Genomic DNA, 50,147 nt, shown 5'->3' on the forward strand with positions numbered 1-50,147 from the left:
CTTCGTGGCGCCCTTCTTCGCGGCGGCCTTGCCCGCGGCCTTCTTCGTGGCGCCCTTCTTCGCGGCGGCCTTGCCCGTGGACTTCGCGCCAGCCTTCTTGGCCGGGGCCTTGCCCGCCGACTTCGCGCCGGCCTTCTTCGCCGGAGCCGAGTCCGCGGGCTTCGCGGGAGCCTTCTTCGTCGGGGCCTTCACCTCGAACTCCACGCCCGGAGGCGCCACGTCCGCGCCGGCCTTCTTCGCCGACACCCCACCCGGAGGCGTGGGCTTGGGCGCGGCGGGCTTCTTCGCCGGAGCCGCCTTGGCGACAGGGGTCGGAGCCTCCGTCGGAGGCGGGAACGTCGTCGCGCTGGGAGCCCCGTCGTCTGCCTGCGCCTTGGCCTTCTTGGGCTTCTTCTCGGCCTTGGGAGCATCGGCGGGAGCCTCGCGGCCATCGCCGCCCTCCTTCGCCTTGCCGAACTCGCGCATCGCGTCGTCCACGAGCCCCATGCTCATGTACGCGACGCCCAGATCGTGGTGGTCGGAGGGAGACAGCCCCTCCTTCGTCCCCTCGCGCAGCTTCGCGAGCGCGTCCTGGACCTGGGGGTCCGTCTGGGGCACCTGGCCCTCGTCCCCTCCCATCTCACCCTTCAGCTCCTGGCCCAGGTCGACGCCGCCCGTCTCTTCCTTCGACGGGGCGACCTTCACCTGGGCCGGCTCGGAGGGGGAGGCACTCTCCTCGTCAGGACGCGTGGTGCTCTCGGACGGCAGGTTCTCGGGCATGGAGGGCTCCGGGGCAATCCGCTGCAGGTGATCTTCGAGCTTGGCCTTGCGCTCCTTCAACTCCTCCACGCGGGCGCGATCCTTCTCCACCACGTCCGGAGGCGCCTTGGCCACGAAGTTGGGGTTGTCGAGCTTGCGCAGGACGCTGGCCGCTTCCTGCTCGGCGCGGGCGATCTCCTTGCGCAGCCGGTCCCGCTCCGCGTCCAGGTCGATGAGCCCGGCCAGCGGAACGTAGATCTCCAGGTTCGTCGCCACGAAGGCCGCCGCCTGGGGAGGCTTGGCGCCCGGCGGGCCCACCTGGACGTCGGACAGGCCGGCCAGGGGCAGCAGGTAGCCCCGCCACCGCTCGAGCAGCTCGCGCGTGCGCGCATCCGGGCTCTGCACCACGGCCTTCAGCTTGGTGGCCGGCGACAGGTTGCTCTCACCGCGGATGGTGCGCAGCCCCTCGATGGCCGCGATGACCGGCGCCATCTCCGACTCGGCCGCCTCGTCCACCAGCGCCGCGTCCGGCTCCGGGTAGGAGGCGATCATGATGCTCTCCGTCGGCCGGGACATCGGCAGCTTCTGCCAGATCTCCTCGGTGATGAAGGGCATGAACGGGTGCATCAGCCGCAGCACGCGGTCCAACGCATACACCAGCACCGCGCGCGTGGTGTCCTTCGCCGTCGCGTCGTCGCCGTACAGCGACGGCTTCGACAGCTCGATGTACCAGTCGCACAGCTCCGCCCAGAGGAACTGGTAGAGCGTGGAGGCGGCCTCCGCGAAGCCGTAGACCTCCAGCGACGCCCGGGCCTCCGTCGTCGCCCGCTGCAGGCGCGAGAGGATCCACCGGTCCGCCAGCGTCAGCGGCAGCTCCTTCGGCGAGCGGCCGTCGTACTGGTACCCGCCGCCCATGTTCATCAGGGCGAAGCGGCTGGCGTTCCACAGCTTGTTGCAGAACGCCTTGTAGCCGGCGAGCCGGTCCATCGACAGCTTGATGTCGCGGCCCTGCTGGGTGAGCGAGGCGAGCGTGAAGCGCAGCGCGTCCGCGCCGAACGCGGGCATGCCCTGCGGGAACTTGTTCTTCAGCGTCGCGTTGAGCTGCTCGGGCTTGGCGCCGAGGATGACGTCCAGGGGATCGATGACGTTCCCCTTCGTCTTGGACATCTTCTCGCCCTTCTCGTCGCGCACCATCGCGTGCAGGTACACGGTGCGGAAGGGCACATCGCCCATGAAGTGCAGGCCCATCATCATCATCCGGGCGACCCAGAAGAAGATGATGTCGTGGCCCGTCTCCATGACGGACGTCGGGTAGAAGGTCTTCAGCTCCGCCGTGTCGCGCGGCCAGCCCAGCGTGGAGAAGGGCCAGAGCGCGGACGAGAACCAGGTGTCCAGCACGTCCGGGTCCTGGATGAAGCTCTTGCCGCCGCACTTGGGGCAAGCCTCGGGCGCGGTGCGCGCGACGATGGGCTCCGCGCGAGCGAAGTCCACGCCGCCCACCTTCACCGTCGGCGCATCCAACGGGAGGTCGGTGTCGTCACCCTGACGAGGGCTGCACGACGTGCAGTAGTACGCGGGAATCTGGTGGCCCCACCACAGCTGGCGGCTGACGCACCAGTCGTGGATGTTGCGCATCCAGTGGAAGTACGTGTTCGTCCACGACTCGGGGACGAACTTCGTGCGGCCCTGCTCCACCGCCTCGATGGCCGGGCGCGCCAGCGGCTCGATCTTCACGAACCACTGCGGCGACAGGCGAGGCTCCACCACGGTGGTGCAGCGCTGACAGGTGCCGACGTTCAGCTTGTGCGGCTCCTCCTTCTCCAGGAGCCCCTGCTCCTGCAGGTCCGCGAGCACCGCCTTGCGCGCCTCGAAGCGGTCCATGCCAGCGTACTTGCCGGTGTCCTTCGTCATCCGCGCCGACTCGTCCAGGATGGACAGCATCGGCAGCTTGTGCCGCAGGCCCGTCTGGTAGTCGTTGAAGTCGTGCGCGGGCGTGACCTTCACCACGCCGGTGCCGAACTTCGGGTCCACCAGCTCCGCGTCCGCGACGATGGGAATCTCGCGGCCCGTCAACGGCAGCACCACCTGCTGGCCGGCGAGCCCCAGGTAGCGCTCGTCCTCGGGGTGGATGGCGACGGCGGTGTCGCCCAGCATCGTCTCCGGGCGCGTCGTCGCCACGGTGAGCGTGCGCTCGCTGTCCTTGATGGGATAGCGGATGTGCCAGATGGAGCCGTTCTTCTCCTCGTGCTCGACCTCCAGGTCGCTCAGCGCCGTGCGGCACGAGGGACACCAGTTGATGAGCTTCTGGGCCCGGTACATCAGCCCCTCTTCGTACAGGCGGACGAAGACCTCGCGCACCGCGGCCGACGACTGGTCGTCCATGGTGAAGCGCTCGCGGCTCCAGTCCAGCGACGCGCCCAGGAAGCGGTGCTGCTCGCCGATGCGGGCGCCGTACTTGCCCTTCCACGTCCAGACGCGCTCCAGGAACTTCTCGCGGCCCAGGTCGTGGCGGCTCTTGCCCTCGGTCTTCTTGAGCTCCTTCTCCACCACCATCTGCGTGGCGATGCCGGCGTGGTCCGTGCCCGGCAGCCAGAGCGCGTTGAAGCCGCTCATCCGCTTCCAGCGCGTGAGGATGTCCTGGATGGTCGCGGTGAGCGCGTGGCCGATGTGCAGGCTGCCCGTGACGTTGGGCGGCGGCAGGACGATGGAGAAGGCGGGCTTGTCGGAGGTCGCCGCGGCGCGGAAGTAGTCGCGCTCGAGCCAGAAGGCATAGAGGCGAGCCTCGACCTCGGTGGGCTCGTAGGCCTTGGACAGTTCGGTCGTGTCGGTCATTGAAGACGGCCAGCCCCCCTGAGGAGGGCCGGCGAAGGTCAAGGGGTTACGGCGCGGGGCGCCTCAGTGCTGGGTCTCTCGGTCCTTGATGAGCCGCTCGAGCTCCTCACGGATGATGGTCTCCGCCAGCTGCGGTACGACCTCCCAGGCAATCTTCTCGATGACCTCGCGCGACGCCTTGGACAGCGCCTCGCGAAGCAGGGCCTCGCCCCCATCCGACGACGTCGGGCGCGCCGTGGCGGCCGGACGGGCCGCCGGAGCGGGCGCCGTCGGCGGGCCACCGATGTCGAGGGAGATCTCCTCGGCGCCGCTGGTGTCCGGCAGCGAGTCCTCGATGCTGATGGCCGGCTGGGCGGCCACCGGCGCCGCCGGAGCCCCCAGGCCGAATGGATCCCGGTTGCGAGCCGCCGGCTGCGTCGCCCCACCACCCGCGATGGGAGGCAGCGGCGTGGCACCCGGCGGACGGGGCAGCCCACCCGGCATGCCCGGCCCGGGAGCGCCCGGACGACCGGCCATGCCCGGAGCACCAGGCCCCGGAGGCATCCCCGGACGCGGCGGCATGCCCGGCGCGGGAGCCCCCGGCGGAGGCGGGACACCCGGACGACCCACGGCGCCCGGCGGCATTCCCGGACCCGGAGGACGCGGAGCGCCAGGGCCCGGCGGCATCCCGGGGCCAGGAGGGCGCGCCATGCCCGGACCCGGCGGCATCCCTGGACCCGGAGGACGCGGAGCGCCAGGACCCGGCGGCATGCCAGGGCCCGGAGGACGCGCCATGCCCGGCGGCATGCCTGGACCCGGAGGACGCGGAGCGCCAGGGCCCGGCGGCATCCCGGGGCCAGGAGGACGCGCACCCGGCGCCGGCGGCACGCCCGGACGGGCGGCCACGGGAGGCGCGGCGGCGGGGGCCGGCTGCGGCGCGACGGGCGTGGCGGAGGGACGAATCACCTGCGTGGCGACGGAGGCCGGCAGGGTGTTGGACTTCTGGCCGACCAGCGCCTTCACCTTGTCGAGCAGCACCTGGCTCTCGAAGGGCTTGGTGATGTGGTCGTCGGCGCGGGCCGCGCGGGCGCGGTTCTCGTCGAAGGCCTCGAAGGTGCCCGCCAGCAGCATCACCGGGATGCCCTGCGTGGCCGGGTCGTTCTTCAGCGCCTCGCAGACCTCGTAGCCGCTCTTGCCCGGCATCATCACGTCGGCCAGGACGACGTCCGGACGCAGCTCGCGGCTGCGCGAGATGGCGTCCAGCCCGTTGTCGACCGCGGTCACCTGAAAGTCCTCGGTCGCGAAGATCATGCCGATCACCTTGCGGATGGTGAGCGAGTCATCGGCGACCAGCAGATTCTTGGGCATCGGTATCGGGCCTCGGGGGCGTCGGACCCCCTGAATTCGTTGAGGAATCCGGCCGTGAAAACCTGCTTCACGGCACGGTATCAAGCCTGGCAGCTTACGGTTCGCGCTCCGGGACGATCAAGAAAACATGCGCTGCAGGTCGAGGAACAGCACCGGCTCCGCCAACCCGGGCACCCGGAAGGTCCCCGCCGTCTCGTCCGGCTCGAAGCGCTGCAGAACTCCGAGCACCCGCGTGGCCGTCAGCCCCACGTGACGTCCCGCCAGCTCCGCCAGGAGGAAGAACGGCTCCGGCGCGGGGGGCGTGCCGAGCAGTGCCGGAACCGAACAGATGGGCCACAGGACCTGGGCATGCGGGAAGATACCGGCGACCGGCCCGCTCTGCACGGGCAGGACGCTGAAAGCCTCGCCCCGCTCCACCACCTGGGACACGAAGGCCAGGGGGACGCCGAACAGCCGCCCCTGTGACTCGAAGACCAGCGCCCGCTCGGGCACGGACTCGGCCCAGTGCACGGGGCGCGGGGGAGCAGGCGTCGCGCGGGGGCCCACCCGGTGCGGCAGCGCCTCCGCGATGAGCTCCAGGTACAGCCGGTCCTTGTGCAGCACCGCCCCCCGGCTCAACGGCGCCAGTGAGTCCGCCAGCCCCGGCGGCAACAGGAAGAACGGCGCGCGCGCCACGTCCGCCACCTCCACCACGGAGCGCACTCGCACCGCGAGCGTGGGGCTCACATCCAGCACCACCACCATGCCCGCGTCCGGCTCCGGCGCGCCGCCGAGCAGCGCCGCCAGGTCCTTCACTTCCAGCACGCCTCGCAGGTTGCTGCCATTGCCACCGGGCATCGCCACTTCCATGACGGATGTGGCTTCCACGGCATAGCGGGTCTCCCCGGCTTCGACGAGCAAGCAGAGACGGCGACCGCTTTCGAAGGGCGACACGGGGCGCGACCCTAGCAGCGTTCCATGGGGGGTGCTAAGCCATGCGGGAGATGGCGCGCATTCTCCTCGTCGACGACGAAAAGATCGCCCGCACCCTCTACGGCGACTACCTCACGGCCGTGGGCCACACCGTCACGGCGGTGGCCACGTTCCTGGAGGCCCGACAGGCGCTCGCCGCGGACCGGTTCGACGCGGTGGTGACGGACCTCATCCTCCCCGGTGGCGACGGCATGGAGGTCCTCCGGCACGTGCGGGAGCGGCATCCGGGCGTGGAGGTGGTGGTCATCACCGGTCTGGACAAGGTGGACCCCGCCGTGCGCGCCATCAAGAGCGGCGCGGCGGAGTACCTGGTCAAGCCCGTCGCGCCCGAAGCCCTCCAGCACGCGGTGCGCCGCGCGCTCACCACCCGCGAGCTGATGCAGGAGAACGCCTCGCTGCGCCGGCACGTCGCGCTGCTCGAGGCCGGTCAGCGCCTGGCCACCACGCTGGACCGCGAGAAGCTCGCCGTCGCCACCACCAGCGCGCTGGAGACCATGGCGCACGCCAACGGCATCGTCCTCTTGGAGCGCGACGCCAACCTGGGCCTGCGCGCCCAGGGCACGCGGGGGCTCCCCGAGGGCACCGAGGAGGCGCTGGTGGCGTGGCTGCGCGAGCAGCTCCTCCACGGCAAGGCGCCCAGCGACTCGGAGATGCTGGATGTCCCCTTCCAGCGCGTGAGCTCCTTCCCGGCCATCGAGTCGAACACGGTGCTGGGGCACGCGGTGCTCTTCTACTCGGACGCGCGCGCCACGGACGGCGGCGCCGAGGCCGCCGGCTACCTGGTGCGCAACTGGGCGCTGGCCCTGCGCAACCTGGACCGCTTCGCGGCGGTGGAGGACCTGGCGTACGTCGACGACCTGACGCGCCTGTTCAACACGCGCTACCTGCACCTGGTGCTGGACCGCGAGGTCCAGGCGTCCATCCAGACGCAGCGCCCCTTCAGCCTGCTGTTCCTGGACCTGGACCACTTCAAGTCCATCAACGACAACCACGGCCACCTGGTCGGCTCCAAGCTCCTGGTGGAGACCGCGCGCGTGGTGAAGGGCTGCGTGAGAGACCACGACGTGGTGGCGCGCTACGGCGGCGACGAGTACGTGGTGCTCCTGCGAAACACCGACTCGGGCGGCGCGCTCAAGGTGGCCGAGCGCATCCGGCGCACCATGGAGACGCACCAGTTCCTCGCGCGCGAGGGGCTGTCGCTCAAGCTGTCCACGTGTATCGGCGTCGCGAGCTTCCCGGAGCACGCACGGGACAAGGCCACGCTGCTGGATTTGTCGGACCGGGCGATGTACCGCGGCAAGCGCGGCACCCGGAACGTGGTCTACATGGCCGCGCAGGACCTGGAGGCCCCCCCGGCCGAGCGGCGCCAGGGGAGCAACGGCACCTGAGCGGCACCAGAGCTTCAGGGCCGCATGTTCCCCACGGTGAGGCGCTTGACGATGCTGGGCTCGGGGGCCTCGGCGCCGCCCTTGCCTTCCTTGCCCACCGCCTCCACGGACTCATGCGGGGCACCGGAGATGATGAGCTTGAACTTCTCCACGGCCTCCTGGGCGTGCTGGGCCTGCTCCGGATCCAACCGGGCGATGAGCTGCCAGAAGAGGGCGGCGTGCTCGCGCTCCTCATCCATGACGTGACGGAGGACGGCCTTGGCCTCCTCGTTGTCGGTGGCGTCGATGTGGGCGGCGTAGAGGTTGATGGCGTCCAGCTCCGCCTCGATGTTGAGCCGGATGGAGCGCGCCAGCTCGGAGTCGGTCATCTTCCGGGGCACGAGCGAATGGAACGGGTCGGTCTGCGGCATTGAGGCCCTCCGAGGCCTGGCGGCGGCGTCCAGTCCAGGGGAGGCTGGGGCCGCGAGGCGAACGCTCGGAGCATCCGCGTCCCCGGGGAGTCGGTCAACGGAATCCCTCCTGGTGCGTTGCGTGGAGCCGCCCGCCTCCGTCATGCTCCTCACATGGAGATACCCGCGCCGCTCGCCCAACTGCTCCAGGCCCTGGATGCGGGGGACCTGCCAGCCGCGCGCGCGGCCGCGGCGGCCTTCCAGCGCTCGGGACTCCACTCCACCCAGCTCGCCGCCGAGGTGCTGCACGAGTTGCGGCAGCCGCTGCTCGGCGTGAAGGCGTATGCCCAGCTGCTCGCCGAGGACCGTGGCCCCACGGGCCCCTTGCGGCTGCTCATGTCGCAGGTGGAGCGGATGGAGCAGATCGTCTCCGACTACATCCGCCTGGCGAGCGAGCGGCCCGCGCCGCAGCAGCGTCTGTCGCTGGCCGCGCCCATCTGGGCCGCCGCGAGGCTCTTCAGCGTCAACCCGGACTCGGCGCGAATCTCGCTGGAGGTCGAGGCGCCCGAGGACATCTTCGCGCAGGGCAACGCGCGGCTCATCGAGCAGCTCACGCTGAACCTGCTCAACAACGCGCGCGACGCGATGTCGGGGCGCGGGCGGGTGAAGGTGGTGCTCACGCGCGAGGGCTCGGCGCCGGTGCTGTACGTGGCGGACTGGGGTCCGGGCATCCCCGACGAGCTCAAGGAGCGCATCTTCGAGCCGTACGTCACCGCCAGCAAGCGGGGCACGGGGCTGGGGTTGTCGGTGTGTCGGCGCATCGCGCAGGAGCACCACGCGCGCATCGACCTGGCGCCGCAGGGCGCGATTCGGGACGTGCCGCCGCCAGCGACGGTGTTCCGGGTGCTCTTCCCCGCCACCGAGGCCGCGCCCGGGCGGCGAAAGCGACTGCTGGTGGTGGATGACGAGACCATCATCCGCATGGTGTTCCGCGACCTGATGAGCAAGGAGTGCGAGGTCATCGAGGCCGCGAGCGGAGAGGAGGCGCTGGACCTGCTGCGCGAGGCGCCGGTGGACCTCATCGTCACGGACAAGAACCTGCCGGGCCTGTCGGGGCTGGAGCTGGCGCAGCAGGCGCGGCGGCTGTCCGCGACGTCGCGGGTGATTTTGATGACGGGCTATCCGTCGCTGGTGACGACGCAGCAGGCGCTGGAGCTGGGCGTGGTGGACTACCTGCTCAAGCCCTTCGACGACATCCGCGAGGTGCGCAACCTGCTGCGCGCGACGCTCGCGGCGCCGCCGGCCCAGCCTGGGACCGCGACGCAGGTGAAGCGGGTGGACGTGCTCGAGGACAACCCCACCACGGCGGCGCAGATCGCCGAGGCGCTGGAGCTGGTGGGGCTGGAGGCGCGCATCCTCCCGACGTCGGAGCTCATCGCGTTGGAGCAGCCCGCGGGCGTGGTGGTGAGCTGGGACTTCTCGCCGGCGTATGGGCGCAAGGCGCTGGAGCTGGGCAAGGCGCTGGCGCAGGGCGCGCCCTTCGTGGTGCTCGCCGAGCACCTGACGATGGAGACGGCGCTGGAGTCGCTGCGCGCGGGAGCCGCGGCGTGCCTGCCGAAGCTGTTGTCCGACACCACGGCGCTCAGCCGTGAGCTGAGCCGCGCGTTCAAGAAAGGCGTCCCATGAGACTCGCGCTCCTGTCCGTCCTGTTGCTGGGTGTGGCGTGTTCCTCGGACAAGCCCCCGGTGCAGGGCGAACCGGACGCGAGCGGGCCCGTGGACTCGGGCTCGGATGCGGGCAGCGATGCGGGTTCCGACGACGATGGTGGAACGGGCGCCGATGACGGCGGCTCGACGGGAGACGGCGGCACCGGCTCGCCGGATGCGGGCTCTGGCGAGGAGGACGCGGGGAGCTGCGAGCCCCCTGCCTCGGTGCGCGAATCCCTGCTCGTCCCCGGGCTGAACAATCCGCGCAGGCTCGCGGTGGACGCGACCGACATCTACATCTCCGAGTCGCACTCGCTGCGTCCGAGCCAGACCGAGGGCAACGGGCAGATCCTCCGGGTCCCCAGGTCGGGAGGCGATGTGGCGACGGTGGCGAAGGGCTTCATTGCCCCCAACGCCATCGCCGTCAACGCGCAGTTCCTCTTCGTGTTGGACCAGACGGGACTGTGGCGCGTGGACAAGGCCACGGGCGCGCGCGGCACGGTGCCCATCGAGGCCTCGGTGCCGGATGTCATCTCCAGCGGGACGGACGTCCTCCTCGGACGGTTGGCCGGGCGTGACTACGTCGTGGTGGCGACCGGAGCACGGCGGCTCGTGCGCGTGGACGCGACGGGGAGCGCATCCTCGTCACTGGTGCTCTACGAGGGACCCGCCGGTACCCAGGTCCGTGGTGCGCGCATCGACGGCACGGACGTGTGGTTCCTCGTGACGGGGAACACGGAGCCGGGTCTCTACCGCGTCCCGTTGGACCTGGAGACTCCAGCAGAGCGCGTGAATGCGAGCATCTCCTCGGGCACTTCGCTGGAGCTGACGCCCTCGCGCTTCCTCATCACCGAGGGAGGCGGCGGCACGGGCCGTGTCCTCGCGCTGCCGAGAGCCGGTGGCGAGGCACGCGTGCTCGCGGACGGGCTGCAGGGTCCCCTCTTCCCCGTCGAGCTGCACGGCGCCGTGTACTTCAAGGAGTCCGTGGCCGGTGACGCGGACTTCCTGCGCCGGGTGCGCGGATGCCCGGCGAACACCACGGATTCCGTGGGCCCCGTGGGCACGGGCCCCGGTGGACTCATCGTGGACGGAGACACGCTGCTCTTCACCTCACAGGAGAGCGGCACCGGGGGCGCGGTCGGCCGGGTGCCCTGACACGTCCAGGCCTCGCGTCGCTCCCAGCCGCCGCCGAGGCCCGGCGGACCACGAGCCCTGACGCGCGTCGGCCCCGCCCTCATCGTGAGCCCGTGGGCACCTGGACGCACGTCCCCTGCCCCACCAAAAGACAACGGCCCCGGTGCCTCACACGAGGCAACCGGGGCCGAGGCCGGCTCACCCACCGCCCCCCCGAGCGTGGAGCCCGGGGCGCGGAGCGTGGCTCAGTACTCCATGTCGTCGCCGCCGTAGTCCGGCATGCCGCCGCCAGCGCCGCCGCCCTTGGACTTGCCCTTCGGACGCTCGGCCACCATGGCCTCGGTGGTCAAGAGCAGCGAGGCGACGGAGGCGGCGTTCTGCAGCGCGGTGCGCTCCACCTTCGTCGGGTCGATGACGCCGGCCTTCTCCAGGTCCTCGTAGGTGTCCGTGCGGGCGTTGTAGCCGAACGCGCCCTTGCCCTCGCGCACCTTGTTGATGACCACGGCGCCCTCGACGCCCGCGTTGCTGGCGATCTTCCGCAGCGGCTCCTGGAGCGCGCGGCGGATGATCTCCACGCCGAAGTTCTGCTCACCGCCCGGCTTGAGCGCCTCCAGCGCCGCCAGCGTGCGCAGGTACGCCACGCCGCCGCCCGGGACGATGCCCTCCTCGACGGCCGCGCGGGTCGCGTGCAGCGCGTCCTCGACGCGGGCCTTCTTCTCCTTCATCTCCACTTCGGTCGCCGCGCCGACGTTGATGACGGCCACGCCGCCCACCAGCTTCGCCAGGCGCTCCTGGAGCTTCTCGCGGTCGTAGTCGCTCGTCACGGCCTCGATCTGCCCGCGGATGAGCTTGATGCGACCCTCGATCTCCTCCTTCTTGCCGTTGCCGTCGACGATGGTGGTGTTGTCCTTGTCCACCGTGATGCGCTTGGCGCGGCCCAGCTCGGCGAGCGTCAGCTTCTCGTACGTGTGACCCAGCTCCTCGCTCACCACCATGCCGCCCGTCAGCGTGGCGATGTCCTTGAGCATCTCCTTGCGACGGTCACCGAAGCCCGGCGCCTTCACCGCCGCCACGTTCAGCACGCCGCGGATCTTGTTCACCACGAGCGTGGCCAGCGCCTCGCCCTCGATGTCGTCCGCGATGATGAGCAGGGGCTTGCCGGAGCGCGCGACCTGCTCGAGGATGGGAATCATGTCCTGCATCGAGGAGATCTTCTTCTCGCTGATGAGGATGTAGGGGTCGTCGACCACGACCTCCATGCGCTCGCGGTTCGTCACGAAGTACGGCGAGACGTAGCCGCGGTCGAACTGCATGCCCTCCACGACGTCGAGCGTCGTCTCGAGGCCCTTGGCCTCCTCGACGGTGATGACGCCCTCCTTGCCCACCTTCTCCATCGCGTCCGCGATGATGGTGCCGATGGTCTCATCCCCGTTCGCGGAGATGGTGCCCACCTGGGCAATGGCCTTCTTGTCGGACGTGGGCTTGGAGATCTTCTTGAGCTCCTCCACCACCACCTCGACGGCCTTGTCGATGCCGCGCTTGAGGTCCATCGGGCTGTGGCCCGCGGCCACCAGCTTCAGTCCCTCCTCGTAGATGGCGCGCGCGAGCACCGTCGCCGTCGTCGTGCCGTCGCCCGCCTTGTCGGAGGTCTTCGACGCGACCTCCTTCACCATCTGCGCGCCCATGTTCTCGAACTTGTTCTCGAGATCGATCTCCTTGGCGACGGTGACGCCGTCCTTGGTGACCGTGGGCGAGCCGAAGCTCTTCTCGATGACCACGTTGCGGCCCTTGGGACCCAGCGTCACCGCGACCGCATCCGCCAGCGTACGAACGCCGCGCAGGATGGCCTCACGGGCGGACTGGTGGAAGAAAATCTCCTTCGCTGCCATCGCAACCTCCTGAAGTTACTTGGAATTTTTGTGGGTACAACGCAGGCCGTTAGCACTCGGCCCTGGCGAGCGCCAACATAAGGGGCGGGGCAACGATGTCAACCGAGAAGGGCGGACGTGTGGGCGAGCGGACGGCCCGCCACGTCCTTGGGACAGGGGCGGCCGGGACTACTCGGCGAAGCGCACCAGGGTCAGGAGCTGACCCATGTCCAGGGGCTTGTTGAGGGTGAGGGCCACGCCCTTGCGCAGGCCCTTCTCGGTGACGTTGCCGTCGGTGCTGGCCGTCATGAGGAGCACCGGGATGGCCTGGAAGCGGGGGTCGGCCTTGAGCATCTCCGTGAAGGCGATGCCATCCAGGTGGGGCATGATGTAGTCCGTGATGACCATGCCCACCTCGTTGCGCTCCATGATGTCGAGCGCCTGGAGGGCGTCGGACGCCGAGTACACGGTGTACCCATGCATCTCCAGGAAGCGAGAGAGCAAGGTGCACAGCTCGAGATCGTCGTCGACGACAAGGATGTTCACAGGACGGAATGCCGCACCAACAGGGCGCTGAACCGTAACAGCCGCCCCTGTCGTTGACAACGCACAGCGGGCCTTCTTATGAGCCGGGCCATGGAGAAGCGGACCGGGAAGGCATCGGGGTCGGGGGACCCGAGGGTGCGGTTGGAGGCGGTGGCGGACGCCTTCGAGGCGGGCGATTTCGAGGGCGCCCTGGGACAGGTGGAGGGTCTGCTTTCGGACGCGCCGGAGCTGCCGGAGGCCCTGCACTACCGGGCCGCGGCCCTCACGGAGCTGGGGCGCCTGGAGGAGGCCGGCCGCGCCTTCGGCCTGGCGCTGAAGGCCGCCCCCGAGGACCTGGAAATCCTGCTGGGCGCCGCGGACTGCCTGGTGTGCCGGGCGGGCGAGGACCGCGAGGCGGTGGAGGAGGGCCTGGAGCTGTGCGCCCGGGGCAAGCGCCTGGCGCAGCGCGAGCAGGACGTGGAGATGCTCTACGAGTTCCTGCTGCTGGAGGGCATGGGGCTCAACCAGATGGGCGAGTGCGAGCAGGCCCTGGTGAGCCTGGACGCGGCGCTCGGGCACATGCCGCGCTCGGTGGACGCGAGGCTGGAGCGGGGCATCGCCCTGTTCGAGCTGTGCCGCTTCGACGACGCGCGCGGCGCCTTCGAGGCGGTGCTCAAGGACATGCCGGACGAGCCCTGGGCGCACCATTACCTGGGGCTGATGGCGGAGCGGCGCGGGGACGAGAAGGAGGCGAAGAAGCGCTTCGCGCGGGCGCAGGCGCTGGTGCCCGAGGAGTTCCCTCCCCCGGTGGCGCTGGGCGAGGCGGAGTTCGACCGCGCGGTGGAGGACGCGGTCAAGGCGCTGCCCCAGCACGCCAAGCAGTACCTGGACAACGTCACCATCGCGGTGGAGGACATCCCGTCGGATGAGGACCTGTTGGGGCAGGACCCTCCCCTGTCACCGAGCATCCTCGGCGTGTTCCGTGGGACGCCCGTGGGCGAGCGCAGCGTGACGAGCGCGTATGACCACCTCACCGCGTCCATCGTGCTCTACCAGAAGAACCTGGAGCGCTTCGCGAAGACGCGCGAGGAGCTCATCGAGCAGATTGGAATCACGGTGATGCACGAGGTCGGTCACCTCATGGGGTTGGACGAGGACGACCTGTGGCAACGGGGGCTGGACTGACGGTGGCCGTGCGCGGCGCCTTCATGGCGGCGAGCGTCTGACGGATGCCCTCGGCGTAGGGCGTCTTGGGGACGTCGCCGAGCAGGTGGCGCAGCTCCGAGTCGTCCATGAGCACGGGGGTGGTGAGCAGGTAGTGCATCTCCACCAGCTCGCGCATGAACGGGTCGAACAGGCCGATGAAGCGCAGCATCCCCTTCCCCATCGTGAGGACCTTGGCGGGGCGGCCGAGCTGTCGGTACGTCTCTTCAATCATCTGTCGCTGGGTGGTGGCGCCGGCGCCGGCGAGGTTCCAGGAGCGGCCGTAGGCGCGAGGCTCGTCCATGAGCTTGAGGACGATGGGGCCCACGTCGGGGACGAAGACGAACTCGTGGGGCGTGTCGATGGGGCCGATGAGTTGGGCGCGCTTGCCGGCGAGGGCGGCGACGAAGGCACGGTGGAGGAAGCTGCGCTCGACGTGGGGGCCGTAGAAGTCGGGCAGGCGGAGGATGGTGGCCTGGATGCGGCCGGCGGCGTGCTCGGCGAGGAGGAGGTCCTCCTGTTCCTTGCGCATGCGGCCCTTGAAGGAGTTGGGCTCGCGCGGGTGGTCATCGCGCACGGGCGTGGTGCGAGGCAGGCCGTAGGGATAGACGGTGCCGATGAGGACCACGTGCTTGACGCCCTCGGCGATGGCGCCGTCGAGCGTCTTTCGCATGACCTGCGGATGCAGGTGGAACTGCCAGTAATTGACGCCCACCATGTAGATGAGGGTGTCCACGCCCCGGGCCGCTTCGCGGACGGAGGCCGGGTCATCCGGGTTCCACGTGACGACTTCGGCGAGCGGGTCCGCGCCGAACTCGGACTCGAGTGAGCCCCGGGAGCGGCCGACCACCCGGTAGGGCCGTCCCTCGGCCTTCAACGCGTTGGCCACGCTCTGGCCGATGACTCCGGACGCTCCGAACAACGCCACCTTGCCTGCCATGTCGGACTCCTTTGTACGAACAGCGGAGATTTTGTGAACACCGTTCACTGAACGCCGTTCATTTAATGGTGGTCGTTCGGGAGGTCAAGTCCTAGGGTGAGGGGTATGGGGATTTCGGAGCGGAAGGAGCGCCAGCGGGCGGAGTTGCGGGAGCACATCCTGCGGGTGGCGCGAGAGATGGTGGTGAAGGAGGGGTTCGGGGCGCTGTCGATGCGCAAGCTGGCGGACGCGGTGGAGTACGCGCCGGCGACGCTGTACCTGCACTTCGAGAACCGGGAGGCGATTGCCCGGGAGCTGTGCATCCGGGGGTTCGAGGAGTTCCTGGCGAAGTTGGAGCCCGCGGCGGTGGAGCCCGAGCCGCTGGCGAGGCTGAAGGTGATGGCCGCGGCCTATGTGGCGTTCGGATTGGAGCATCCGGAGACCTACCGGCTCATCTTCATGGAGGATCCCAAGCTGTCGGCGGAGCTGTTCCAGGGCACGCCGGACGGAGCGGGGCCGCGCTCATTTGGCTTGTTGGCGAGCGTGTTCGTGGACCTGCAGGCCGCTGGGAGACTGGCGCCGGAGGCCCAGCCCGCGAGGCTCGCGGAGATGCTGTGGGCGGGGCTGCACGGGATTGTGAGCCTCAAGCTGACGTGCGCCGCGTTCAAGGAGACGACGGCGGAGATGCTGCGGGACACGCTGCTGGAGACGCTGGTGCACGGGCTGCCGGGGCTGAAGCCGGCGCGGAGTGCACGGGCGCGTTGACGGGTGAGGTGGTGGCCGGCACTAATCAGAGGCGGTAGGGCCTCCGGACCTGGTGGCCGGCCCGGTCTTCAAAACCGGTGAGGGGCGCTGAGAGGCGTCCCTGGTGAGTTCGATTCTCATGCTCTACCGCCACTTTTCTCCTCTGATTCCGGGTAATTGGCGCGGTTCGCGGCGAGGGCCGAAGCGTTCGGGCAGGTCCGCGGGCGTTCAGTGGGTTACGTACAGATTGCGTACAGAGTCTGCTGGCGTTCTGGCGGGCGCCCCACTCCGCCAACCGGCTCCCGCAGTCCTGAACCTGCGTAGGAGGACACACCCGGGGGAACATGGCAGTGCCCTTGGTGCCGCGCGTACCGAGGAACACACCCATGAGGGCGTGTCTGATGGAAATGCGCATCCAGTCGGAGGACCGCTAGCTCCTTCTGAAGCTGGGCGTTCGCCCCAACGTTCACTCCAAGCGAACGTCTGGTGATGTCAGACCCCCTAGGTATGTTTGCCGGATGCCCAGCACTCGCTCTCCGACCGGCTCGGTCAAGCCCAAGAAAGCTCCATCTCCAGTCGTCAACCGCAAGGTGCCGCCGGACACCAAGCTGCTCCTCGCGGTCGCTGCGGGTGGCCGCTGCGAGTTCCGTGGCTGCAACCGCTTCTTGTACGAGCACCCCATCACCACCACCGACGGCAACTTCGCCGAGGCCGCGCACATCGTAGGCTTTCGCGAGGGCGGGCCCCGCGGCGACGACGCTGCTCGCCCCAAGGACATCCACTCGCTCGAGAACCTCCTCCTCTTGTGTCAAGCGTGCCACAAGCTTATCGACGACAGGCCAGACGAATTTTCCCGGGACGTCCTGGAGGCCTATAAGCGCGAGCACGAGGACCGGATTCGTCATGTGACCGGCCTAGCCCCTGACCAGCGTACCGTCGTGGTGCAAGTCAAGGCACTCATCGGCGGCCAAGCAGTCGAGATTCCCCTGTCGGACGTGACGAAGGCGGTGGCGCCACGGTACCCGACGGACCGCAAGGGCCATCTCATCGACCTGACTGCATTGAAGGATGGCACCGAGGCGTTCTACGCGGCGGCGCAGGACAAAATCCGTCGCGATGTCGACCGGCTCTACGAGCTTGGCACGGACGTCGACTCCATCCGCCACATCTCGCTCTTCGCCCTCGGCCCCATCCCGCTCCTCATCGCGCTGGGTGCGCGGCTGAGCAATAAGATTCCGGTCGAGCTCTTCCAGCGACACCGGGACACGAAGGACTGGGTATGGAAGGCGGAGACTCCTTCGGCACAGTTCGCCGTCCGCACGCTCCAGTCCGGCACGGACCCGACGAAGGTGGCGGTCGTCCTGCCCTTGAGCGGCTCCATCGCCACCGAGCGGCTCCCGGGGACCATCGACGACCAGTTCACCATCTACGAGCTGGGCCTCGACGGACAGTCGCCGAGCACCGACTTCCTTCGCACGCGCGAGGACCTCATCCGTTTCGAGAGGACGTACCGCCAGCTGCTCTCCCACATCGTCGGGGCGCACCCGAGCGCGAGCGAGATTCACCTCTTTCCCGCCGTGCCGGCCCCCATTGCCGTCGCCTGCGGGCACCATCTCCTGCCCAAAGCCCAGCCCAGCCTCGTCGTCTACGACAACGTCATCACGAAGGGTGGCTTCGTCTTCTGCCTGAGACTCGACCATGAACCTGCTTGATTACCTTGACGCCATCCTTGCCTCACAGACCCTCGACGCCGACGGGCCCGAGCTGAAGGCGCTCCGCCAGCACCGCACAGACGTGGAGGCGCTTCTGCGCTCGAAGTACCCGAGCCCCACCATCCGCTACGGAGGCTCGAAGGCGAAGGGAACGATGGTCCGCGAGGCCTACGACCTCGACATCATCTGCTACTTCGAGAACTACGACTCCTCGGCCGGCGAGACGCTGGAGGACATCTACAACAACATCCGCACGGTGCTGGGCAAGAGCTACTACGTCGTGCCCAAGCCGTCGGCGCTCCGGCTCCAGAGCCCCACGCAGGTGGACTTCCACATCGACGTGGTGCCCGGCCGCTTCACTGACACGTCCAAGTCGGACGCCTTTCTCTACCGCTCGTCCGGCGAGAAGAAGCGCCTCAAGACGAACTTGGACGTGCACCTCGCGCACGTGCGCGACAGCGGGGTGCGCGAGGCGCTCAAGCTGGTGAAGCTCTGGCGCGTGCGCAACCAACTCTCCGTCACCAACTTCGTCCTCGAGCTCATCGCCATCGACTTGCTCTCCGGTAAGAAGAAGGACGACCTCGCCGGGCAGATGACCCACTTCTTCAGCAAGCTCGCCGCCCAGGCGGACACCGTAACCCCCAAGGACCCGGCCAACCCCGAGGGCAACGACCTGTCCGACGCACTCAACCCGCTCGTGCGCGGGGAGCTGAAGCGGATCGCCAACCGCGCCTCCGGCTACATCGCCAATGAGAACTGGGAGGCTCTGTTTGGTCCGCCGCCCGTGACGAGCGACGCGGAGGGCCAGCGCGCCCAGCTGCGGCGCGTAGCCTCTTCCGTCACCGCGCCCACCAAGCCCTGGCGCCGATGAGCCCCTGGAACCACGTCCCGGGAGCCCTCGCGGAGATCGAGGCCGAGTTGGCGCCCGAGTACCCGACTCTCCACGCAGTGGAGCTGGACGGGCACGTGCGCGTCCGGGGGAGCTTCCCGGTGCGCGACGGCGCGCAGGTGCTCACCTGGTTCCAAATCGACGTCGCCCTCCCCCCGGACTTCCCCCGCGCCCTACCGGTGGTGTGGGAGACGGGCGGGCGTATCCCGCGCGTGGCCGAGCGCCACATCAATAGCCCCGGCGACGGGAGCGCCTGCGTGGTGCTTCCGGAGTCCTTCTGGCTAGCCCAGGATGAGGGCGAGGTGTCGCTGCTCGCATTCCTGCGCGGCCCGGTCCACAACTACTTTCTTGGCCAAGCGCTGGTGGAACTCGGTGAGCCGTGGCCCTTCGGAGAGTGGGGACACGGCGTTGCCGGGGTGCGTGAGCATTACGGGCAGCTTCTCGGCACGAGCGCTCCCGCCAGGGTCATGGAACTGCTGCGCTACGCGTTGAGCCCGGCCAAAGGCCACTGGCCCTGCCCCTGCGGGCAGCCGCGCCGCCTGCGCAGCTGTCATGGCGAACTGGTCCGGACGCTCAAAGAGCGAGTGCCCATCACCATCATCCGGCAGGGGCTGCGAAGATTGGAGACGGAAACTAGGGGACCGGTTGTGCCTGCCAACCAGAGCCTCTGATGGACCGAGCTTTGGCGTACGTGATGCAATTCGCTCAGCTGGATGAGTCATCAGTGAAGTAGGACGCGTTCATGCCGGGGCTGGGCACGAGGTCGCGGTAGACCAGCCGGATCTCGAACAACTCAGGCGGATGGGCCGCCTCAATTTCGACACGAAGGCGATTGACCTCGGCGCACTCCTCTGCAGAGAGGTAGAACTCTAGCGCGTAGAGGGCATTCATAATGCGACCCATTTGCCCAAAGGGGCGGTCACCGGACGCCAGGGCTCTCAGCTCACCGAGCGCAGACGTCAAGGCACTGCGCGGGACCTTTGGTCGTAAGGAGGGCAGCAGATCCACCGAACCATCGTCGGAGACTACTACTGCAACGGAACCCCGCCGGTAGGTGACGTACTGAAGGGCAGAGTTGAACCGTGATCCTCGCGAGCGCATTCCCTCGGGCGTCACGACTCCATCGAGAATAACGCCGATTGCGTAGCAGACGCCCGCAGTGTCGAGCAACACCGCGCCATCGATTCGCGTTGCCGCCGCCACAACGCCCGGCTCCAACAGCTTCGGCGTAATGGGTGTCCCCTGTGACTTTAGCCGCTCCGCTTCTCCTGCTGCATCCTGCGTGATGATGAGGATGGCACCATGGCGCGCTGCAAGCACAGAGGAAATGCAATCCCACAGCTGCGAGACGTTCTGCGCGGCCAAATGAGGGAACACTCGATTGAGGAAGACCCCAAAATCAGTCTGCATCAGCCGCACGTGCGGGAACATTACGCGGCGGTTCTCGACTTGAAAGAGCACCGTGTCTGCGTGCCTTAGTTCCCACCGAAGCCGTCCGGTGAAGCGGATTTCGAAAAGATCTTCGCGTGTTGCCTCGTAGGGCACGCGCGACGAGAGGCGACCCAGGCCCCAGATGAACATGCCATCGGATAGCATCGATAGCCCGGCCGCACTCATCTGCAGCACCTTTCGTGCTGCGCGTGCGCTTCTCAGTTCGACGGGTTCCACCATCTCCAACAACGGCTCGATTGATGGGTGTTCCTGCTTGCACACGAAGAGCGTCGCGTGGGTTTCACTGCGTTCATAAGGCTCGGCGGAGAGTGCGTCGCATATCGAGAACAGCGCACCCAGCCCCTCAACTTTCCCCCCAGCAAAGACAGGCACATACATCAAGTTCGACGCGGCCCGACGAATGACTTCCTCTGGGTCGCCGAAGTCGAGATCTTCCCGGATGCTCTCGCCCGCATTCGGGAGTCTCAACGCCCTCGAACAGAGCTTGATCAGCTCGTCTGCGACAGTCTCGATCAACGATGTTGGGATCGACACCCCCATGGCATGTGTCTTGGACAGGGATGGGTAGCGTTCGACGACTGCTTTCGAGAGCGAGAGCACCGGGACAAAGCGATAATCCCCAATGTTGTGTGCGCTACCAACCCAGAAACGGCGCTCCGCCGCGAGCGGTCCTTGCTGCAGGTGCTTCAGGACGGACCTTCCGGCAACCCCGAGAAGCACGCGCTGCTCATGGCGCTCGGCGACGCCAGCCGGCCCGGCAATAAAGTGGTAACGGCCGAAAACGCGCTGCTCCTCAGTCACCTCCTCCAGCGTCTTCGAGAGCCCCTCAAGCGCGTGCGCGAGAGCCTCGGGCTGCTCCGCCTGAAGGATGACCTCTGGAAGGCCGGGTCGACCGTTGCTCAATCCGACCAGGAACACCTCCGCTGCCAGTGATGGCCCGAGGGCGTCAAACAGCGTCTTTGCCCGATTACTCGCGACAGCGCAGAAGTGAGGCTGATACCCCCATACGATGAAGTCCGTTGCAACCAAAGTCCCCTCCTAGGCGCTCACCATGCCGCGCCCAAAGCGCGCACAAGCGTATCGCGACATCAAGAGCACGAGCGCAAGCACATCCCGAGCAGAGAAGCGATCATTCCACTGGCCACCACTGAATGGCGCAGACCGGGAACCTGCTGATTACGAATCGGGGCTGGGCATGGGCAATCTTGGGCACTCCCCTCTGAAGATGGCCCTCTCTGGCCGCCTGTGGCACGTCCCGAGTGGGGGAAAAGTGGGGGAGGAAATCGCCATGAGTCCCCCACCTCGCCACGCCTGCGAACCGGCGGCGGGCCCGGGGCCCCCCCCCCGACAAGGGCCGCTCCATGTGAGGGCACCTCACCTACCAGGGAGTACATCCCCGATGTACCCTCAGGACGAACTGCTGATCGGCGTGGAGAGCACTGCGACTCTGGGGACCTCGGGAGGTATGCTCCTGCTCCCAGCAAGAGCAAGAGGGGGGCGCATGCGTCGAGGCGATCACATCAAGGTGAACCGCGGCATCTACAGCCACCACGGCATCCTCGTTGGAGCCAACGAGGTCATTCACTACACGGGCGAACTCGCCTCAAAAGAGAACGCCGTGGTTCGATTGGACCCGCTCGATCGATTCCTCAGCGGCGGAACACCGGAACTCGTCCAGTACGGAAGGTGCCTCTCCGATGACGAGGTGGTCTGTCGCGCCAGGAGCCGGATGGGCGAGAACCTCTACGACCTCTTCGAGAACAACTGCGAGCACTTCGCCCGCTGGTGTAAGACCGGCGAGCGCCAGAGCGAACAGGTCCGAAATGCAGCGTCGAGCACCGCGGGGACCGTTGGTGTCGGGGCAGCCGCCGCGGGCTCGGTGGGAGTCGTCTCCGCGACAGGTGTTGTCGCTGGCCTGAGCGGTGCGGGAATCATGTCGGGTCTGGGCGCGGTGGGAGGAGCCGTCGGAGCTGGGGCTATCGGTGGGCTGGGCGTGCTCGCAGCCGCGCCTATCGCCGTGACGAGCATTGCCATGAATCAGGTCCTCCGGGATGACCCATCGCTTCCGGAGGACGAACGAGAGGCGCGCAAAACGGGACGGACAGCCACTGTCATCGGAGGAGTAACGGGTGTCGGGGGTTCCGTTGCCGCCATCTCGGTAGCGGGCACAGTGAGCGGGCTCAGCGCGGCTGGCATTACCTCCGGGCTCGCGGCCATCGGCGGAACTGTGGGTGGAGGAATGGTGGCCGGCGTCGCCGTGACGGTTGCTGCGCCTGCCGCCGCAGCAGCCGCTATTGGCTACGGAGCCTATCGGTTCATCAAGTGGCTCAAGGACTGAGCCGGGACGCCCCCAGGCGAGGTGTACGCTGTCGCGAAGTGCCCGGGGTACTCCAACGAACCCTGGGCTTCGTCGCCGTTTGGGGATCCTGACACAGGGGGATATCGCCCCAGTTCCACCATCCATTTCCTCCGCCTACTTCCCGCCAACTCCAGGAGTTAGCACTACTGCGTCACTTCCCTCGGAGGCCCGATAGGCGCGTTCCGAGGGAGGCCGTCCTGACTCTGACGCAGTAGTGTTAGACGACCTGTCCATCCTTCCGGAGTCTTCGCGCTGCTGGGCACCGCGGTGTCCCCTCATGCTGCTCCACTCGGGTCCTTCTTGGACCATGGGTTGGGAAGGCCATGCTGGGCCAGATACTTCACGATGGTCTTGGGATCGTAGCCCGTGGCCTTGCACGCCTCGGCCTGGGTCTTGTGGTTCTTCGTGAGGGCTTCCCACTCCTGACGTGACAGCTCCTCGGCGCGCCTCTTCGGCGGTGCCTCCAGTTCGGCCGCACTCTGTCTCGCGCCATTCTCGAGCGCGCCACCCGGCCGGAGAGTGCCTTCTTGGAGACGCTTCAGGAAGTTTCCCTTCTGGGCCTCAGCCCGGATCCTCTCGACCGCCGAGGGGATGAAGGTCCTCACGAGGCTAAGGATCCCCACGATGAAGCTACCCGCGTCGGTATCGCCCTCGCCCTTGAGGTGCTGAAACAAGGGCAGGCCCTGAAGCTCCATTCTCAGCTTCATCCAGGGGTCCTGCTCCAGCATCGCACTGACGTGCGGCTCGTGCTCCCGCTGTTGCCGCGTGAGTTCGTCCGCACGGAACTGAGCCTCGGCTTCCGCGCTACGGAGCCCGCTCACGACGAGAGGGGGGACATCCTGGTTGGCGAGCACCGCCCAGACCTCCTTCAGGAAGAGCTGCCACCGCTGGGCTTGATCCTGCTGGATGAAAGCCTCCACTGCCTTGACCACCGCTTGATGCTCGGGCGTCTGGTCATCCACTGCCGCGAGGAACTCGGCCAGCTTCTTCAGCTCGGGCGTGGGCTCCGGCCGCTGGACCGTCTCCAACGAGCGGGCGATCTGTTCGACCCGCCAGCGGACGTGCTCCTCGTTGAGCTGCTGTCCATCGACCTCGTCTGAGAGGAAACCACTGGCCCGTTCGTAGAGCGGCAGGGAGAGGTAGGGACGCTGCAGGCGGGCCGGCAGGTGCTCGACTCGGAGCGAGTCCCCTCCCGACAGGGAGATCGCCTCCTCGAGCACGCCCACCAGCTCTCGCAAGTTCCCCGGCCATGTATGCAGGGTGAGCGCATCCCGCGCGCTGCGCGTCAGCAACGGCTTGGCCGTGTGGCCCCGGCTCTGGAGTACCTGGGGGACCACCTCTTTGAAGAAGTTCTCCCGCTCGCGCAGCGGCGGAAGCGTGAGGCTCGACCCGTAGCGAAGCCGATGGAAGAGGTCCATGCGGAACTGTCCCCGAGAGACCAGCTCATCGAGCTTGCGCCACGTGGCCGCGATGATGCGCACCTTGATGAAGCGCTCCTTGTTCTCACCGACGCGGGACATGCGCTGGCTCTGAAGGAAGCGCAGCAGTCGGAGCTGGGCCGCCGGGGGCAGGTCTCCCACCTCATCGATCAGCAGCGTGCCACCATGGGCGGCCTCGATCCTGCCCACCCGCTCCTTGTCCGCTCCGGTATATGCCCCCGGGACGTGCCCGAAGAGCTCGTCATTGATGAGGTCATCCGTCATCCCCGCGACATGGACCACCTGGAACGGAGCCGTGAGGCCAGGGTTCTGCCGCTCCCAGAGGGAGTGGATGCCCCTGGCCAGCAGCTCCTTTCCCGTGCCCGTCTCCCCCTGGATCAGGATGGGCAGGGGCCGCGGCTGCCCCTGCTCATCCTGTCCCTGCGCTACAGCCAGATCCCGGGCCTTCGACAGCTCAAGGAGCGTCGCCAGGTCCGTCGCGAGGATCTTCGCGAAGGCATCGTCCTGCTGCTTTCGCTCCAACAGCCACTGCTTGCACTCCGCCAAGTGCTGGGCGTCATGCCCCAGAGCGACGACATCCCCCCCGCCGCGCTTGCGGGCAGCCAGCTGCGCGCCCGCCAGGAGCGGAGCAGGGGTGGCCGCAGCCTTCCTCCAGTCCGGGGCCGCTCCGTCGGCTCGGGCGAAACCGAACAACATCGCCAAGGCCCGGGAGGCTTCCTCCCCGCTGCCGCGGATGACCCGCCGCAGGTGCAGGCGGACGTGGAGGACCACCTCACTCTGGAGGGGAGCGTCGGGCAGAAGTTCGTCGATCTGGACCATGGTCTCTCGCTCTTAGCGCACGGCGTCGATGGTGATCACCGGGTTGCGGTACTCGTCGTGGATCGCGCGGATGCGCCAGCCGTGCTCCACCTTCTGGATTCCCTCCTGGAGGCCCTTCGCCGCCCCCAGGCCGGCTCCGATGGTGGCGCCCAGCTTGGGATTGTCGAAGAGCAATCCCACCAGCGCTCCCAGCAGGGCCCCCTGTGCGGCCTTCTCAATCCCCTGGGGGCCGGCCACCAGCAAGTAGTCCACCAGCTCGGGGGCACTGCCGGGATCAAAGGTGATCTGGTAGCCCGCCTCTCGGACCGCCAGTTGAATGGCCTCGCGCACCGTCTGGAGCGACTGGTAGCCCCTGACGATGAGGCCACCAGTGGTATCGATCTGCCTGAGAAGCATGAGGGCTGAATCCTTGGACATCGCTAACTCCTGGTTGAGGGTTCAACCATCCTCATTGCCTATAGCGTGCCAGGAGACACTCCAGTCTTTTCAGCCGGTTAGACGCGCCGACGCGTTCGCCCTCCTCTCTTCGGTTCCCGGCCATCTGGGAATCCCATGAACAGGAGCCAGAGTCAGGGCGGATTCCCACGAAGTAAGCCACCGGTCCTGCCCAGGCCGCACGAGTGCTCTGGTGGTGGTACCCCAGCGCGTTCAAGAGAGGGGGCCTCCCCCGAAGGTGGATAAGAACCCGGAGAGGTGCTCCACCGCGGTCTTCACCCGCGAGGAGATGGAGGTTCTCATCTCGAACACGCGCCATCCGGAGGACCGGTGCGTTCTCTACGCGCTCCTCTTCCTGATCGGAATGCGCAGCGGCGAGACGGTAGCTTTGCGGTGGAACGCTTGGGACACTTTGGCCCGGCCTCTGGGACGCTTCCTGGTGTCCAGGGCCTTCCACCGCAAGCAGCGGCGGGAGAGGGGCGTGTAAACGGAGCGCCCTCGCGAGGAGCCGGTCCACCCCGTACTCGCCCGTGTCCTTGACTGGCCACAGATATCGGCCACGCCCGCTGTGCTTGATAGGCTTGGATTGTCAGCCGTCAGCGGAGGTGCTCTTGAAGGTCTTCTGGTCATGGCAGGCGGATTACGCCGGCGAGGTAGGTAAGGTGTTCGTGCGCGAAGCGCTGGAAGATGCGCTGAAAACGGTCGCCGCGGACCTGGAACTTGAGGAGAGCGAGCGGCCCGAGGTGGACCACGATGTGAAGGGCACTGCGGGGATGGTAGACATCGCCGCGACGATTCTCGGGAAGATTGAGAATGCGGCTGTCTTCGTGGCCGACGTGAGCACAGTGGCCAAGCGCCAAGAGAACGGCCGGCATCTGCAGAACCCGAATGTCCTTTTCGAACTCGGCTACGCGATGAAGGCGCTCGGCCCTGAGCAGGTTCTGCTGGTCGCCAACACCGCCCACCTCGGGGGCCGCCCCGAGGACTTGCCGTTCGACATCCGGCACCGGAGCGGACCCGTCACCTACCGACTGCGAAAGCAGGACGATCCGGCGAAGAGGGCTGAGGTGCACGAGGCCCTGGTGAGCGAGCTGGCGGTACGGTTGGGGGCCATCCTAAAGCACGTGCGTGGAAGCGCTCCGCCCGCGAGCAGCATCACTCCACGTGCACCTGGCGCGGACAGGTCGGTCTGGTTCAGCGCCGATGCAAAGCTCGAGCACCGCGACCTCATGCGCAAGGGTCAGATGCACGAACTCTCGATCTGGCCGGGCCCGTGCGGCTACATGCGCATCATTCCCGCCGGCTGGCCGAAGGAGGCGCCGACAGCACACGAGATTGAACGCATTCCCACCGAGCTGCGACCGCAGCCGCTCGGGGCGTGGAGCAATGGGAACTCGGGCCCCAACAGCCTGGGCTTCCTCTGGCGTGACATCCTCTCCAGGCGTGACCTCTTCTCTGGGAAGGTCGAGTCTCAATCCACCATTGCGACGGCGACTCAGTGGTTCGACGAAACGGGCGAGCTCTGGGGCTTCGACCGCAACATCTTAGCGGCCGGATCGGGGGATGCGCCCTTCCTCACTCACCTTTACCTAGTGCGGCAGTGGGGCGAGTTCCTATCGCGCGGGGTGAAGATGATGCAGCACCTAGGGGCGCGCATGCCTCTGGTTGTAGAGGCGGGCGCGACCGGCCTAAGTGAGTTGCGCTGGGAAGCGCAGTTTCAAAGCGAGCAGGCGCGCGGGTTGAAGGCGGAAGCCTTCTCCCAGCACGAGAGCACCACGTGGACGGACAAGGAGCAACTGCAGTTCCTCGTTCAGGCGTACAACCGCGTACGGGCCGCCTTTGCGCTGCCGCCGGCCTCCGAGAAGTTCGTCCAGGACGCCCTCCGCGGCCAAGCGGCAGGGTAGCGCAGGGAAGCCTCGGGGTGAGGCGGCCCGAGGCGCTTGGCGCCCAGCCGCTACCGCCGACGTCTCAACCGGTGGGGTGGACAGAAACCATGTCCGGGGGCTTAGGAAGAATGGGATCGTAAGCAGGGGCGAGCGCCCACGGCTGACGACCTCGTCGTTCCCTACCGGCGCGGAGAGCACCCGCGCGCCCCGTCGTCCACGGGCAGCTCCGGGAAGAACCCGAGCTGCTCGGCCTGCGAGGCCGGCGGGTCCACGATACCGCCACACCTTCATCAGCTTGGCATTGGCGGACAGGGCGAACCGGAACAAGCTCGCTTGGGTCACGCACGGACCGAAGGGGGACATCGTGAGCCTCTACGCGACGCTCCCCTGGGAGTCGCTCTGCACGAATGTGGCGAGGCCGAAGGTGGAGCTCCGGCTTCCGTCGACGTCGCCGACAGGAGACGTGCTGTCCTCGGACGAGGCCCGATAGCTACAGTCGAGCTACGGTTGGAGCGACAAACAAGAAGCATTGCGGCGGCAACGAAGATTGCACGAGGACCGGATGACAAAGTCGGTGAAACTGGAAAGCTGGGAAGGATCACTCCTGGACTGGATTGATTTCGCCTGCACCGAGTATTTCGAGCCGGACTCGCTCCGCGAATACCAGCGATGGCTGACGGACCAGCTCGCCAAACCGGATAACGTCGTGCCGTTCAGGCTGGTGTCGGGGCGTGCACCCAAAGGCACTGAGTTCGTCCGGCGTGACGGGACCGTCCTGTACGCTGCCGACAACGAGCCCCTCGCTGGCCTGTGGGGGCTCGTCGCGCAGCGAAGAGGCGCCCCCGGCGCAGATCTGAAAGAGCTGCTCTCGCGCAGGCTCATCCCGGGCTCGTGGCCACCGAATCGGAAGCCGACCCGTTTCAGCTGCCGCTGGGGGCCGGCGCCGCTCCAGCTCAAGGACCGGGGAATGAAGATCGCGCACCTGCTCGATTCGGGGCGAAATTCAATTCCAGTTGAGCCAGAGCAACTCGCTCGGCGCGCACTGCTGACGCTCAGCCTCGTGAACTGCTTCCCGATGCCCAATCGCAGCTGGGTCGAGTTCAGCCGGAATGGAGTTGTGACCAGTGATCTCGCGGAACTGCCCGAGGTGCAATCGCTCCTGCTTTCCTACATTGCGGAGCATATTGGTGGTGCAGTGCATCTTGGGCCGCTCTTCGCCGCATTCGGGCCGGGCTGCCGGATCGCGCTGGATGTGGCCTGGCGGCGAAAGGCCGCCGCGTATCGCTTCGCGGTCCGGCCCAAGACTGCCAAGCCGGAGGATTCGCGTCGCCCAAAGCCACGGGTCGGCGCCAAGCGTGCAGCGATGGATGGCCCGAGAGCGTTCGTCCCGAGCAGAGATATTCTCCCGGACCTGCACGCGGTCATTGCCGAGTTGAGGCTCTGGCTGTCCACGCATCCCGGTGTCGAGCGGCTCGATGATCGCGCGGGCGGCCCGAATGGGACACCATACGTCAGATTCGAGGTTCGGCATCTGGCAGATACCGATCTGGTCATCGACCGTCCCCACTTCCCGGGCTCGGTGTGGAGGGCCTCGGACTACACGGGAGTGTTTCACCTCAACGGCGACACGAAGGTGAGCGCCATCCTTCGACTCATGGAGATGGAGGAGAACGGGCTCAAGCTTGACGAAATCATTGAGCCGGCCGTCACGGAGCCGAGGACTTGGAACGGGCGACTCACTGGAGAGAATCCGTGCTTCGTCCTTGTCGGCACCGACGGCGCCAAGGGGCTGTACTGCTACACCAAGAGGGGCGTTCGCGCTTGAGCCAGCCCCGGCGGCCGCTCGAATCCGCCTCGGACCTGTGGCGAAGCAGTGGCGCGCATTCCGTAAGACGGCACGAGCAGGAGCTGAGACTCAAAAGACTCCAGTCCGATCTCGGTGGCACGTCACGACACGCGTATCAGACACCAACCTCATCATGCTCGCAGTCCAAATCCGGAAACAAGGTCTCTCGAATGGGCCAGCGACTGAGTGCAGGAACAAGGCCAGCCTTCAGTGCCACCTTGAATGCTCGATTCCCCCTACCGAACCAGTCCCTTGAGAAATGGTACGTAATAAACACCCGCGGGAGTAGCTGATCGCAATCCTCTCTGGCTAGCAGCAGGTCCCGAAAGGCTTTGTAAAACGGCACCACGTTTCGGATTGCCGCCGGCGGGTTCGGCTCGGGGATGCGAAGTTCAGGCCACCCTTTCCTCCATTTGCATCCCGTAACACCGAGAATCCAAAGATTGGCCCTCGTCAAAGCCAACAAATCTACCATCAGGCGAGCCATCGCCACCTGCGTATCACGAACGGCAGCCGGCTCGAAGGCATCCAGTCCTGTGGTGACTCTCGATGACAGCGGTGTCTTGTTTAGAATCATCACGGACTCATCAAAGAAGTCGGCGCCCAATGTTTGTTCGGCAAACCAGTGGGCACTCCGTTCTTCACGACTGCTCAGATACCGACGATGCATCCTTTCCTGATCGCCCGGATTATCAGGGCAGATGATCCATTTCACGCTCCGAAGGAGTTCCGGCTCACGCAGGTACTTGTTGAGATCCCGGTTCCATACACAGTCGCGCCAAGACAGCCGGTACCGGTCGGTCCTGGGCCACTTCCAGACAATGTCCCGCTTGAGGCCATAAAGAAGTGCGGTTGCCTCTCGAACCTGCTCGTCAGTCACAGTACACACTCCACCCGTCGAAAAAGCCTCGACTCCGTCATGAAATCGGGGCCTGCGTGTCGTTCCTTCTGACACTGGCGCAGCAGCGCACCGATTTCGGAGCCGGTGAGACCGTCGCCCGTATCTCCGAGCACCCCGCAGAGCGCCTCGAGCATCGCCGTGTCCAGGCTCGGCACTGCCATCACCCACCGCCCTTCTGCGGCGCGCGTGTCCGCGTGCCGACGACGATCGCAGGACGATCCGCGCACTCGAATGAGCCGTTCTCCTCTACGTACTGCCCCCACCGCAGCGCGTACTGAGCGCGAGGAAGCAGGAGCAGGTCGTCTGTCTCACCCGCACCGCCAGCATCGAGGCCCACACCGAGCGACACGCCGCCGACGTCCGTCAGCACGTAGCGGTTGTGCAGCTTGTCGCCACCCGCCTTCTGCCGCCAACGGACGAACTCGACCGAGACGCCGCTCGGCAGACGCGCCGCCATCTTGGCGGCCTCTTGCTCGAAAAACTCCAGCGTCGACTTCTCTTTGCAATGCACCCGCACCATGTCGAGAGTCAGCCCGTTGTCCACAACGATGCCCATCAACGCTTCGAGCACCATTCGATGACGTGCATTCTCCGGGCCGAAGTGCGGATCGACGAGGTGGAGCTGACGGCAGTTGGTCACCATCGCCGAGAGAGCAAGCGCCAATGCCTTCGGCGTACGCGAAGGGGACGCGCCGATCTCGCACGCCCAGCGAGAACTCCCCACGTCGAGCTGGTCGGGGACCAGTACGCCCTCATGGTTTCGCGGGTTCTGCGAGGCGACGATGCCGGCGAAGGGGCTGCGCGTCCACTCATGTTCGGCGTTCGCGAGCCACGTCAGCAGGTCGTCGTAGACCTCGTTGGCGCGCCGATGCTTGTGCTCGCCGAAGAGCCGGAACAGCTCCTCGATGCGCTTCATGTCCCCCTGAGACAGGTCGAGTGCCCTCGCGGCGTTGTAAACAGCCTTCTTCCACTTGCTGAACGCGGGCAGCTCAAGCAGCACGCGCGGCGTGCCGAGCCCGAACTTATCGTGGATGAAACGGAACTCCTCGCGGCGTCCCCAGGTGGCCACGACCTCCGGCTCGAGCGCGAAGGCGTGAATCACAGGAGTTCCTCCATGCGCTCGGCAAAAAAGCCCTTGGGCCAGCGATCGACGAACTCCCCGCGCTCGTCGACGCGCAGGCGGCGCACACGAACTCCGCCCGGGTTCGCTTCGACGTAGAGCACGCTCAACTTGTCCTCGCTGAACGCAGGCGCGTCCTCGGCCAGCTCTTTCTCGGTTGTCTCGCGGATGCGTCGCAAGAGGCGCAAGATGAGGTGCTCGCTGTGGGTCTCGACGAGCAACGTGCGTCGGCTGCCCTCGCGGCTCGCTGCTTCGATGAGCAGGTCACCCAGCCCCACCTGCACGGCAGGGTGCACGTGGATCTCGGGCTGCTCGACGAGCGTGAGGCCACCACGCCCTTCAATGGCGGCAACGATGACGGGAATGAGCTGCGAGATGCCCGCGCCCACCTCCGACGGCAGCACGAACGAGCCCGCGCCGGTGTCGAGGAGCAGCCGGCGCACGGTCTTATCGACGTGGCCGCCCGACAGGTCCTCGGCGTCCGCGTTGCCTTCAAAGAGTTGCTGGACGACGACCTGGCAGCCCGCCCCGAGGCGCCGGAGCCAGGCGTTCGTGCGCTCGATGAGCGTGAGCCGGTCGGCGAGGAGCAGGTCCCATGCGGCGAGGCCGTCGGCCCAATTTGTGATGCGTCCCGCGCGCTCGTAGAGGAAGCCGCGCGGAGGGATTGTCCGCAGCGGGCCGATGTACTGTGCATCGCGCAGGAACGCCGCGAGCTGCGCCGTCGTGCCGAGCACCACCATTTCGAGGAACGTGCGCACGTGCTGTGCAGCGCGTTCTCGTGCAGAGATGGACTGTTCAAGCGCCTCGACGCGCTTCTTATCGAAGGAAGGCTGGCGGCGAAGCGAAACGAGCTCCTCCTTGTCACCTTCGATGTCTCCCGCGGGCAGCACGCGTAGCGCTTCCGAGAAGCCAGGCAACGCTCCCGCACGCGATCGCGCGATCGCAAAAAACGGCCGCCACCGTAGGTCAGCTTTGTTGGCGAACTCGGCCTCTTTCCCAAGTGCTCGTGCGAGTAAATCCTGGGAAACCGCTACCGCCGAGAGTTCATCGATGGTTGCCTCGAATTGGTGCCTCTCCTCTTGGAGGAGGTCGTCAATATCCAGCCAAGGATGACCAGCCTCAAGCGCGGGCCACAGATGCGGGTGCGACGTTCGGAGCGTCGCAACGACAGGGTGGCCGAGGTTGACCTGAACGTAGAGCGGCTCTCCGGCTCTCAGCGATTCACCGTTCGCCATCCGAACAAGTGGCTCGGAAATGCCGTTGGCTCCGATCGTCACCCTATCGATGATTGGCCCCCGAAACGTCGGAGTCCGCCGATAGCGGACCTCCAGTTCCAGCCAAGCGGTCTCGATCATGTCGTCGAAATCCGGAAACGGGAAGTCGCTGAGGTCGCGCCCGAAACGCTCAAGTGCTCCGGGCGTAGCGAACTCGGCGCGCAGCACGATGGCACGCTCGGTCTCATGACGGTGCACAAGCCGGGCAAACCCGCCGAGCTCGAGCACGTTGCCGCCCAGTTCGGTGCGATCGACGTCGGCCGAGCCGCGCTCGATCAGCTCATGCAGGTAGAGCAGCGCCTGCAAGACGGTGCTCTTGCCCGCGCTGTTGGCGCCGAAGAGTAGCGTTAGCGGTGCGAAGTCGATGCGCTGACGGGCGGCGATGCCCTTGAAGTTCTCGATCTCAAGGGAAGTCAGCATGCGGGGCCCCTGGAGAACGCATGTTCGACAAGAGAGCTAAAGAGGTGATCGCTTTCAGTGTGCGCGACTGCTGCGTCAGCATGCGCATGACGAACACGCGCTCTGAACGCTCGAAAAGCCCCTTGCGCCTCAACCGGTGGCCGAATCAGGCGCATCTTTCGAATTGCCGAGAGGTTCAGATATTGCTGGGCGCTCCCGGCCTCGAATGTATGCAGGTAGCGCTTGTATGTTGGCGTGGTCATCTGCGCGACGATGAACTCAGGCAGAAAACTATCGCCCGGAGGAACACGCAACCTCACGGTTCCACTTGCCGAAAGTACAGCAGGCCCGCCAAGGTCTGGAGCGACGCAGACATCGCCGACAGTACCTTTCGTCGTGATCAGCACGTCGCCGGGAAGGACTTCACTCCGCCGAATCTCCTCGAACTTTGCGGGGGTGACGTACTTAAACTCCGAGAAGTCGAAGCGGTCGTCATAGATGTTCCAGTTGCGAACGACCTTCACCCCAGCGTCGACGTAGTGCTCGGGCTTGAGGGACGAGCCAAAGGGACCATCGACCAGTCCGGCTCCGCGGGCACACAACTCATCAATGGTCTCGGTAGGCCACCCCTTCGGGTTCGTCACCGGGTCGCCGAACATCCCCAGAAACGCCGAGCACAAGAGTTCCTCGATGAGGGAGATGGCCTCCTTGCGCTTGCGGCGGATGGCGTCGGCCTTGTCGAGGATGTCGGCGATGCGGCGCTGCTCGGCGAGAGGCGGCGCCGGAATTAACAGTCGGGCGACGTCCTTAGGATAGAGATGGATTCCCTTTACGAGGTCACGAAGCGACCGACGCGCTCCTAACGACCGGACCCAGTAATGAACGAATCGAGCATCTGCATCGGTCGGTCGAATTACAAGCCACTCGCCGGTCGCCAGCGAACCCGCCACTTCTGCGCCGGCAAGGGCTATCTTCGACGCTACGTAGTCTGCATTGTGCGCGGCATTGAGGATCAGCGTGTCGCCTTCACGGACCATACGGTCCCGGAATTGCTCCGCGAAGTGAGGCTCCACGAAGGATTCGTACGAGCCACGAAACTGGCCATCGTCATCGATGTCACGAATCTTAAGTACAGGGTGACCTTGTGATCGTTGGTCAGTCTTCGCCGGCGTCTTCCCATTGAAGACCCGCGCAACCCGCTCAAGCGCGACGGAGGTCGTCACAGCATCGCCTCCAGTTCGTTCAGGTCCTTCGCGATCTCCGCTTCGAGCGCGCGCAGCTTGGCGACGAGCTGCCTGGGCGGGGCGTATTTCACCTCTTCGTGCTTCGCTTCTTTGTAGCGATTGACTGAGAGATCGAAGTCCTTCTCCTCGATCTCCTTCACGGGCACCAAGAAGTGCTTCGCGGTGCGGTCGGTGTCCTTCTTTGCGCTCTTCTTCCTCCAGCACGCGAGCGCATCGGGCAGATCGTTGTCGCTCACCGGGTCGCGCTTGTCGTCGAGCGAGAAGCCGTCGGCCTCGACATCGTAGAAGAACACGTGGTCGGTCTTGCCGCCCTTCGTGAAGAGCAGGATCGCCGTCGACACGCCGGCGTATGGCTTGAACACGCCGGAGGGGAGCGAAATCACTGCTTCGAGCTGGTTGTCTTTCACCAGCATCGTCCGCAGCGCTGTGTGCGCCTTCGATGAGCCGAAGAGGACGCCGTCCGGCACGATGATAGCGCTCCGGCCGCCCTTCTTGAGCATGCGCAGGATGAGCGCGACGAAGAGCAGCTCGGTCTTCTTCGTCTTCACCGCCTGGGTCAGCGTGGGGTGAACGTCTCCCTCGTCGAGGCTGCCCTTGAAGGGCGGATTGGCGAGGATGACGTCGAAGCCGCCGGTCGCCTGCTTAGGAAACTTCTCGGGGAACGAGTTCGAGAGCGTGTCCTGGTAGTGGATGTCCGGGTTGTCGACACCGTGAAGCATCAGGTTCATCGACGCGATGCGGAGCATGGTCGCGTCGAAGTCGAAGCCGTGGAACATCCCGTTCTGGATGTGCTCGCGGTAGGGCTCGAGCAGGTCGCCGGTGTAGATCGTCTCGCCGTTCTCACCCTTGAGCTTGCCCTTCACCGAGGTGTGGGTCTCGACCAGATACTGCATCGCGCCGACGAGGAAGCCCGCCGTGCCGCACGCGGGATCGCCGATGGTGTCCGTCGGCTTCGGCTCGAGCAGTTCCACTATGAAGCGGATGATGTGGCGGGGCGTGCGGAACTGGCCGTTGATGCCCGCCGTCGTCAGCTTGCTCAGGAGGTACTCGTAGAGATCGCCCTTCGCGTCGCCTTCGGTAATCGGCAGCTTGTCGATCATGTTCACTGCCGAGACGAGTAGACGGGGCGACATGATCATGAGCTGGGCGTCGCGCATGTACTCGGCGAAGCTCGTGCCACCGTTCAGCTTGCGGAAGTGCGGGAAGACTTCGTCGCGCACGACGCGCAGCATCTCGGCGGCGTCCTTCTGCTTGAAGTTCTTCCAGCGCCGCGGGTCGTTCGGACCTTGGAAACGCCCCTGAAAGGGCTTCTTGAGGCGCTCGGCCTTGCGCTCGCCGGTGGTCTCCATGACGTCGAGGAGGCGCGCGAACATCAAGAACGAGATTTGCTCGATGACGGTGAGCGGATTGGTGATGCCGCCGGTCCAAAACTCGGTCCAGAGCTTGTCGATGTCGCTCTTCAGCTGTGTGGTCAGTGTGCTCATGATGCCTGGCTTGCTGGGGGCCGGTCGTTCGACGCGGTGCGCTTGGGCTCGAAGACGCTGAGGATGGCAAGGAGCTCATCCATGTCTCCGGGCTCTTGGAAGAGGCCGTCCATGCTCTCGGCATGGAGGGTAGTGAACGGTGGCTCGTAGAGCCGCTCGAGCTCGATGCCGCCGTTCTGGGTGATGTGGTTCTGCAGCAGTTGCAGGAAGCGGAGTTGCTGCGACGAGAGGCGCAGGTGCTTGTGGACGAACGCCGAGAACGCCTGCTCGACAGCCGCGGCATCGAGTCCGACCAAGCCACGGAACACGGTGAGGAGCGATCTGCGCGTCTCCGGGTCGTGCCCCGCCAGGTGCTTCACGTTGGCCTTGTCGTCGACCTCGAGGACGAGGCGCGCCAGCTCTTCGAGCTCGTCGTCGCGCACACTCTTGCCGGCCCGAATGCGCTGCAAGGTCGGGTTCTCCGTGAAGTGTTCGCGCAGCACCGACTCGACACGCCGCTTGTACTCGACGAGGTCGAGGCCCTCAAGCTTCGGGATGTAGGTCTCGGCCACATGACCGTCGTCGGTGACATCGAAGACCTGCGGCGCCACGCGCGTCGTGGGCGGGAGCTGTTGGTACTTCATGATACCGCGCAGCTCACGACGCAGCCCCTCAAGGTGGTGCACCTCGACGGCTGCCCAGAAGTCCTTGCTCCGCACCTGCTGGATCGCCTCGGCCTTGGCCTTCACCGGCGCGAGGTTCTTCGCGAGCAGCTCGACTGCCTCTTCGACGCGGGCGCGCAGGTCCAAGACCTTGGGCGCGCTCGGGCCACCTCGCAGAAGCTCGAGTTCGAGGCGCGTCATGAGCAGATCGAAGCGGTAGGCGTCTTCGTCGCCGCGGATGCTGCGTAGGTGCTGGAGGGGCGCGACGATGGAGAGCAGGTCGGCCTTCGTCGCAGCGGAGAAGTGGTGGACGCGGTCGCCATCAGCGAGCAGTTCGAGTTCCTTCCACTTGTCGCGCGTGTCGATCGCGTTCGTGTCGCGCACGGCGCGGATGTCGCCGAGAATCAGCGCGGCCGCGGCCTCGAAGGTGGTCTGGTCCATCTTGTCGAGCGCGACGGCGGCCAGCTCCACGCGAGTCTCGAACAGGTGCTGGAGCAGCGACTTCTGCGGCGAAGGCTGTGTCTCCTTGTACTTCTCGTCGAAGAACCAGAAGTTCCGCCAGTGGTCGAAGATGAGAAATTCGGTCTTGTCGCGACCCGGCCCGAAGAGATCCTTTCGCAACCGCGTGCCACGACCGATCATCTGCCAGAACTTCACGTAGGACTTCACGGGCTTCGCGAACACCAAGTTCACGACTTCGGGTACGTCGATGCCGGTGTCGAGCATGTCGACGGAGATCGCGATGGTCAGCTCGCTGTCGGGGTTCTTGAAGTCGTCGATGAGCTGATCGGCTTTCGGCTCCTGGTTGTCGATAACGCGGCAGAACGTCGAGCCGTACTGCGGGTAAATCTCGCTGAAGACCTCGGCGAGGTGCACGGCGTGGGCGTGGCTGCGTGCGAAGACGATCGTCTTTCCGACGTGGCTCCCCGTCGCTTCGCGGATGCCGCCGTCCATCAGCGAGCGCCAGATGACGCGCGTCGTGTCTCTGTTGAAGAAGTACTTGTCGAGATCCTCGCTGTCGTAGTCGACTGACGCTGCCTGCGGGTCCTGGTTTTCGAGTTCGGCCTGCTGCTCGTCCGTCATGTCCTTGTAGCGGAAGCCGTCGCGGCGGAACTTCGTGCTCACCGCCATCACGCGGAAAGGCACGAGGAATGGAGGCTTGCTCTGGATCGCGTCTTCGAAGCTGAAGTGCGAGGTCGGATCGCGGTCCTCGCAGCCGAACAGCTCGTAGGTGTTGCGCTCGATGAAGCGCACCGGCGTCGCCGTGAGGCCCACCTCGAGCGCATCAAAATACTGAAAGAGCGCGCGGAACTTCTTGTAGATGCTGCGGTGTGACTCGTCGGCGATGATGAGGTCGAAGAAGCCGACGTCGAAGTCCTCGAAGCACTTCATCATCGCCGGGTAGGTGGCGAGGTAGATGCGCTTGTCGCGGTCGTTCGCGGTGCTGGCGTCGACGATGACGCGCGGCTCGCCCGGCATGAACTCCTTAAAGACGCGGTCCGCCTGCTTGCGCAGTTCGCGCCGGTCACAAAGGAAGAGGATGCGCTTCACCCACCCGGCTCGCATGAGAACGTCGCAGAGCGAGATGGCGACGCGCGTCTTGCCGGTGCCCGTGGCCTGCACGACGAGCGACTTGCGGAACTTGCCCTCGAAGCGCTCGCAGACGCGCTTGACCGCCTCAAGCTGGTACATGCGGTTCGCGATGGCGAGGTTCGGCTCGACGGCCGCCATCGGCCTCTTGTTCGCGCGCTGGTGCACCAGGTACTCAAGGCTGTCCTTCGAGTAGAAGCCGTAGACTTTGCGGTACGGATAGCCCTGCGCATCGTCCCAGAGGAACACGTCGATGCCGTTGGTGAAGAAGATGACCGGGCGTACACCGGTCTCCTTCTCGAGGCAGGTCGCATACATGCGGGCCTGCTCGCCGCCAGCGCGGGCGTCCTTCGCGGTCTTCTTCGCCTCGATGACCGCGAGCGGCTTTCCGTCATCGCCATAGAGCACGTAATCGGCGAAGCCCTCGCCCGTCGGCGTTGGCATCCCGGTGAGCCGCACCTCCTGGCGCACCTGCTCGGTGTTCGCGCCGCTCGCGCCGACGTTCCAGCCCGCTGCGATCAAGGCCTGGTCGATGAGGCGACGGCGGGTCGTCTCTTCGTTGAACTGGAGGAACGAGGCGACCTTCTGGCCCTCCTCCTTCAGCTTCTCGAGCTCGGTGGCGTGTTCCGTGGCAGCCCGCTCCGCCGCGAGGCGCTTCTGGGTCTCGGCCTCCAGCGCGGCGAGCACCGACTCGTACTTCGCCTCGGCGAGCCGGAGCTTCTCGAGCGCGTCCTTCGTCTTGGTGGCACCTGCGGGCTCGGGCGGCGGCGGCGCGTATTTGGGCGCGGCGCTGAGGTCGCCTCCATCGACCTGCACGTGGAACCAACGGGCAATGTCGAAGAGCTGCGCGAGGCACTCAAGGGAGAGTTGACTCGTAATCGGCCGACGCGGGTGCGCGGCGTGATTGCCAGCCTTGCGCACGGCGTGGAGCTTGTTCTGCACGACCTCAGGCACCGACTGCCGGAACGGCTCGGCGGTCATCAGGTCGTTCAGGTTATCGGAGAACGGAGGGCGGAGCCGATAGCGCTCGTAGATGGCGGTGACCGCGTGCTCGACGAAGCTTCGCTGCTTGATGAGCGAGCTCGCAGGGTCCTCGTGGGCGTAGCGCTCGGCGAAGCCGGCGAGATCGGCCAGGACCGCTCGGCGCGGACGCAGGAATTCGAAGTTATTCGACTTCATGTGCGGGACCTCGGAGCCGACCATGCCGACACTCTGTTCAACGACCGTGCCATCAGCTCTGCACCTCGTATTTCACGAGCCAGTTGGTCAAGGTCTGGTAGCTAGGGAGGCCCACTAGCTCGGCGGCCTTGGTCTTGTTGCCGTGGGCCTCGTCCATCGCGCGTCCCAGGTAGTGGCACGCGACCTCCTTCAGCAATTCCGAGAGGTTGAAGCCCGATCCGAGCGGTCGCCCCAGCACCTCGGGGCGCGTGGTGACGGCAACGGGCAAGAGGGCCTCGCGCACGTCTTCCGAGGAGATCGCCGCGCCGTCGCTCCAGATGGCAGCGCGGCGCAGGGTGTTCAGCAGCTCGCGGACGTTGCCCGGCCAGGGATGGGTGAGAAGAAGATTTCTTGCGCCAGAAGAAAGCCTCTTCTCCTTGAAGCCAGGCTCGCCGGCGGCCTCGCGGTTCACCTGAGCCATCAGATGGTCGATGAGAATGCCGAGATCGCCGGAGCGCTCGCGGAGTGGAGGGATCTTCAAGACGGCGACGGCGAGCCGGTAGAAGAGGTCTTCTCGGAAACGTCCCGAGGCGATCTCTTCGGTGAGGGTGCGGTTCGTCGCGGCGATGATGCGGACGTCGACCTTCGTCGGCTTGCTCGAGCCCAGGCGCACGACCTCACCCTCTTGAAGGGTGCGGAGCAGCTTCACCTGCGCGGGGCCGGGCAGCTCGCCCAGCTCGTCGAGAAAGAGTGTGCCACCATCGGCCGCTTCGAAGTGTCCTGTGCGCTGCTGGGTCGCGCCGGTGAAGGCGCCCTTCTCGTGGCCAAACAGCTCTGACTCCACGAGTTCGGCGGGGATGGCGCCGCAGTTCACGGCGATGAAGGGGCTGTCCTTGCGCGGGCTCGCGCGGTGGATGGCTCGCGCGAGCAGCTCCTTGCCGGTGCCTGATTCGCCCTCGATCAGAACAGGCACGTTGCGGATGGCCACGCGACGGGCGCGCTGGATGAGGCGGTCCATGACGCGGCTCTTGTGGACGATGTCGGCGAACTCGGGGGCTAAAGGAGCCTCGCCGGGGCTGACGAGCCGCAGACGCTCGTCCGGCTCTCGGAGGAGGTCGGGCAGGAATTCGGCCGAGATGTCGAAGGGAACCGAGGCGGTGCGCACTCCGTGCTCTCGCGAGGACTCGATCAGCTCGGCCGGGAAGCGGGTCTTGCCAAGAATGATCCACACGGCCGCCATCGCCGGCGTGCCGGGGCTCAGGTGGAGCGAGAGGGCCGTTTCGCGCAGTCGGTCGCCCAGCGCACGCTCGATGCCGCGGACGGCGGCCTCGTAGATCTCGCCGAACTGCGTGGGGCCCGACAGCTTTTCCGGCACCACCTCGATCCGCGTCGAACAGCGTCCCGTCAGCCACTTCACGTAGGGCTGAACGACCTTGTCGTCGTAGTCCGAGAGCAGGAAAGCCTCGTCGAAGCTCCGGCCCGTAAGCGCCTGCGCGATCGGACCAATACCCACCGCCTCGCTCTCGGTAGGTGCTCGGAGATCGGTCTTGCCAATCCAAGCGACGAGAACCTTGCGCACCGGGCGACACTACAAGAGGCCTTGCGCTACGACAAGGAGTCTTATCGTCGGCGCAGGCGCCAACCCATGGAAATCACGCTGCCACGCCCACTCTGAACACCCGACCATCGGCTTGGCCCGGTCGCTGCAGTGGGGCCTCGCCATGAAAAACACGATTCGCATCCAGCCCCTGCAGGTCTCCGTTCTCTTCGCTGCCGACGAGGTGGCGCTCGATCTCCGCGACCGTCGCCCCGACAGCATCACGTTGTTCGGAGAGCTCGACGAGGCTGGACGTGACCAGCTCGCGCACGACGCCTGGACCATCGGCCTGCGCGCGCTCGCCAACGCGCACGCGGCAGCGCAGGAGTCAAAGCTGAAGGAGGTCGGCGCGACCCTGCTCGTCGACATCGATCGCCAGTTGAAGCTCCACGTCGAGCAGCAACAGCAGACGATGAGCACCGTGCTCGCGCACTTCTTTGATCCCAGCGATGGCCAGGTCACCCAGCGGCTCGCGGCATTCGTCGATGACCAGGGCGTCCTCGCGCGTTTGCTCGAGAAGTACCTCGGCCCGCGAAACAGCGTGCTTGCCGAGGCACTCGCCAAGCAGGTGGGAGAGACGAGCCCCCTCTTCAAGAAGCTGAGTCCCACTGACAGCACGGGCCTCGTGAAGGTGCTTGAGGCCCAGCTCCGCGCCGTGATGGGCGAGAGCCACGCGGCGCTGGTGCGCGCGCTCGATCCGCTCGCCGAGGACGGCGCGGTCGCCCGCTTCCTCAAGAGCTTGCGCGACGAGCTGAAGGGCGCAGACGAAGACCGGCAGAAGCAGCTCGCCGCCGCACTGGCTGCGCTCGACGCCAATGACGAGAACTCCCTTCTGAGCCGGCTGGTGCGGGAGACCCACGGCGCGCGCCAGGAAGTACTCGCGGCGGTGAACCCCGACACGCCCTCCTCGCCGATGGCGATCTTGAAGGCGAGCTTGACCAAGCTCTTGCAGGAGCAAGGCAACACCCAGCTCGTGCTCGCCAAGCGCCAGGAGGATCGACAGATGCAGTTCGAGAAGGAGGTTCGCGAGGCGCTCACGCGCATCGAGACCAGGCGCGCGCAGGACCAGAAGAGCACGCGCGGCGGCCTCGTGTTCGAGGATGCGGTCATCTCCTTCCTTCGCGCAGCGACCCAGGGCGCGCCGTGCGTCTTCGACGCCACCGGGGCGAGCACGGGCGTCGGCCGGAGCAAGAAGGGCGATGCCGTCGTTCGCTTCACGGAGGAGAGCGCCTTCGCCGGTGCCGCCGTCGTCTTCGAGGCGAAGCGTGACGCGACCTACACCGTGCAGAAGGCGCTCGACGAACTGGACGCGGCCCGCAAGAACCGCGACGCGGCAGCCGGCGTGTTCGTGATGGCTCGATCGCACGCGAGTGACGTCTTCCCTCGCTTTGCGCGCTACGGGAACAACGTCCTCGTGGTGTGGGACGATCGGGACCTGACCACCGACGCATACCTGCACGCGGCCATCCTGCTCGGCATCGGCCTCGTCACCCGCACCAAGACCGCGGGCGATGCCGGCGACATCGCTGCTCTGCGTGACATCGAGATGCGCATCGAGGGGGAGCTGAACCGCCTCGAGAAGATGGAGAAGCACAGCGACGCCATTCGCAAGAACGTCGACGGGCTCGGGGACGAGATCCGCAAGGCCCAGAAGGCGCTCGACCTACTCCTCCGCAAGGCACAGAGCACGCTGCGTGCGCTGAACGTGGAACTGACCGACGAGGCCGCCGAGGCGGCGAGTCCGCTCACGTTGCCGAAGGGATCGTTCGAAGCTGGCGTGCTGGCGCTTCCAAGCGGTGGCGAAGCGGCGTGAGAAGAACTGGCAGGCGCATCACGTCCTGGCGTGCGCCACGGCGCGGAGCGTCCGCTCACTCATCGGCTCAGCGCCGTCGGCGGCTTCGAGCTCGAGGACCTGACCCTTCGTTGATATCCTCAAGCGTGCCATTTCGGAACAACTGGGCCTGACCACCAGACGCGGACGCTGGCCCGGCGCGGGCTGCTCCAAGAATTCAAAGAACGAAGGTCCCGGTGGGTATCAGCACATGAGCCCAGGAAATGACTTCTGGGCCTCAGCCAGGAGCTTCCGCATGGCCGTGATTCCCCTCCCCCCCGTCATCATCAACCACCTCGGAAAACTGACTCTGGGTGCCGCAGCAGCCGCCCTCGGTGGGCGTGCTTATGCCCATCGCGAGCGCATCAGCCGGTGGCTCGATGACGCCGACCTCGGCATCACGCCGCGCGTCGGGGACGCGATGCTCAAGGGTCTCCACAGCGACCTGCCCCCGGGTGAGTTGGAGAAGCTCGCGTCCTTGAACACCAACGCGGTCGCCGAGTTCAAGGGGCTCATCAACGACGTCCACGAGGAACTCGGCTCGATGGCGGCGACCCTCCAGGAACTGCGCGAAGAGATCGCGAGCCTCATGGCCCGCCAAGATACGTTGGAGGCCCTCGTCCGCGGCAGACCACACGAGGAGCGCGCCTCCAACGGCAAGGAGGAGTCCTCCTCCCCTGCCCCGCGCCAAGCGACGGGCCGAACCACCGCGACCAGCGGCAAGCGCAGGGGCAACGGCCCCGTGGGGCCCGACTCTCGCCCTGCCTGAAGCGTCCACGAAGCTCACCCCACCCCACCTGCGCCTTGCTGGCGCGCTGCTTTCAAGCGCGTCACGCGGGGCTCCGGCCTCCGTGCGCGCATGGAGGACACCGTGAAGCACATCCTCACCATTCTGCGTAGCCACCGCCTCGTCCGGCCGATGACGGAAGAGGAGGCAAAGTCCATCAGCCTCGAGTTGCTGCGACCGATGGTCCGCGAGCACGAGCTGGCCATGAAAGCCGCCCTCGACGACGAGGGCGGCCTCGCTACCCTCCTCCACCTCGGGTGGATGAGCCTTTACGCGGTAAAGACGAGCCTGACGGTGAGCAGCATCCTTCTCCATCTGCGCCTCCTCGTGGGCAGCAAGAAGGAGCGGATGGACATCATCACCGGCTGCTTGGATGCGAGCTTCGAGTTGATGCAGAAAAACCCGAACAGCTCGCAGGAGCCCACCATCCACTGAGGAAGAGCCCGCCATGGCGACGTTCGCGCCGTGGCGGCTCGCCGGGCCTGAGGTTCAAGTGGTGCCCGGGGCGCTCATTTTTGCCGACAGCACCAGGACAGCCATGCGGCAGTCAGCAAACTACCGACCGCCGGTTCACCGCCCCCCCCGAGATGCCGCAAAAGGGACGCCGTGATGGCGCAGCGCTCACGGGAACGCCACGCCGCCAATCGTCACGGTCCTCGTCCCGCCCGCCTCCCACATCTTGAGGGTGAAGGTGCTGCGGGCCTCCTCCTCGGTGGCATCGGCCTCCACCACCACGAATCGGTTCTCTCCTGGCGCAATGGGTGCGTCCTGCCAGACCGGTAAAACCTTGAGGGTCACGCCCCTTTTATCCTCCAGAGTCAGCGTCGCCCCCTCGGCCGTCCACGTTGGGGCCCCCTCCGGGTTTTTCAGCTCCACCGCGAGAGCCACGCGGCTGGCGGAGCGGTAAGCCGAGACGGCCAACACCCGTAGCGACATCGTCGGGGGTACGGTGAGCGTCGGGGAGATTTCTTTGGAGGCGACCCCCTCCTTCCCCATGGCCCCCGAGGCCAGCAGCCCCCGCAACCCGCCCGGTCCGGACTTGTCGGCGCGTAGGCGGGCGACGTCCTCCCGGAGTTGCTGGGCCTCCGCCTCCTTCGCCTTCAACTCTTGCTTGTAGGACTCGGCGGTGCGCTCCCGCCGGTGCACCTCCACTAGCGAAGCGGCCTCTTCGGCATGCGCCACCAGCATGAGGCTCGCGCTGGACGGGGCTGCGTTGTCCGCGAAGCGCACCGTCAACCTCAACGACTTTCCCAAGGGCACCTTCTCCGAGGGTACCAGCTTGAGTGTGCTGGCGCCGGGGTCCACCATCGTGAAGCCGTCCGCCCCTTCCAGCGTGACAGACCCCGGAGCAAGCTGGGCGTCGAAGCTGAACACGGTGGTCTGCCCAGGGCTGATGCAGACCGGCTGCGCCTCCCCCGCGGGCAACGCCGGAATCTCGATGTGGCGCACCGTCAAGCATGGAGCGGCGAGCGCAGTCCCTGTGAAAAGAACCAGCGCCAGGAGGAATACGGGCGAGGAAGCGGTCACGGGAGGAAACCTCTGGAGTACGGAGAGGAGCAGCAACTTGCTGCGTTGCCTCTAACATGCCGCGCCCAGCGCCCGCCCGGGCGGACGGCTCTACTCGAACTCCCTCACCGCCTTCAGGTCGACGGTGGAGAGAACCGTGGCGGTGGTGGGGCCACGCTTGCCAAGGTCGATGAGCCCGCGTCCGCCTTGTCTGTCCCACAGCTCCAGGCACACGGGGATGTCGATTGTCCCGTCCTTTGAGCGGGCCCGGGTGAGCCGCCCGTAGACGCGCTCACCGAAAATGAGCCTGCCGGACAGCCTGGAGTTCTGCGGCATGTCTCCCAGCCCGCGTGCATAGCTCACGTTGACCATGCCCTCGGTGACGGTGGTGGGCTGGACATTCTTTGCCTCGAAGAAGAAGGTCCCGAGCCCCTCGTTCCCCACACGAATCCCCAGCTTCTCCATGGCCGCCACGGCACCGGGAGGGCACGGCTCGGGCGGTGGCTCGGGACGAACCTGTGCGCCCGTGCAGGCCAGTGCCGCGGACGTAACCCCCACGCAGAGGGTCTTGCCCATGGAGCCCAGGCCCGTGGACTTGCTCTGCGTGGTGGGGGTGGAAGGTCGAGCAACCGTCTTCTTCACGGAAACCTCATCCTCAACGTGCGTCGCGGGAGTGGCAACGACCGCAGGGGTGGGAACCGCCTCGGGCGGAGCTGCGGTAGAGGCAGTCTCGGGTGACTTGACCTGCTGCGCCACTTCATGACCTGGCAACCCATGAGGTAGCCCGGCCACGGCGACCCGAGGAGCTTCGGGCATCGCCTCCACGTGAGGAGAGAAGGGCCACCAACCGAGCACCTTTACCCCGAAGATGCCGACAGCCAGCGCGACCACGAGGACGAAGTACGGCCATCCGCGACTGCGCGGCCCGCGCACTCCCGCGGACTGCGCCTTGTCCGGTACGACCTCGGAGCGCCTCTCGCGAGCCATGGACATGTGCAGGAAGCGCTTCAGCACCGGCTCGCGAGGTGGCGGCGTGCTGGACTCGGTGGGCCACTGGGGCCGACGGATGCGCCGCTGCGCTACGCCCTGCCCTTCGGCCGGGGGCAGCTCCTCCCACTCGAAAAGGCTCGCCTCCCAGGCCGCCGCCAGGCCAAAGGTCACCGCCGCCACAAGTGCCTCGTGGACCTCCTGGCCCGTCTGGAGGCGCTCCCGCGGGCTCTTGGCCAGCAGGCGCATGAGCAGGTCGCTCAGGGCCCGGGGAACCCTCCGGTTGAACTCCGAGGGCGCGGGCGGCACGGTGCTTTCAATCGCCGCGTATAGCAGGTCCACCGGCAGGTTCGGGCTGTAGGGGTAATGGCCCGTCACCACGCGGTAGAGCAGGACGCCCAGCGCGTGCAGCTCATCGGTGGGCTTCGTCTGGTAACGCGCCCCGCGCAGCTGGTGGTGCGTGCGCAAGAAGGTCACCGCCTCGGGGCTGAGCAGGTGCGGGGTGGCCGGGGGCAGCACCGAGAGGGTCAGGGTGTCGGCGCCCGCGAAGTAGCCCACACCCAGGTCGATGAGGATGGGCTCGCCGTCGCTCTGCCGGATGAGGATGTGCTCGGGCTTGAGGTCGCGGTGCAGCACGCCCCGCTCGTGCAGGGCCCCCAGGGCCAGGGCCACCTTGCCGGCCTTCTCCGCCAGCTGGCGGAAGGACGGGTTGAGCGTCTCGGCCCAGGTGTCCAGCGCCAGCCCATCCACCCAGCTCATGACGAAGTACGGGTTGCCATTCGCGGGATGCGGCCAGCGCCCGATGGCATGCAGGCGTACCACGTTGGGGTGCATCGCCTTGCCCATGAGCAACTGCTCCTCGCGATGGGTCCGCTTGTCGCGTCGGTGCAACGCCAGCTTCAGCGCGTACCAAGCGCCCGGCTCGGCCACATGCTCCACCTTGTACACGGCCCCGTAGCCGCCCGCGCCCAGGCGCTCCACCACGCGCCAAGTGTCGATGAGCGTCCCTGGCCCTAGCTCATCGAGGTGTACCAGCCAGCTCTCGTCCCCTGCGGCCATGACGCGCCACCTCCCTATCGAGCGGCATAACCTAGCAGGTTGGGGAGACACCGCTGCTCAGGAACGAATTGCCCCACGCTCCGTCGGTATAAGTACGTGGCGGACGACTCCGCTGGCGCCTGGCCTGCGGCCCGTGCGTCTTCCTCCAATCCACCACCGATGAAGTGCACCGCGAGCGCGTGGGCGTGGCGCACCAGCTCCACGTCCTCACGCCCGGGGTCCGCCTTCATCACGAGGACACGATGCCCTACGAGCTCAATCAGATGACGTACGTCGGCAAGGAGCCCTGGCATGGCCTGGGGACGGCGCTGCCGGCCAACGCCGACTACGACTCCATCGTGCAGGCCGCCGGCTTCTACACGGCCATCGAGCGAGATGTCTTCGCGCCGCCCATGGAGAGCCCCATCCCGGACAAGAAGGCCCTCTTCCGCGAGGACACGGGTGACTACCTGGCGACCGTCAACCGGGGTTACGAGATCATCCAGTTCGAGGAGGTGGCCCGCACGCTCGTGGAGGCCGCCGGCGGTGTGCGCTGCATCTTCCACACAGCCGGAACGCTGGGCCGCAACGGCGTCCGTGGATGGCTCCTCGGCGAACTCCCTGAGCCCATGCGCGTGCGCGGGGATTCCAGTCCCATCAAGCGCTACATCCTGGGCTACTGCGGCCACGACGGCACCACGGCGATCACGCTCAAGAACGTGGCCACACGCGTCGTCTGCCAGAACACCATCGGCGTCGCCCTCGGAGAACGCGACGGGGCCGAGTGGCATATAATCCACACCACGAGTGCCCGGGTCCGGCTTGAAGAGGCGGGCCGTGCGTTCCGTCGCCTCGTGCAGGGCTATGAGCGCTTCGCCGCCCTGGGCGATCATCTTGCTATGACCCGTTTCTCTGAACACCAGCTGCGCAATGTGCTGGATGTGGTGCTTCCCCTGCCCCAGGACAAGGCCGAACACCCTCGCCTCGAGAAGGCACGCAACAAGGTGGTCCAGCTCTTCCACTGCGGCACCGGCATCGAGGGACCCATTCAGAACACGGCGTGGGCCGCGCTCCAGGCCGTCAGCGAGTGGGCCGACCACCATCGGAACACCCGGTCGGTGAAAGGCAAGCCCATCGAGGCGATGCGACTGGAGTCCATCTGGATGGGCAAGGCCGCGGCCATCAAGAAGCTGGCCCTCACGAGCATCATGAACGAGGCCCGCGTGCGTCTGCGTGCGTAGGGCTTTCGTCCGTAGGATACTCGTCCTACAACATACCCAGGTCGTAGCGGGCGTCTCATTCTACGCCCGCATTCTTTTGCCCAGCTACGCAAGCGAACTCAACGACCTGCGGCCAGGAAATCACTAGCGACCGTTCATGACTCTTTCGCAGGAGAGTCCGGGCCTCCAGCTTCGGGAGGTCCCTCCTCGGTTGAACTCAGGCCACCACTTTCAGGGAACCCATTCATCCAAGCAGAAATCGTAGCTGCATGCTCCGCGACCAGAATGTCGAGATCGACCTGTTCTCGGAGCACCAGCGGGACAACCCACCATGTCTCGTTTTTTGATGTCCGGCACTTCAAGGGCTGCATAAAACCAGCAGGCAGATCGCCGAAGTGTTGCTCACGAAATCCCGGCACCTGAAGAACAAGAGCACTCTCGCCAGCAGTTGCCCATGCGTCTGGCCAGAATCCAAACCACCACCAACGACCTAGCGCTCGCAACACATATCCATCCCACTCAGGCCCAGCGTACCGACGCGACTTGATCATGCCACCATTCTGCTCCTCCAAGGTGGAAACGATGCGACCAATGAGCCTACGCGCCCTCAACAAGGCACGGGCCACCAGTGGGTCTCCCAGCAACTGGGCTTCCTCCCGAGTGAAGGGGCGTTCTGGCTCCCCCATCCGATAGGCGACAAGCTCCTTGAAGTCATGCAGATAAACGCGGAGCCGCAGAGAGCTGACTTGTTCAGACGTTTTTGCGAGAACCTCAGCCACCTTTTCCCAATCAAGAACGCTCAATTCGGCGGACGTCACGGCGGCCTGACTTAGTTGTTGTAATGCCGTTTGCATCAAGCCCCGTGAGCTTTGGCTCGGCGCTAGCAGGAAGAGATGAGCCTTGCCCCCAGGATGAGCGATCTGCCATCTTTGGAGTTCTTGGGAATACGGCAGCAACTGCCCTTCATGAAGCCAGGAACTCACTTTCGCCTCGAATAGGCAGTAGCGTGCAGGCCCCTGAATCACAATGTCAGGACGGCCTCCTGGCACCGTCACCTGCGTTCGGGCCTTCAAGGAAACCAACTCCGCTTCTGAGACTTCGATGCCGCAGAGTTCCCTCATAAAGGCACGGAGCACCTCCGGTGCTTGGAGCAAATGTACCAATAATTCTGTGAAGCGATCCTCCTCCTTGCTACCGAGTACCGCAAGAATTGGCTGACCAGTCCAACTGGACGATGACATTCAGTCCTCCTTGATGCGCAGGCACGCGGTTTTTAGCACCATATCCGTGTGCGCACAGCAAGGTGGTCTGTCGCCCCGCTCCCGTCACAGCCCCATGGCTCACGGCGTCTGCGAAGCCAGCTCGATGCGCCGCCGAGGACGCCCCCGCCACCCCAGGCACTCCTTCGCGTTGCACCCCCACCCTCTCCCCTCCAGGCACCCGACGGCGCCGACCTGCCTCTGGCACGCCGGACACCGGAAGAACGTACGCCAGCCACCGTGACAGCTCGTGCTGGGGACCCGCAGCAACCCCACGATGCAGCGGTGGCCAGCGGCATCAAGCGTAACCTCGCGGAGCCCCCGCCAGATTCGCGGGGGGAAACGCACGCGCAGCTGGGCCAAGCTGAGGCGGGCAACGAGCTGATCGGCGTAGAGCGCCACAGCTAACGCATCCCGGTGATGTTGACGTTGTCCGTGCGGGCCATCACCACGACCGAGCGCTGCGGCCCCTCCTCCTCGCGGCGTAGTTCGGCCAACAGAGCTGTGAGCCGGGCGGTGGTGGAACGCAGGAGCTTGTCCACCATCGTGACGCCGGCTTCGTCGCGGCGGGCCAAGCAATCGCCCAACATCTGCTCGAGGTTCGTGAGCTGTAGGGAGGCCCGGGCGACAGCACGGGCCAAAGTGCGGGCACGCACTTCGCGGCTCGCTGGGCCGGAGAGAGCCTCGGCGTGCTGGCGCACGTGCTCCACGAGCTCGCCTGTGTCCCCGGTGACGAAGGTCGCCGCCGCGGCTTGGTCGAATCCCGACAGGCCAACGCGCGGAGGCTGCGGTTTGCTCAGCGCGGGCGCGGATTGATTGTCAGTGGCGGGACGGAGCTGAATCAGGTTGTCAGAATCCGCAGAATATTGGTTGCTCACCTAATAATTGTGACACACGGAATGCAGCCCGCAGATCCTCTCACACGCGCGAGGGGGGACGTGTCGCAGGAGGAAGACACGTGGCCCCAGTCAGGGCTGTCATAGCTATTTCCTACAAATCACCGCGACTCCTCTAGGAATGAGGACTCTCAAGGGCTCGCCACCGAGCACGGAGGAAGGACATAACCAATTGAATTTTCAGGGCTTTCTTGTCGTATAACAGTCGTGCCGCTTACAGCCGAGGGGTCGTGATGGCCAAGGTCGGGAAGCCGAGGGACGCAGCGAGGACCGCGGGGCGACGCAGCCGCCGGGTCCGCCGGTGGAAGGCGCCAGGGTCGTCCAGGGGCTCATTGATGGGTTCCAGGCGGCGGCAGGAGCCCTCCCCCACCCCTCGCGCGTCCTGCGCCCTCCTGGAGGCCCTTTAGGCCGTGCATTCGAGACCAGCGGTCAACGCCAGCCCACACCCCCGTCGGCTCATCAAACGGGGCTCCCCGGGCGAAGAGCAACAGCGGCACGCCGCGCCTTATGGAGCGGTCAGCCCTGCGTGGGCGGACGGTCGTGTCCCTATAAGTGTGTAGTCGGCGAGCAGGGACGAGCGGGAAAGAGGGAAGCTCCTCGGTGAAACCAACCG

Annotated in this window: 36 protein-coding genes and 1 tRNA gene; 16 read left to right on the top strand and 21 right to left on the bottom strand. The window is 66.4% G+C overall.

What is annotated here, in order from left to right:
• From K8640_RS41355 to K8640_RS41365, 3 genes are all read right to left on the bottom strand, one after another.
• Window positions 1-3,570 (bottom strand): valine--tRNA ligase (locus K8640_RS41355; protein WP_223752110.1); only part of this gene is annotated, 3,570 nt, incomplete at its 3' end.
• Window positions 3,571-3,633: 63 nt separating this feature from the next.
• On the bottom strand, window positions 3,634-4,917 hold the full coding sequence (locus tag K8640_RS41360; protein ID WP_223752111.1) for a PleD family two-component system response regulator: 1,284 nt from the start codon (window positions 4,915-4,917) through the stop codon (window positions 3,634-3,636).
• Window positions 4,918-5,034: 117 nt separating this feature from the next.
• Window positions 5,035-5,850: a chemotaxis protein CheW gene (locus K8640_RS41365; protein ID WP_141323844.1), complete on the bottom strand. Its 816-nt coding sequence runs from the start codon at window positions 5,848-5,850 to the stop codon at window positions 5,035-5,037.
• Window positions 5,851-5,900: 50 nt separating this feature from the next.
• Between K8640_RS41365 and K8640_RS41370 the strand changes: the two genes are divergently transcribed.
• Window positions 5,901-7,277 carry a diguanylate cyclase gene (locus K8640_RS41370; protein ID WP_223752112.1) on the top strand — a complete coding sequence of 459 codons (1,377 nt, stop codon included), beginning with the start codon at window positions 5,901-5,903 and terminating at the stop codon, window positions 7,275-7,277.
• A gap of 14 nt (window positions 7,278-7,291) precedes the next feature.
• Here the strand turns inward: K8640_RS41370 and K8640_RS41375 are convergent, their stop codons facing one another.
• Window positions 7,292-7,687 carry a demethoxyubiquinone hydroxylase family protein gene (locus K8640_RS41375; protein WP_046714599.1) on the bottom strand — a complete coding sequence of 132 codons (396 nt, stop codon included), beginning with the start codon at window positions 7,685-7,687 and terminating at the stop codon, window positions 7,292-7,294.
• 153 nt (window positions 7,688-7,840) lie between these two features.
• Between K8640_RS41375 and sinK the strand changes: the two genes are divergently transcribed.
• Complete coding sequence (gene sinK / locus K8640_RS41380; protein WP_153882667.1) at window positions 7,841-9,352, top strand: hybrid histidine protein kinase/response regulator SinK; 1,512 nt, start codon at window positions 7,841-7,843, stop codon at window positions 9,350-9,352.
• Window positions 9,349-10,527, top strand: coding sequence for a signal integration modulator SinM (sinM, locus tag K8640_RS41385; protein WP_223752113.1), 1,179 nt, complete (start codon window positions 9,349-9,351; stop codon window positions 10,525-10,527). The genes sinK and sinM overlap by 4 nt, the downstream gene beginning before the upstream one ends.
• A gap of 224 nt (window positions 10,528-10,751) precedes the next feature.
• Here the strand turns inward: sinM and groL are convergent, their stop codons facing one another.
• Both groL and K8640_RS41395 read right to left on the bottom strand, forming a co-directional pair.
• Window positions 10,752-12,395 (bottom strand): chaperonin GroEL, encoded by a 1,644-nt coding sequence (groL, locus tag K8640_RS41390; RefSeq protein WP_141323848.1) that lies wholly within the window; start codon window positions 12,393-12,395, stop codon window positions 10,752-10,754.
• 168 nt (window positions 12,396-12,563) lie between these two features.
• Window positions 12,564-12,920, bottom strand: a complete 357-nt coding sequence (locus K8640_RS41395) for a response regulator (RefSeq protein ID WP_074955215.1) — start codon at window positions 12,918-12,920, stop codon at window positions 12,564-12,566.
• A 90-nt stretch (window positions 12,921-13,010) separates the two neighbouring features.
• Here K8640_RS41395 and K8640_RS41400 point away from each other — a divergent pair, with 90 nt between their 5' ends.
• Window positions 13,011-14,084, top strand: coding sequence for a metallopeptidase family protein (locus K8640_RS41400; RefSeq protein WP_046714604.1), 1,074 nt, complete (start codon window positions 13,011-13,013; stop codon window positions 14,082-14,084).
• Here K8640_RS41400 and K8640_RS41405 read toward each other — a convergent pair.
• Window positions 14,038-15,042 (bottom strand): SDR family oxidoreductase, encoded by a 1,005-nt coding sequence (locus K8640_RS41405; RefSeq protein WP_223752114.1) that lies wholly within the window; start codon window positions 15,040-15,042, stop codon window positions 14,038-14,040. The two genes, K8640_RS41400 and K8640_RS41405, sit on opposite strands and share 47 nt — an antisense overlap.
• Window positions 15,043-15,147: 105 nt before the next feature.
• Here K8640_RS41405 and K8640_RS41410 point away from each other — a divergent pair, with 105 nt between their 5' ends.
• From K8640_RS41410 to K8640_RS41430, 5 genes are all read left to right on the top strand, one after another.
• Complete coding sequence (locus K8640_RS41410; protein WP_223752115.1) at window positions 15,148-15,786, top strand: TetR/AcrR family transcriptional regulator; 639 nt, start codon at window positions 15,148-15,150, stop codon at window positions 15,784-15,786.
• 33 nt (window positions 15,787-15,819) lie between these two features.
• A tRNA-Sec gene (locus K8640_RS41415) sits at window positions 15,820-15,918 on the top strand.
• A 365-nt stretch (window positions 15,919-16,283) separates the two neighbouring features.
• Window positions 16,284-17,477 (top strand): SAVED domain-containing protein, encoded by a 1,194-nt coding sequence (locus tag K8640_RS41420; protein ID WP_223752116.1) that lies wholly within the window; start codon window positions 16,284-16,286, stop codon window positions 17,475-17,477.
• Window positions 17,464-18,348, top strand: a complete 885-nt coding sequence (locus K8640_RS41425) for a hypothetical protein (RefSeq protein WP_223752117.1) — start codon at window positions 17,464-17,466, stop codon at window positions 18,346-18,348. The genes K8640_RS41420 and K8640_RS41425 overlap by 14 nt, the downstream gene beginning before the upstream one ends.
• Entirely contained in the window at window positions 18,345-19,037 is a 693-nt protein-coding gene (locus K8640_RS41430) for a hypothetical protein (protein ID WP_223752118.1), read from the top strand. The genes K8640_RS41425 and K8640_RS41430 overlap by 4 nt, the downstream gene beginning before the upstream one ends.
• A gap of 34 nt (window positions 19,038-19,071) precedes the next feature.
• Here the strand turns inward: K8640_RS41430 and K8640_RS41435 are convergent, their stop codons facing one another.
• Window positions 19,072-20,847 (bottom strand): diadenylate cyclase, encoded by a 1,776-nt coding sequence (locus K8640_RS41435; protein ID WP_223752119.1) that lies wholly within the window; start codon window positions 20,845-20,847, stop codon window positions 19,072-19,074.
• Between the two features lie 472 nt (window positions 20,848-21,319).
• Here K8640_RS41435 and K8640_RS41440 point away from each other — a divergent pair, with 472 nt between their 5' ends.
• Window positions 21,320-22,156, top strand: a complete 837-nt coding sequence (locus tag K8640_RS41440; RefSeq protein WP_223752120.1) for a lecithin retinol acyltransferase family protein — start codon at window positions 21,320-21,322, stop codon at window positions 22,154-22,156.
• 296 nt (window positions 22,157-22,452) lie between these two features.
• Here the strand turns inward: K8640_RS41440 and K8640_RS41445 are convergent, their stop codons facing one another.
• Both K8640_RS41445 and K8640_RS41450 read right to left on the bottom strand, forming a co-directional pair.
• The gene (locus K8640_RS41445; protein WP_223752121.1) at window positions 22,453-24,435 is read right to left on the bottom strand and encodes a sigma-54-dependent Fis family transcriptional regulator; all 1,983 of its coding nucleotides are present in this window, start codon (window positions 24,433-24,435) and stop codon (window positions 22,453-22,455) included.
• 12 nt (window positions 24,436-24,447) lie between these two features.
• Window positions 24,448-24,831 carry a DUF1269 domain-containing protein gene (locus K8640_RS41450; protein ID WP_223752122.1) on the bottom strand — a complete coding sequence of 128 codons (384 nt, stop codon included), beginning with the start codon at window positions 24,829-24,831 and terminating at the stop codon, window positions 24,448-24,450.
• Window positions 24,832-25,481: 650 nt separating this feature from the next.
• Here K8640_RS41450 and K8640_RS41455 point away from each other — a divergent pair.
• Window positions 25,482-26,774 (top strand): nucleotide-binding protein, encoded by a 1,293-nt coding sequence (locus K8640_RS41455; RefSeq protein WP_223752123.1) that lies wholly within the window; start codon window positions 25,482-25,484, stop codon window positions 26,772-26,774.
• A gap of 544 nt (window positions 26,775-27,318) precedes the next feature.
• On the top strand, window positions 27,319-28,581 hold the full coding sequence (locus K8640_RS41460) for a hypothetical protein (protein ID WP_223752124.1): 1,263 nt from the start codon (window positions 27,319-27,321) through the stop codon (window positions 28,579-28,581).
• 136 nt (window positions 28,582-28,717) lie between these two features.
• Here the strand turns inward: K8640_RS41460 and K8640_RS41465 are convergent, their stop codons facing one another.
• From K8640_RS41465 to K8640_RS41495, 7 genes are all read right to left on the bottom strand, one after another.
• Complete coding sequence (locus K8640_RS41465) at window positions 28,718-29,482, bottom strand: hypothetical protein (RefSeq protein ID WP_223752125.1); 765 nt, start codon at window positions 29,480-29,482, stop codon at window positions 28,718-28,720.
• A 181-nt stretch (window positions 29,483-29,663) separates the two neighbouring features.
• Window positions 29,664-30,605: a hypothetical protein gene (locus K8640_RS41470; RefSeq protein ID WP_223752126.1), complete on the bottom strand. Its 942-nt coding sequence runs from the start codon at window positions 30,603-30,605 to the stop codon at window positions 29,664-29,666.
• The gene (locus K8640_RS41475) at window positions 30,602-32,317 is read right to left on the bottom strand and encodes an AAA family ATPase (RefSeq protein ID WP_223752127.1); all 1,716 of its coding nucleotides are present in this window, start codon (window positions 32,315-32,317) and stop codon (window positions 30,602-30,604) included. The genes K8640_RS41470 and K8640_RS41475 overlap by 4 nt, the downstream gene beginning before the upstream one ends.
• Window positions 32,311-33,519, bottom strand: coding sequence for a restriction endonuclease subunit S (locus K8640_RS41480; RefSeq protein ID WP_223752128.1), 1,209 nt, complete (start codon window positions 33,517-33,519; stop codon window positions 32,311-32,313). The genes K8640_RS41475 and K8640_RS41480 overlap by 7 nt, the downstream gene beginning before the upstream one ends.
• Window positions 33,516-35,024 (bottom strand): class I SAM-dependent DNA methyltransferase, encoded by a 1,509-nt coding sequence (locus tag K8640_RS41485; protein WP_223752129.1) that lies wholly within the window; start codon window positions 35,022-35,024, stop codon window positions 33,516-33,518. The genes K8640_RS41480 and K8640_RS41485 overlap by 4 nt, the downstream gene beginning before the upstream one ends.
• Entirely contained in the window at window positions 35,021-38,434 is a 3,414-nt protein-coding gene (locus tag K8640_RS41490) for a DEAD/DEAH box helicase family protein (RefSeq protein ID WP_223752130.1), read from the bottom strand. The genes K8640_RS41485 and K8640_RS41490 overlap by 4 nt, the downstream gene beginning before the upstream one ends.
• 52 nt (window positions 38,435-38,486) lie before the next feature.
• Entirely contained in the window at window positions 38,487-39,992 is a 1,506-nt protein-coding gene (locus tag K8640_RS41495; protein WP_223752131.1) for a sigma-54 dependent transcriptional regulator, read from the bottom strand.
• A gap of 142 nt (window positions 39,993-40,134) precedes the next feature.
• Here K8640_RS41495 and K8640_RS41500 point away from each other — a divergent pair, with 142 nt between their 5' ends.
• The 3 genes from K8640_RS41500 (at window position 40,135) to K8640_RS41510 (ending at window position 43,063) form a co-directional block, all read left to right on the top strand.
• Complete coding sequence (locus K8640_RS41500) at window positions 40,135-41,823, top strand: hypothetical protein (protein ID WP_223752132.1); 1,689 nt, start codon at window positions 40,135-40,137, stop codon at window positions 41,821-41,823.
• A gap of 274 nt (window positions 41,824-42,097) precedes the next feature.
• Window positions 42,098-42,610, top strand: coding sequence for a hypothetical protein (locus K8640_RS41505; protein WP_223752133.1), 513 nt, complete (start codon window positions 42,098-42,100; stop codon window positions 42,608-42,610).
• 102 nt (window positions 42,611-42,712) lie between these two features.
• Entirely contained in the window at window positions 42,713-43,063 is a 351-nt protein-coding gene (locus tag K8640_RS41510) for a hypothetical protein (RefSeq protein ID WP_223752134.1), read from the top strand.
• A 186-nt stretch (window positions 43,064-43,249) separates the two neighbouring features.
• Here K8640_RS41510 and K8640_RS41515 read toward each other — a convergent pair whose 3' ends face one another.
• Together K8640_RS41515 and K8640_RS41520 are read right to left on the bottom strand one after the other, a co-directional pair.
• Entirely contained in the window at window positions 43,250-44,155 is a 906-nt protein-coding gene (locus K8640_RS41515) for a DUF2381 family protein (RefSeq protein ID WP_223752135.1), read from the bottom strand.
• Window positions 44,156-44,245: 90 nt separating this feature from the next.
• Window positions 44,246-46,180, bottom strand: coding sequence for a serine/threonine-protein kinase (locus tag K8640_RS41520; protein ID WP_223752136.1), 1,935 nt, complete (start codon window positions 46,178-46,180; stop codon window positions 44,246-44,248).
• 242 nt (window positions 46,181-46,422) lie between these two features.
• On the opposite strand from K8640_RS41520, the gene K8640_RS41525 reads away from it, so the two are divergent.
• The gene (locus tag K8640_RS41525; RefSeq protein ID WP_223752137.1) at window positions 46,423-47,400 is read left to right on the top strand and encodes a DUF932 domain-containing protein; all 978 of its coding nucleotides are present in this window, start codon (window positions 46,423-46,425) and stop codon (window positions 47,398-47,400) included.
• 134 nt (window positions 47,401-47,534) lie between these two features.
• Here K8640_RS41525 and K8640_RS41530 read toward each other — a convergent pair whose 3' ends face one another.
• Window positions 47,535-48,620, bottom strand: coding sequence for a PD-(D/E)XK nuclease family protein (locus K8640_RS41530; protein WP_223752138.1), 1,086 nt, complete (start codon window positions 48,618-48,620; stop codon window positions 47,535-47,537).
• Between the two features lie 422 nt (window positions 48,621-49,042).
• Entirely contained in the window at window positions 49,043-49,516 is a 474-nt protein-coding gene (locus K8640_RS41535) for a hypothetical protein (protein ID WP_223752139.1), read from the bottom strand.
• Window positions 49,517-50,147: the final 631 nt, after the last annotated feature.

Origin of the sequence: Myxococcus sp. XM-1-1-1, from assembly GCF_020037095.1 — a bacterium.
GTDB lineage: Bacteria > Myxococcota > Myxococcia > Myxococcales > Myxococcaceae > Myxococcus > Myxococcus fulvus.

Bases quoted from the DNA above. Each gene is read 5' to 3' on its own strand.
- K8640_RS41360 (WP_223752111.1), bottom strand. From the start codon at position 4,917: ATGCCCAAGAATCTGCTGGTCGCCGATGACTCGCTCACCATCCGCAAG.
- K8640_RS41370 (WP_223752112.1), top strand. From the start codon at position 5,901: ATGGCGCGCATTCTCCTCGTCGACGACGAAAAGATCGCCCGCACCCTC.
- K8640_RS41375 (WP_046714599.1), bottom strand. From the start codon at position 7,687: ATGCCGCAGACCGACCCGTTCCATTCGCTCGTGCCCCGGAAGATGACC.
- sinK (WP_153882667.1), top strand. From the start codon at position 7,841: ATGGAGATACCCGCGCCGCTCGCCCAACTGCTCCAGGCCCTGGATGCG.
- sinM (WP_223752113.1), top strand. From the start codon at position 9,349: ATGAGACTCGCGCTCCTGTCCGTCCTGTTGCTGGGTGTGGCGTGTTCC.
- groL (WP_141323848.1), bottom strand. From the start codon at position 12,395: ATGGCAGCGAAGGAGATTTTCTTCCACCAGTCCGCCCGTGAGGCCATC.
- K8640_RS41400 (WP_046714604.1), top strand. From the start codon at position 13,011: ATGGAGAAGCGGACCGGGAAGGCATCGGGGTCGGGGGACCCGAGGGTG.
- K8640_RS41405 (WP_223752114.1), bottom strand. From the start codon at position 15,042: ATGGCAGGCAAGGTGGCGTTGTTCGGAGCGTCCGGAGTCATCGGCCAG.
- K8640_RS41410 (WP_223752115.1), top strand. From the start codon at position 15,148: ATGGGGATTTCGGAGCGGAAGGAGCGCCAGCGGGCGGAGTTGCGGGAG.
- K8640_RS41420 (WP_223752116.1), top strand. From the start codon at position 16,284: ATGCCCAGCACTCGCTCTCCGACCGGCTCGGTCAAGCCCAAGAAAGCT.
- K8640_RS41425 (WP_223752117.1), top strand. From the start codon at position 17,464: ATGAACCTGCTTGATTACCTTGACGCCATCCTTGCCTCACAGACCCTC.
- K8640_RS41430 (WP_223752118.1), top strand. From the start codon at position 18,345: ATGAGCCCCTGGAACCACGTCCCGGGAGCCCTCGCGGAGATCGAGGCC.
- K8640_RS41440 (WP_223752120.1), top strand. From the start codon at position 21,320: ATGCGTCGAGGCGATCACATCAAGGTGAACCGCGGCATCTACAGCCAC.
- K8640_RS41445 (WP_223752121.1), bottom strand. From the start codon at position 24,435: ATGGTCCAGATCGACGAACTTCTGCCCGACGCTCCCCTCCAGAGTGAG.
- K8640_RS41450 (WP_223752122.1), bottom strand. From the start codon at position 24,831: ATGCTTCTCAGGCAGATCGATACCACTGGTGGCCTCATCGTCAGGGGC.
- K8640_RS41460 (WP_223752124.1), top strand. From the start codon at position 27,319: ATGACAAAGTCGGTGAAACTGGAAAGCTGGGAAGGATCACTCCTGGAC.
- K8640_RS41475 (WP_223752127.1), bottom strand. From the start codon at position 32,317: ATGCTGACTTCCCTTGAGATCGAGAACTTCAAGGGCATCGCCGCCCGT.
- K8640_RS41485 (WP_223752129.1), bottom strand. From the start codon at position 35,024: ATGAGCACACTGACCACACAGCTGAAGAGCGACATCGACAAGCTCTGG.
- K8640_RS41490 (WP_223752130.1), bottom strand. From the start codon at position 38,434: ATGAAGTCGAATAACTTCGAATTCCTGCGTCCGCGCCGAGCGGTCCTG.
- K8640_RS41500 (WP_223752132.1), top strand. From the start codon at position 40,135: ATGAAAAACACGATTCGCATCCAGCCCCTGCAGGTCTCCGTTCTCTTC.
- K8640_RS41505 (WP_223752133.1), top strand. From the start codon at position 42,098: ATGGCCGTGATTCCCCTCCCCCCCGTCATCATCAACCACCTCGGAAAA.
- K8640_RS41520 (WP_223752136.1), bottom strand. From the start codon at position 46,180: ATGGCCGCAGGGGACGAGAGCTGGCTGGTACACCTCGATGAGCTAGGG.
- K8640_RS41525 (WP_223752137.1), top strand. From the start codon at position 46,423: ATGCCCTACGAGCTCAATCAGATGACGTACGTCGGCAAGGAGCCCTGG.
- K8640_RS41530 (WP_223752138.1), bottom strand. From the start codon at position 48,620: ATGTCATCGTCCAGTTGGACTGGTCAGCCAATTCTTGCGGTACTCGGT.